The sequence below is a fragment of the Brevundimonas sp. genome (genome assembly GCF_004210735.1).
Lineage (GTDB): Bacteria > Pseudomonadota > Alphaproteobacteria > Caulobacterales > Caulobacteraceae > Brevundimonas.
The window spans coordinates 1-55,560 of the sequence record NZ_SDZL01000021.1; the positions used below are offsets into that span (position 1 = coordinate 1).

Here is a 55,560-nt window from a genome sequence, read left to right on the forward strand (position 1 = left end):
AGAAGGGGCGACGGCCGGCTCCGGCCCCGCCCGTCGGCCCCTTCTATCGTCGCCGCAAGGTTTGCCCGTTCTCGGGCGCCAACGCGCCGAAGATCGACTACAAGGACGTGAAGCTGCTGCAGCGCTACGTCTCCGAACGCGGCAAGATCGTGCCTTCGCGCATCACCGCCGTTTCCGCCAAGAAGCAACGCGAACTGGCCAAGGCCATCAAGCGCGCCCGCTACCTGGCCCTCCTGCCGTACGTGGTGAAGTAAGATGAAGGTCGTTTTGCTGGAACGCGTCGAGAACCTCGGCGCCATCGGCGACGTCGTCACCGTCAAGGACGGCTTCGCCCGCAACTTCCTCCTGCCGCGCGACAAGGCGCGTCGGGCCACGGAAGCCAACCTGAAGGCCTTCGAACTCGACCGCGCCGCCATCGAGCAGCGTAACGAGAAGAACAAGGCCGAAGCCCAGAAGATCGCCGACAAGATCGACGGTCAGACCTACATCATGATCCGTCAGGCTGGCGAAACCGGCCAACTGTACGGTTCGGTCGCCGCCCGCGACGTCGCCGAAGCCGTTCAGGCTGAAGGCGGCAAGATCGAGCGTTCGCAGGTCGTTCTGAACACCGCGATCAAGACCCTGGGCGTCCACGAAGTGCCGGTTCGCCTGCACGCCGAGGTCTCCGCCAAGGTCAAGATCAACATCGCCCGCTCGGCCGAAGAAGCCGAACGTCAGGCGAAGGGTGAAGACGTCATCCGTTCGCAGTTCGACGATGAGCGCCAGGCCGCCGAACAGGCCGCCCAGGAACTGATCGAAGGCGGCGCCGGTCAACAGGAAGGCTTCGGCGACGAAGCCTGATCCTTCTACCGGATCTGAATAAATGGGCGGCGCAGGGCATGATCCTTGCGCCGCCCATCTTTTTTGCGGCGCCGTCTTGACGTTTTCTTGCTGCGACGCAACATTGGTCAGGCTCATCGAGACCGGTTGAGGGAACAGGCCCTTGGACGCCGGGGCAACCTGCGGAACATCCGTAAGGTGCCAACTCCTTCGGGACCCCTCCCCGGGTCGCGGCAGATGAGAGGTGATCCGGCGCGACAGGCGTCGCCCCTCGAAATGTCACCGAAGCGGTTCCCGATCGAGAGGGAGACGACGATGCGTGACCATCAGCTTACCGAGTCCCTCCATACGTTCGACGTGACCGCCTGCGGCCTCATGCCTTGCGGCGGCGCACGATGTCTTTGCGCGGGCTGACCCGCGACTGACCCCGGCGGCTGACCGCCGACCTCCCGACACAATCAGGACCAGACCCACGCGGCCGAAAAGCCGTGCGCGGCCCCCTGTGTCCGAAATCATTCAAGAAACGATGGATCTCTCGATGACCTACAATTCCCGGACACCCCGGATCTTCAGGCACGCCCTGTTCCTGGCCGCCTCGGGGCCCGCTTTGCTGATCGCAGGCGCGGCTGTCGCGCAGACGGCGCCGCAGGACGAAACCACCAACATCGACGAAGTGGTCGTCACCGGCACCCGCGTGGCCGGCCGCTCGCGCCTGGACTCGATCGCGCCGGTCGACGTGGTCACGGCCGAGGCTTTGCAACAGCGCGGCTCGACCGAGTTGGCGACCCAGCTGGCGGCCAGCGTGCCGGCGCTGAACTTCCCACGCCCATCCGCCACCGACGGCACCGACTCCATCCGGCCCGCCACCCTGCGCGGCCAGGGCCCGGACCAGACGCTGGTGCTGGTCAACGGCGTGCGCCGGCACCCGACGGCGCTGGTGAACACCAACGGCTCGGTCGGGCGTGGCTCGGCGGCCGTGGACCTGAACGCCATCCCCAGCACGGCGATCGAGCGGATTGAGGTGCTGCGGGACGGCGCCGCCGCCCAGTACGGCTCGGACGCCATCGCCGGGGTGCTGAACCTGCGCCTGCGCGAAGCGGCCAGCGGCGGCGGGGCCAGCGTCACCTACGGCGCCAACGTCACCGACTTCACCGGCTTCTACGGCCGGGCGGACGAGATCACCGATGGCGAGACCCTGACGGTCGCGGGCTGGCAGGGCTTTGCGCTGGGCGACGACGGTTTCCTGACCGCATCGGTCGAGTATCGCGACCGCGAGCGCACCAACCGCAGCGACATCGACCCGCGCTTCACCCCCGCGCGGGTGCGGGGCGGTCAGGGCGACGCGCAGACCGAGGATCTGGCGGTCTATCTGAACGCCGGCAAGCCGCTGGGGAACGGCTGGGAGGCCTATGGCTGGGCCGGGTATCAGACGCGCGACGCCGCGGCCGCCGCCTTCTATCGGACGCCGACCGACAACGCCCAGAACCCGGACTATGGCGCCGGGCGGGTCTATCCGGACGGCTATCTGCCCCAGATCCTGACCGACACGACCGACTGGACCGCCGCGGCGGGCGTGCGGGGCCAGGCGGGCGGCTTCGACGTGGACGTCAACCTGGGCTACGGCCGGAACGAGATCAAGTTCGGGGCCGAGAACACGCTGAACCCGTCGCTGGGCCCGACGTCGCCGACCAGCTTCTACGCAGGGTCGCTGACCTATGACCAGCTGGTGCTGGGCATCGACGCCAGCCGCCAGTACGAGGTCGGTCTGGCCGGGCCGCTGAACGTCGCCTTCGGCCTGGAGGCGCGTCAGGAAAGCTATCAGATCGGAGCTGGGGAACCGGGCTCGTATGAGCGCGGCAGCTTCCTGAACATCGGCGGAACGGATCTGAACTGGGGCTCGCGAGGATTTACCGGCTTCACCCCCTCGAATGAGGTGGACGAGGACCGCAACAACGTCGGCGTCTATGTCGATCTGGAAGGTGAGATCTTCGAGAATTTCACCGCCTCGGCCGCCGTCCGCTACGAGAGCTATTCCGACTTCGGGGACAATGTCTCGGGCAAGGTCGCGGCGCGCTATGACTTCACGCCCGGCTTCGCCGTGCGGGGCGCGATCTCGAACGGCTTCCGGGCGCCCAGCCTGCAACAGCAGTATTTCACCCAGACGGCCATCCTCTACATCTCGAACGTGCCGTATGAGACCGGCACCTTCCCGTCCGTCAGCCCGGTGGGCCTGGCGCTGGGCGGGACGCCGCTGGAGGCCGAGAGCTCGACCAACTATTCGCTGGGCTTCGTCTGGCGAAAGGGCGCGTTCGAGCTGACGGCTGACGCCTATCGCATCGACATCAAGGACCGGATCATCCTGTCGGAGACCCTGACCGGCAGCGCGACGGCGGCGCCGGGCACAAACGCCCGCACCATCCTCGATCTGTTGCAACCGTATGGCGCCTCGGCCGCGCGCTTCTTCATCAACGGGGTCGATACCGAAACGACGGGCCTGGACGTGGTGGCGCGCTATCGCGTGGTGTCCGAGGTCGGACGGCTGGACTTCACCCTGGCGGGCAACGTCAACGACTTCGACGTGACCAGGACGCCCGAGACGCGATCGGGCGTCCTGCCGACGCCGGTGTCGCTGTTCGCGCGTCAGGCGACCCTGCGGTTCGAGGAAGGGACGCCGCCGTGGAAAGCCGTGTTCCAGACCGACTTCACGCGCGGCGCCGTGGGCGGCACCTTCCGGGTGACCGGCTATGGCGATGTGCTGGCGCCCGGCGCGACTGAAGCGACCGACCTGACCATTGATGCGGCGGGCGTGGTGGACGTGGAGGCGCGCTACACACTGAGCGACCGGGTCACCCTGGCGGTCGGGGCGGACAATCTGCTGGACCACTATCCGACGCAGATCCAGCGGGTGAACAACACCTCGGGCGCCTTCCCCTTCTCGAACTTCTCTCCCTATGGCTTCAACGGTCGGTATGTGTACGGCCGCATTGCGCTGAAGTGGTGAGATCGCCGCCTCGGGTCCGCGTGAAGGCCTGAGGCGGACGCCCTTGTTCGGCCATGAAGCGGGGCCTGAATGGCTCCGCTTCATCAGGGTGCGACATATGAAAAAGACAACGTTGCTCCTGGCGCTGGCCGCCAGCCTGTGGGCCACGGCCGTCAGCGCCATGACGGTTCAGGAGTTCCTGACCACGGCGAACGGGATCCCGCGCAATCCGACCGCCCTGCTGCGGTCCGACACCCGGCGGCTGATGGACGAGGTGAAGCTGGCGTTCCGCACGGTGGGAGAGGAACAGGATGCGGCCAGGGCGGCGGGTCGTCGGCCGGCCACCTGCGTGCCGGACAGCAAGGTCCGGATCAGCCCGGACGACATCCTGAACCGCTTCAACGCCATCCCGGCCGCGCGCCGCAACATCAGCGTCACCCAGGCGATCCGTGAATGGATGGCCGAGCGCTATCCCTGCCCGGCCTGATGGTCGCTCGTTGCAGTGCAACGCGAAAAAAACAGTGCATGCAGTGCATCAGTGCAATCCGGCGAACGGCTGTGGGGGCTGGCGAACGGTGACGGAGCGATAGTGCGGCGCCCGCCGAGCCCGGCGCGTCGTTTGGGGTCAGAATCCCGACTGTCCTTGATCGAAAAGGACAATTCAGCGCCTGCCATCGTATCCAGTGCGGCCGGCCCGGCGTCGCGTGCGGGCCGACCCGCGACCATCCACAGCCTGTCCCCGTTCATCTGACGGCGGCTGACGATTTCCGTCCGCGATTGACGCGGCGGCGCGTTAACACCTTCGGACCATGAACGCCCTTGCCCCCCTGCCCTACGGATCGTCGCCGGACCCGGTGTCGATCGCCTCGATGCCGCACAATCTCGAGGCCGAGCAGGCCCTGTTGGGCGCCCTGATGTTCGACAACGCCGTGTTCGAGCGGCTGAGCGACCGTCTGCGGGGGTCGCATTTTTACGAGCCGTTCCACCAGCGCCTGTTCGAAGCGATCGAGGACCATATCCGCCAGGGCCTGCTGGCCGAGCCGACCATTCTGATGGAGCGTTTCAAGCCCGATCCGGCGTTCCAGGAGTTCGGGGGCCTGCGCTATCTGGCCGATCTGGTGGACCGCGCGCCGCCGGCAGCCAACGCCCCCGATTACGCCCGGGTCGTCTATGATCTGGCGCTGCGGCGCGACCTGATCCGCATCGGCGGCGAGATCATCAAGGAGGCGCCGAACCCCGAGACGCCCGCCGACGAACAGATCGAACAGGCCGAACAGACGCTGTATTCGCTGGCCGAGACGGGCAAGCCGTCGTCCGGTTTCGTCAGCTTCTCGGCCGCGCTGGCCGGCGCCGTCGAAATGGCGGGCGAGGCGTATCAGCGCGAGGGCAAGCTGGCCGGTCTGGCCACGCGGCTGGACGATCTGGACCAGAAGCTGGGTGGCCTGCACCCGTCGGACCTGCTGATCCTGGCCGGGCGTCCGTCGATGGGTAAGACGGCGCTGGCGACCAATATCGCCTTCAACGTGGCGCGCAACTATCGCTGGGAGCCGACGCCCGAGGGTCGCAAGACGGTCGATGGCGGGGTGGTCGCCTTCTACTCGCTGGAAATGAGCGCTGAACAGCTGGCCATGCGTATCCTGGCCGACGCGTCGGGCGTGTCGTCGGACAAGCTGCGCAAGGGCGAGATCGACGCCAGCGATTTCGGCCGCATCCGCGACGCCGCCATCGAGATCGGTGAGAGCCCGCTGTACATTGACGCCACCGGCGGCCTGTCCATCTCCAAGCTGGCGGCGCGGGCGCGGCGGCTGAAGCGGATGGAGCACGGGCTGGACCTGATCGTGGTCGATTACCTGCAACTGGTGACGACCGGCGAGAACAGCCAGAAGAACCGGGTGCAGGAGGTGTCCGAGATCACCGGCGGCCTGAAGGCGCTGGCCAAGGAGCTGAACGTGCCGATCATCGCCCTGTCGCAGCTGTCGCGTCAGGTCGAGCAGCGCGAGGACAAGCGACCGCAACTGTCCGACCTGCGGGAATCCGGCTCGATCGAGCAGGACGCCGACTGCGTGATGTTCGTCTATCGCGAGAGCTATTATCTGGGCCGGGCCGAACCGCGCGAGGGCTCGGAAGAGCACCTGAAGTGGCAGGAAGACATGGACCGGCTGCAGCATCAGGCCGAGGTCGTGATCGGCAAACAGCGTCACGGCCCCATCGGCATCGTCAAGCTGGCGTTCGACGCCAACACCACCCGCTTCGGCAACCTGGCCCATGACGGCCGCTATGGCGGCGCCTTTGCGGACATTCCGGAGTAGGCGTCGGCGAACGGCGGGCATGACAAAAGCTTAAGCGGCGGATCGCGGTAGCGGCGGGTAGCCTTGGCTGTCTGTCGAAAGGAACCGCCATGCTTCGCCTTGTCGCGCTGTCTGTCCTGGCCCTCTGCGCCTTTGCGCAGCCCGTAGGCGCACAAGTGTTTCCGGGCGATGCGGCCCTGGTGCGGGATCGGACGGTCGATCAACGCCCGGCCTTGATGGTGCTGGGCGCGCCGCATCTGGCCAATCACCATCGCGACGTTCAGCGCACCGACATCGCCGATGTCCTGACCCCCGCGGGTCAGGCGGAGGTCGAGACGGTGGTGGCGCGGCTGGCGGCCTGGCGGCCCACGCGTATCGCAGTCGAAATCCAGGCGGGCGATCAGGCGGAGTTGGACAAGCGCTATGCCGATTTCCGCGCGGGGCGATATGCGCTGTCCGCCAGCGAAGTCGATCAGTTCGGTCTGCGCCTGGCCGCCCTTCTGGGACACGAGCGGGTTCATGCCGTGGACTGGAACGACATGCCGCCGGGCGCCATGGACGACTATGACTGGAGCGTGGGCGCGGCGCAGCGGGGCGAAGAAGCCCGCATGGCGGCCCTTCGCTCGCCCGAGTGGGGGCAGCGACTGACCGCGCTGGCGGCGTCGCGGCCCATGGCGGAGTGGCTGGCGGTGATGAACGGGACCGACTTCCTGATGCAGTCGCACCGCCGATATTACGACTATGCCCTGCTGGGCGACCAGGGCGCCAACTGGGTCGGCGCCTGGCACGGTCGGAACCTGAAGATCTTCGCCAATCTGGTTCGCGTGGCGGACGCGCCGGGCGAGCGGGTTCTGGTCATCTATGGGGTGGGCCACGCCTTCCTGCTGAACCGTTTCGCGTCGGAAAGCGGCGCCTTTACCGTGCAGAGCGCATCGGACTGGCTGGCGGCGCCGCGCTGAGCCTATGGCGTCGCCGGAAAGTTGAGGCATAAGGATCGGCATGTCCTCCCCCGCCTCTCTGACCGTCGACCTGAGCGCGCTGGCGCGCAATTTCCACGCCTTGCAGGCCCTGACGGGCGTGCCGGTCAATCCGGTGGTCAAGGCGGACGGATATGGTCTGGGTGCGGCGCCGGTGGCGACGCGGCTGATGGCCGAGGGGGCGCGGACCTTCTTTGTCGCGCGTGCGGCCGAGGGCGTGACCCTGAGAGCGGCGCTGGGCGCCGAGCCGGTGATCTATGTGCTGGACGGTTGTCACGGCGGGTCGGCGGGCGCGATCAAGGCGGCGAACCTGCGCCCCGTGCTGAACCAGTCCGCGCAGCTGGAGGTGTGGACGGCGGCGGGCGGCGGGCCGTGCGGCCTGCAACTGGACACCGGCATGAACAGGCTGGGTTTCCGGCTGGAGGACGCGCCGGAGCCGTTCGAGGGGCTGGCGCTGGTGATGACCCATCTGGCCTGCGCCGACGAGCCGGCCCATCCGATGAACCGGGCGCAGCGCGAGGCCTTTGCGGCGGCGGTGGGCCGCTATCCAGGCGTGACGCGGTCGTTCGCCAATTCGGGCGGGTGCTTCCTGGGACCGGACTTCGCCTTTGACGCCGTGCGGCCGGGGATCAGCCTGTACGGCGGCGGCCCCGAAGGGCGGCCCGATCACCGGATCGCGCCTGTGGCGACCCTGACGGCGCAGATCATTCAGGTGCGGGACGTGCCGACGGGTGAGACGGTCGGCTATTCGCAGGGCTATCGCGCCGAGCGGCCGATGCGCGTGGCGACCTGCGGGGCCGGCTATGCGGACGGGGTGATGCGCAGCAACAGCCCGCGCGGTCAGGTCTGGGTCGCCGGGGAGTTGCGTCCGATCCTGGGCCGGGTGTCGATGGACGTGCTGGCGGTGGATGTGACCGGGCTGGACGTCGCGCGGGGCGACGCGGTCGAGATCTTCGGCGCCAATCGCTTGATAGACGACGCGGCGACGGCGGCGGGAACCATCAGCTACGAGATGCTGACCTCGATCACGCCGCGCGTGCCGCGCGTCTATCGCGACTAGTTACACACCGTAAGCGGCCAGACCGGCGGCGCCGACAGCGCCCGCGGCGAAGGTGGCCGTGACCGCAGCGACGATCGTGCCGATCACGATCCAGACCACGATGGCGGCGATGATCACCACCACGGTGTAGCCCACGGCCTTGTCCTGGGGCGACTTCATCAGGATCGGCAGACCCTTGTAGAGCAGGAACAGGCTGTACAGGCCGACGATGCTGAGGATCGCCAGCATCGGGATGATGCCGAACACGCCCGCCACCCACGAGGCGGTCGAGGAATAGACCGCGACCTTCATCGCCTGCAGACGGTTCTTCTCGCCGCCGAAGCTGGGGGCCAGAGCCTCGATGATCAGGCCCAGAACATAGGTTCCAACCAGGGCCAGGACATAGGCCAGGACCGCGCCGACCACAGCGCCGACGATAGGCGTGCGGACCACGACGCCGAAGACGCTGACCGGGAACAGCTGTCCGCCGATCAGCGAGGCGATCGGGCCGATGGCGGCCAGGATCGCGGCATAGCCGGTGAACAGGCTCTTGATATCCGAGCGTTCGCCGTCGATGCGATTCCACTCGGCGGTCGGCTGCATCAGGATGCCCTTCACGCGGGCGACGAGGTTGGCGTTGCCGGCGGCCGGCGTTTCGAAGGTCATCGGGGGACTCATTCTTATGGATTGATCGGACGCCGATCGGCGAACGCGGAGAATGACCCTCAAAGGCCACGCTAGCAAGCAAGCCGCGACCCGGTTGCGACGAATGCTCTGCCAATTGCGACAATTGCGGTCGCACCCCGCGTTCGGCGCACTGGCGGGCGCCCCGATTCCTGATAAGCCTCGGCCATGGCTCGTGACGGCGCACTTTATGTCTGTAACGCCTGTGGCGCGGTCCACAGCAAATGGTCCGGGCAATGCTCGGGCTGCCAGTCTTGGAATTCGCTGGTCGAGGAGAGCAAGGCCGCGCCCCCCGGGGCGATGAAGCCCGTTTCGACCGCGCGCAGCCGGGGCCTTCTGTTCGAAACCTTGCAGTCAGACACGCCCGAGCCCCCGCGCATCGTCACCGGCGTGACCGAGTTCGACCGGGTATGCGGCGGCGGGGTGGTGCCCGGTTCGGCGATCCTGCTGGGAGGCGACCCCGGCGTCGGCAAGTCGACGCTGCTGCTGGAAGTCACGGCCAAGGCGGCCCTGCGCGGGGCGCGCGTCGCCTATCTGTCGGGCGAAGAGGCGGTGGAGCAGATCCGCGCCCGGGCCAAGCGGATGGGCGTCGCCGACGCCCCGGTCAGCCTGGCCTCGGCCACCGCGCTGCGCGAAATCCTGACGACGTTGAAGCGCGACAGGTTCGACATCGTCATCATCGATTCCATCCAGACGCTGTGGAGCGACGCGCACGAGGCGGGGCCGGGTTCGGTCACCCAAGTGCGGGCGTGCGCCGCCGAACTGGTTCGCCTGGCCAAGAACGGCGGACCGGCCGTGGTGCTGGTCGGTCACGTCACCAAGGACGGCCAGATCGCCGGGCCGCGCGTGGTCGAACACATGGTGGACGCGGTGCTCAGCTTTGAAGGCGAGCGCGGCTATCCGTTCCGCATCCTGCGCGCGGGCAAGAACCGTTTCGGCGCCACGGACGAGATCGGCGTCTTTGAAATGGGCGACAGCGGCCTGCGCGAGGTGGCCAATCCGTCCGCCCTGTTCCTGGGCGAGGGCAAGGAGCGCGCGCCGGGCGCGGCCGTCTTTGCGGGCATTGAGGGATCACGTCCCGTTCTTGTGGAAATTCAGGCTCTTGTCGCACCATCCGCATACGGTACGCCAAGACGAGCAGTCGTCGGTTGGGACTCCGGACGACTGGCCATGCTGCTGGCGGTGCTGGAGGCGCGGTGCGGACTGGGGTTCGGCGACCGGGACGTCTATCTGAACGTCGCGGGCGGGCTGCGCATCAATGAGCCGGCGGCGGATCTGGCGGCGGCGGCGGCCCTGATCAGCTCGGCCACCGACATGCCCCTGCCCCAGGGCTGCGTCGTGTTCGGCGAGATCGGCCTGTCGGGCGAGGTCCGGGCCGTCGGCCGGGCCGAGGCGCGGCTGCGCGAGGCCCAGAAGCTGGGCTTTGACCACGCCCTGACCCCACCGCTCAACGTCAAGGAATCGGGCGTGCGCATGACCCCCGTCAATCGCGTGACCGAGGCAGTCGATAGAATCTCGCAAAACCGCTACGGTGGCGGCTGACGTCCCTTTCGCCTTGAAGGATCACCCCCGCGTGACCGGCTACGACGCCTTCGCCATTCTGGTCATTCTGGCCTCCGCCGCCGCCGGCTTCGTGCGCGGCGGGGTGCGCGAACTGATCACCCTGTTCAGCTTCATCCTGGCGGCGTTCGTCGCGCTGATCGCGCTGCCGCTGACGGCGCCGTTGGGCCGGTCGCTGATCGATCCGGATTGGGCCGGCACCATCTTCGCGGCGATCCTGAGCTTCCTGCTGATCTATTTCGGCATCCGCATCTTCGGCTCGACCCTGTCGAAGCGGGCTCAGGCGCATCCGCATCTGGGCGGGGTGGACCGGTTCTTCGGGGCTTTCGTCGGCGCCGGGCGCGCGCTGGTGCTGATCGGGGCGGTGCACCTGGTCATCGCGGCGGCCATGCCGGGCGAAAAGACCCCGCGCTGGCTGACCGAAGCGGCCCTGTACAAGGTCAGCGCGGTCTCGGCCCGAACCATCCAGATCGTCCTGCCCGGCATCGGCAAGGGCGCCGACGCCTTGTCACCCGTGGTCGATTCCTCCGTACGGAAAGGGTTTTCGGACGAGGAAGCCTTGCCCCGGACGCAATCCGGGACTACCTCGCCGGGCGCTGCCCCCGAGTAGATTTCAGCCGGTCATCGGAGCCCGCGATGCGCCACCATATCGCCGAACCCGTCATCCACCGCGAACACTGGCGCGAGCCGGAGGACGATCAGCTGCGGCTGGAGTGCGGCGTCTGTGGCGTCTGGGGCGCACCTGAGAACGAGGCCTCGTCCATCGTGGCGCTGGGCCTGCATGCGCTGCAGCACCGGGGTCAGGAAGCCTGCGGCATCGCCAGCGTCAGCGACGACCGTTTCCACACCGAGCGCCACCAGGGCCTGGTGGGCGAAGCGTTCGGCAACGCCGAGCTGACCACGCGCCTGCCCGGCGGCGCCGCTGTCGGCCACACCCGCTATTCCACAGCCGGCGGCAGCTTCCTGCGCAACATCCAGCCGATGTTCGCCGACCTGGATCAGGGCGGTATCGCCATCGCCCACAACGGCAACCTGACCAATTTCAAATACCTGCACGCGCAACTTGTCTCGGAAGGCGCGATTTTCCAGTCTACCTCGGACTCCGAGGCCATCCTTCACCTGATCGCCCGCAGCCGTAAGGCCAAGATCATCGATCGGTTCATTGACGCCCTGGGCCGGATCGAGGGCGGCTACGCCCTGGTCGCCCAGACCCGCTTCAAGATGATCGGCGCCCGCGATCCGCTGGGCATCCGCCCGCTGGTGCTGGGCAAGGTCGGCGAGGCGTGGGTGCTGGCGTCGGAAACCTGTGCGCTGGACACCATCGGCGCCACCTTCATTCGCGATGTCGAACACGGCGAGGTCGTGGTGATCGACGAGGAAGGCCTGACCTCGCTCAAGCCCTTCCCGCAGAAGGCCGCCCGCCCCTGTCTGTTCGAATACGTCTATTTCGCCCGCCCCGACAGTGTGGTGAACGGCCGCTCGGTCTACAACGTCCGCAAGGAAATGGGTCGCCATCTGGCGCGCGAACACGCGGTCGAGGCCGATGTCGTCGTGCCGGTGCCCGATTCCGGCGTGCCGGCGGCGCTGGGTTACGCCCAGGAAAGCGGCATCCCCTACGAAATGGGCATCATCCGCAGCCACTATCTGGGCCGCACCTTCATCCAGCCCAGCCAGGGCGCCCGGCAAAAAGGCGTGCGCATGAAGCACAGCCCCAACCGCGCCGCGCTGGAGGGCAAGCGTGTGGTGCTGATCGACGATTCCATCGTGCGCGGCACCACCTCGCTGAAGCTGGTCCGCGCCGTGCGCGCGGCGGGCGCGAAAGAGGTTCACCTGCGCTCGGCCAGCCCGCAGATCCTGTTCCCCGACTTCTACGGCATCGATATGCCGGAGCGGACGCAGCTGATGGCCGCCACCCACACGATGGACGAGATGCGCGCCATCCTGGAAGTCGATTCGCTAGGCTTCCTGTCGATCGACGGCCTGTATGACGCCATGGGCGTGGGCCCGCGCGACACGGCCAATCCGCAGTTCACGGACCACTATTTCACCGGGGACTATCCGACCCGGCTGCTGGACCGCGAAATCGAGGAAGGCGGCCGTGACGCCAAGGGTCGGCAACTTTCCTTGCTGGTGAGCGCTTAGGGCTTGATGATCCAGCTCGGCTATTTCACCCTCGACACCCCCGACATAGAGAAGGCGCGCGCCTTCTATTCGGCCCTGTTCGGTTGGCGCTTTGACGACGCGTCCTCGCATCCGACCTATGCCCATGTCGCCGACAGCGCGCCGGCGTTCGGCATCTGCAAGGGCGAGCGCGTCGATTTTCCGCACCTGTATTTCCGCGTGCCGGACATCCACGACGCGTGCCGGCGCGTGACCGAGCTGGGCGGCAAGGCCGCCATCCCCGCCGAAAGCGCATCGGGTCTGAGCGCCGTCGTCAGCGACGATCAGGGCGTCAGCTTCAGCCTGTGGCAACCCGCGCAGGGTCTCTGACCGCGTCAGCCTTTCGCCGATGATGAGGGCGCGCTATCAGGCGCCATGTCCGACACCTCCCTCCCCCTCAAGGATCGTATCGCCCTGGTCGTAGGGGCGTCGCGCGGCATTGGTTACGAAAGCGCGCTGGCGCTGGCCAAGGCCGGCGCCCACGTCGTCGCCACCGCTCGCACGCAGGGCGGGCTGGAGGAACTGGACGACGCCATATTCGCCGCCACCGGCCAGCACGCGACCCTGGTCCCGTTCGATCTGGTGGACGGTGGCGCTATCGACCGACTGGGCGGCGCCATCTTCGAGCGCTTCGGCAAGCTGGACATCTGGGTGCAGGCGGCCGCCACCATGGGGCCGTCGGGCCTGACGCCGGTCGCCCATGCCGAACCGCGCGAGTTCGCCAAGGTCGAGAAGGTCAATTTCACCGGCGTCTATCGCCTGATCCGCTCGCTGGAGCCGCTGCTGCGGGCCTCGGACGCGGGCCGGGCCATCCATCTGACCAGCAGCGTCGCCACGGCGCCCCGCGCCTTCTGGGGCATGTATGCGGCGACCAAGGCGGGCGCCGAGGCGCTGGTCAAATGCTGGGCGGACGAGATCGAGTCGACGCCGATCCGTGCGACTGTGGTCAACCCCGGCCGAATGCGCACCCAGATGCGGGCCCAGGCCTTCCCGGGCGAAGACCCGATGGATGTGCCCCACCCGTCCGAAATCGGCCCGCTGATCGTCGAATTGGCGCGCCCTGACCTGACTCCGCCGCTGACGATCAACTTCAAGGACTGGAAGCACGGGCCGTCGGCCAGCGCCCTGATCTGATCGCACACTGATCGCAGCCGCGGAATGACGACTTGCGCCGCCGCTTCCACCGCGCGACGCAGGGACGAACGCTCATACAGGCAGGCGCGCATGGCCCCGGACACCGTCATCATCCCCATCAGCGACGATCTGGTCGCCCATGCCGACTGGCTGGCGGCCAGCGAACAACTGCATCGGCAGCTACGGCCCGATCTGCCTTCGGCCTATGCCGACTACATGCGCCAGATGTTCGCCGAGGGCGCGGAGATGGCCGTGGCGGCGGAGGGCGACAAGGTGCGCGCGGTCGCCGTCTATCACGCGCGATTGACGACGTTCCACGGGCGGCGCTTCTACATCGACGATCTGGTCGCGGACGAGGCCGAGCGGTCGCGTGGGTTCGGCGGACAACTGCTGGACTGGTGCGAGGTACGAGCGCGTGAGCGCGGCTGTGCTGCGCTGGACCTGGAATCCGGCGTGCAACGCCAGCGCGCGCACCGCTTCTATTTCCGACGCAACCTGGTGATCCACACCTTGGGCTTCACCAAGGACCTGACCATCTAGGGCGCTGCGATCGGTTCCGGCAGGATCGGCGGGGTGGAATCGGCGAAGGTCAGGTAGTCGGTCCAGATGTCGTGGGTGCGTTGTCGTGTGAGCTCGATGCGGCAACCCAGACCCATCACGGTGCGGATCGTGCCGCCCTTCCACCGGTCATACACGCCCCGGCAGCGGATATCGGCATAGGCGGCCCAGGCGCTCTGGCTCGCGTCCAGCCAGGCGGGGCCGAAACCGGGTTCGCCAGTGGTCCCTGCCATATCTTCGTCCAGACGCGCGTGCGCCGCCGCCAGATAGCGGTCCATCCGCGCCTCTTCCCGCGCCAGGTCCCGAGCGGCGCAGGCGTTGATTTCCTGCGTGTTCGCGGCGCGATCACAATCGACGTCGGCCGCGACCGGGGTCTGGAGGACCAGGGCGATGAACAGCGTGGCGATCATGATGCGTCCTCGCAGGAAGACTTAGCGCTTGGGACCGCTCTTCTGGCCCGTGCGGATGCGGCCGGAACGCGAAACCTGACGGGCCCCGCCCCGCGCGCCCTTCTGGATCGCGACGCTGGACCCGGCCTTTTTCGACGCGCTGGCCTTCAGGCCGCCCAAGGGTTTGATCTTGGGTTTGAAGCCGGACTTCGTCTTCTGCTCCAGCGCCTTACCCGGCAGATTCGACAGCTTTTCGGCCGCCTTCTCCGCCTTTTGCACGCGGCGCGGCGCGGTCTTGGCAGCCCCTTGGAAGCGTTCGGGGCCCGACTTGGCGCCGCCCTCGACATAGGGGTTGGCCGAGCCCGCCTTGACCGTCAGCCGGATCGGCGTGCCAGGCAGGTCGAAGCTCTCGCGCAGCGAGTTGATCAGATAGCGCTTGTAATGCTCGGGCATGTCCCCCGCGCGGCTGGCCATCAGCACGAAGGTAGGCGGGCGGGCCTTGGTCTGGGCCATGTATTTCGGCTTCACCCGCTTGCCGTCGACGGCGGGCGGCGGGTGCCGCTGGGTCGCCATGGACAGCCAGGTGTTCAGATCCTTGGTCTTCACCTTCACGGACCAGGTGTCATAGGCCTTGATGATCGCCGGCATCAGGCGATCGACGCCGCGTCCGTTGTGCGAGGACAGGGCGACGAAGGGCGAGCCCTTCAACTGCGGCAGCTTGTTCTCGGCCAGGGATTTCAGCTCGGCCATGCGAGCCTGGGGCTCGTCCTCAAGGTCCCATTTGGACGCGACATAGACCAGGGCTCGGCCTTCCCGCTCGACCAGGTCGGCCAGCTGCAGGTCCTGGGTGTCGAAGGCGTCGTCCTTGTCCATCACCAGGACGACGATCTCGGCGAAGGTGATGGCACGGATGGTGTCGGCAACCGACAGCTTTTCCAGCTTCTCGTTGACGCGGGCCTTGCGACGCATGCCGGCGGTGTCGACGAAGCGGATGGCGCGACCTTCGTATTCCCAGTCGACGGAGATGGAGTCGCGGGTGATGCCGGCTTCGGGGCCGGTCAGCAGGCGATCCTCGCCCAGCAGACGGTTCACCAGCGTCGACTTGCCCGCATTGGGGCGGCCGATGATGGCGATGCGGATGGGTTTGTCCGGCTCGTCGATTTCCTCGACGAAGATGTCAGCAGAGGCGGCGACCAGGGCCGCGTACAAATCCGCCATGCCCTCGCCGTGCTCGGCCGAGATGGCGACCGGCTCGCCGAAGCCCAGGGCATGGGCCTCGCCCACGCCGCCGCCGCTTTCGCGGCTTTCGGACTTGTTGGCCAGCAGGATGATCGGCTTGTGCACCTTGCGCAGGCGCTCGGCGAAGATGCGGTCCAGCGAGGTCACGCCCTCGCGGGCGTCCATCATGAACATGACCACTTCGGCGTCATCCAGCGCGGCCTCGGTCTGTTCGCGCATGCGGGATTCAAGGCTGTCGTCGGTGACGTCCTCGTAGCCCGCGGTGTCGATCAGCGTCAGGTCCATGTCGCCGATATTGCCGTCGGCATAGCGACGGTCACGGGTCACGCCCGGGCGATCATCGACCAGCGCAAGACGCTTGCCGACAAGGCGGTTGAACAGAGTCGACTTGCCCACATTGGGGCGGCCGACGATGGCGACCTTCAAAGCCATGGCGTCAGCCTTTTACTCGGGTCAGCGAATGCTGACGAGCTCCCCGTTATCGGTCAGGACGTACAGCGCGCCGTTGTAGGCGGCCGGGGCGATATAGGCGGGCGCGCCCAGCTTGATCGTCGACTGGGCGGCGCCCGTCTTGGGATCGAAGGCGACGGCTTCGCCGTACGAGTTGACCAGGATCAGGCGGTTGGACGCCAGGATCGGGCCGGACCAGATCGGCGTGACCTCGCGGTCGAAGAAGCCCAGGAAGCCGCCTTCCTTGCGCGCACGCCCTTCGTTCAGATCGCGGGTCCAGTAGACCTGGCCGTTGTCACGGCTGACCGTGGTCAGCTCGCCGTTCTTGGACACGACATACACCACGTCACCGGCCGGCAGCGGTGCATTGACGCCGGCGATGGGCAGTTGCCACTTGGGCTGACCCGAGCGCACTTCCAGTGCGGACATGACGCCCGAGTGGCTGATGGCGTAGACGAAACCGCGGCTGACGACCGGACGCCCGGCGATGTCGCGGATTTCCGACAGGGCGCTGGTGCGGCTGGTGCGGGACAGGACCTGCTGCCAGACGGCCTGGCCATTGGTCGCGCGCAGGGCGACGACCTCACCCGACGAGAATGGCGCGATCACCGTGTCGCCGGTCACCGCAGGGCTGGAGGCCCGCAGCACGCGCGCGGTTTCCGGCAGGCCGCGATAGGACCAGGCCTGCTGGCCGTTGGCGGTGTTGAAGGCGATCATCTGGTTGTCGACGTCGATGGCGTAGACGCGCCCGGCCTGAACCGTCGGCGCGCCGTGCAACGGCACGTCCACGGCCTGGGACCAGACCACGGCGCCGGTGGCGGCGTCCAGCGCGGTCATGACGCGATAGCCCGAGGTGACGAAGACCTTGCCCTCGCCCACGGCCACGCCGCCGCCGAAACCGGCGCGCTCGCGCCCCTCGGGACGGACATTGACCTGCCACAGGATCTGGCCGGTGCCGGCGTCGACCGCCGAAACGGTGGATTCACCGTCCAGCACGAAGACCCGATTGTCGGCGGCCACCACCGGAGACGTGACCTGACGGGTGCGGGCCGAGCCCTCGCCGATCTTGCGCGTCCAGGCGACATTGAACGCAGGGGCCGCGATGACGTGTTCGATCGCGTTTTCGGCGTTACCGCCGGGTTGCGGCCAGGCCGTGACCGACTGAGGCCCCGGCAGGAAGAAGTCGCGGCCCGACAGGGCGGCCGAAGGGGCCAACTGCTGTTCGAACTCCAGCACCGAGATGCGTTGGCCGGCGCTGGCGGTCGCCTGGGCGTCGTCGCTGCGGCCCAGGCCGAACGGCAGGGCCCGGCGCACGGTGCCGCATGAGGCGACGGTCATCGCCAGCCCGCAGGCCAAGGCGACTTTGAGCACTTTGTTCATCGAGGAATTCCTGGCGACGATCGTCACGGGCGGGCTCCGGCGGCGGGCGCGGCGGCCGGGGCTGCGGTGCGGGCCGGCGCGGCAGGCAGGGCCGCCTGGGCCTTGAGGATGGCCGGCAGGGCTGCGGCGGTGCCCGAGTCGATCGCCTCGATCGCGGCCTGGGCGCGCTGACGCACCTGATCCGGCACGTCCTGACCCAGTTGCAGTTGCACCAGCACCGAACGCGCCTCGGCGGTCTTGCCGTGCTGCAGACGGGCCATGGCCTGGGCTTCCTGGGCGAAGGCGCGCAGCGGGCGCTTTTCGCCGACCAGCGGCTCAAGGCGCTTTTCGATATCCGGCAGGGTCGCGGTGTCCATCAGCAGATAGACGGCCTTGAGCGCGGCGGGGTCGGACAGGATCGGATCGCGCGACGCCTTGGCGGCTTCGTCGAACAGGGCGACCGCCTCGGTGACCTTGTTCTGATCGACCGCCAGACCGGCGCGCTGCATCAGCGCCAGGGCCTTATAGGCGCCGCCGCCCTTTTCGGCGGCCTCGGCGAAGGCGGCCTCGGCGCCGGCGGCGTTGTTTGATTCGAGCGCTTCCAGCCCGCGATCATAGGCGACCGACGCCTGATCGGCGCGGCTGGTCTGCCACGACTGCCAGCCCCACCAGGCCAGGGCGGCGACCAGCGCAACCGCCAGAACGCCCGCCACGACGGGAAGCCAGGTACGGGCCAGGCGCCGGTATCGGTCGGAGCGAAGCTCCTCCTCGACCTGTTCGAAGACATCAACCACGGAAACGTCGCCCCAAAAGCTCTGACAGCAAACCGGCGCGAACCCTAGAGGGTCGGCACGACGCCCGCAACGCGGCCGTTACGGCGAAACCGGCTTTTTGGAGAAGTAGGTCTCGACTTCGGCAGGAAAACGGCGGGCGCGCACATCTTCGGCATAGGTTGAGACGGCCCGATCGATCTCGCCGCGCAGATCGGCGTATTTGCGGACGAATTTCGGCGTCCAGTCGAACAGGCCCAGCATGTCCGACACGACCAGTATCTGGCCGTCACAGGCTGCCGAGGCGCCGATGCCGATGGTAGGCTTGTCCACCGCTTGGGTGATTTCGCGCGCCAGACCCTCGGCCACGCCTTCGATAACGATGCAGAAGGCGCCGGCGTCGGCGGTGGCCCGGGCCTCGGCCAGGACGCGCTCGCGCTCGGCGTCGGTGCGGCCCTTGGCCTTGAACCCGCCCTCGACCAGGCTGGCCTGGGGCCGTAGGCCGATGTGGCCCATGACCGGGATGCCGCGCTGGACCAGATATTCGACGGTGGGCGCCAGCACGGCGCTGGTTTCCAGCTTCAACGCCTGGGCGCCGGTTTCCTGCATCACGCGAACGCAGTTGTCATAGGCGGCCTCGCGCCCGCCTTCATAAGAGCCGAAGGGCATGTCGACGACGACCATAGCGCGTTTGGCGCCGCGCATGACCGCCTGTCCGTGCAGGATCATCATGTCCAGCGTCACGCCGACGGTGTTGGGCAGGCCGTGGACCGCCATGCCCACGCTGTCGCCGACCAGCAGCAGGTCGCAGTGGGCGTCCATGATCGCGGCGGTCGGGGCGTCATAGGCCGTAAGGCAGACGATCGGCTCCTGACCTTTCCGCGCCACGATATCGGGCACGGAGATTCGACGGACCGTCTCCTGCTTCTGGCTGGACACTCAGACCTCCTGGGACAACCTCACCGCTCCGGCCGCCAGCAGGGCCAACAGGGCCCCTGCGGTGATCCAGAACAATTGCATCCCGCCCATGGAGCCCAGGTCCACCTGGGTCAAGCCGATCCGGTCCGCCACGCCCTGGGCCGAGACCTGGGCCGCCGCGACCGAGGCGGTGAATCCCTGGCCCAACTGGGCGGACGAAGCGCCGGCGTCCGACGACAGGTTCAGGTTCAGATCGACAGCACCGCTGACCGCAACCACACCTCCGACCAGCCCCGCCGCAGTGAGCGCCAGCGTCCGGATGCGCGAGGCCGAGGTCAGGCGCGTCTCGACGTCGGCGGCGAACAGGCCCGCGTCCTGCAAGACCGGCGTGCGCGCATACAGGCGCTCGATAAAGGGATCGAAATCATCAGCCGACATTGGCCGACCTCCCGGAAAGAGCCGGCCCCGGCTGGAGCCGTGCGCGGAGTTTATCCAGACCACGTTTGACATGGCTTTTCACCGTTCCAAGCGGCAGATTCATGGCGGAGGCGATCTCCGGATGAGACATGCCCGCTCCGTGACACAGGGAGACGCAAAGCCGTTCGGCCGGCGTCAGGGTTTTCAACGCCTCGTCCAGATCAACCAGACCGGCGTGATCCTGGATCGGCGCCGCCTCTTCGCTTTCAAGTTCAGCGACATAGCGGGCGTCCTTTGCCCGACGTTTGATATACAGGCGCGCCGCGATCCGCTTGACCCAGGCCGCGAAGGTGCCTTCGCCCCTGAACTCGCTGCACCGCTGGAAGGCCTGAAGAAAGGCGTCCTGGGCGATATCGTCGGCCAGCGACGGCTCGGCCCCCATCCGGCGCAGCAGGGCGCGCACGGCCGAACCGTGACGGCGCACCAGTTCCCCGAACTCGCGCCGTCCACCCGCCGCCGCCTGGGCGGCGAGTTCGACGTCGTGGAGGTCCATAAGGCCTCTGCTCATGGCGGTGTCCCCTGCCCCGGCCCGACCTCAGTCCCTGTTCTTGTTGATGGCGCCCAGCACCAGGAAGGCCAGACCGATAGTCAGCGGGATGGCGGCGATGCCGACCAGACCGTCGAAGTCGTTGTCCCAGCCGCCGTTGAAGTCGTTGATCAGGCCGAACGCCGCCAGACCGATACCGATCGCCAGCCAGATCACGCCCCGGCGGATGTCGCGGCTGCGCGAGGGCAGTTTCTGGATCACGTCCTGGCTCAACGCATCGACCAGTTCGGGCGGCAGGGGCTGTCCCTTGTCCAGGGCGGCGCGGACGGTGACCTGCATCTCCTGACGCTCGCGGCTTTTCAGCCAGGTCGGGCCGACGATGATGGCGGTGATGGTGCCGAAGACCGCGAAGATCGCGAAGATCGGGATGAAGTCTTCCATGATGATACCCTGTGATGCTGTGGGGCGGAGCCTGATGCGCCCGCCTTCTGATAACAAGAGGCGACGCAGCGTCCGTATGGATGCGAATGCGCATGTGAAATGTTCGTAAGGATCGCCCCGCGCAGGCAGTCCAGTTTCGCCCAATGCGCTGAAACCGGTTACAAGACAGCAACAGAGATGGAGGATTCGCCATGTCCACCCGCCGCACCGTGCTGGCCGGTCTGGCCGCCCTGCCGCTGACCGCCCTGACCCTGAACGCCTGTGTCACGCCGCAGAAAGCTCCCCCCGCGCCGGATCTGAAACTGGTGACGTTCAACATCTGGCACAATCAGGGCGACTGGGCCGCCCGCCTGCCGCTGCTGGTCTCGGCGCTGCGGGATGCGGACGCCGACGTGATCGCCCTGCAGGAAGTGCTGGAGGACGCGGCGGTCGGCCTGCCCAATCAGGCGCAGACACTGGCGGACGCGCTGGGCGGCTACAGCGTGCATTTCGTCTCGACCGACGCCGAGGGGGCGCCGCGCCGCTATGGCAACGCGATCCTGAGCCGTCTGCCCGTGGCGCAGGCGGACTGGCGCAAGCTGGCGCCGCTGGACGACTATCGCACGGCCCAGCGCCTGCGCCTGCGCCACGGCGGGCGGCTGATCGACATCGTGAACACCCATCTGCACTGGACGGTCGAGGGTGGGGCCATCCGCGCCGAACAGGTGGCGGACCTGCTGGCCTGGCTGCCCCGGGACGGAACGCCGCTGGCGATCCTGGGCGACCTGAACGCGCCGCTGCCCAATCCGGAGTTGTCAGGCCTGCGCGCACCGCGCTTCGTCGAGGCGTTCGCCGCCCTGCACCCCAACCAGATCGACCGCACGACCCTGAACCCCGCCAAGGGGCACAAGGGGGCGCATATCGACCAGATCATTATGGAGGCGGCGCATTTCACGCCGGTTCAGGCGGCCATCATCGGCGACCGGCCCACGAACGGCGAATATCCGTCCGATCACTTCGGGGTAGAAGCGGCCGTCAGGCTGCGCTGACGCGCCGCGCGGTCCACAGGGCGGTCGCCGCCACCAGCGCGCAAAGCGCCAGCGCCGTCGCCGAGGGGGCCAGCGCGGGCCCCAGCGTCGTCAGGACGGGTTGCAGCCCCCACAGGGCCGCCGTCCCGGCGATGACCACCGGCGCGGTCGTGACGACCTGCGACACGGCGCGGCGACGGGCGATCCGTTCGGCCACGGCGGCGCGGAACGCCAGATCCCGCACGGGCGGCGTCTGGACCGAAAACAGGGCGTGCAGTTTTTCCTCAGGCGTCATCGGACCCTCCGAGCGCCACAAGCAACCGCACCCGTCCACGCGCAACATGGGACTTCACCGTGCCCAACGGCAAGCCCAGCGCCATCGACGCCTCGCCGTGCGACCAGCCGTCGGCCAGGCACAGGGCGACACAGGCCCGCACGTCGGGCGTCAGTTCCGCCATGGCGGCGGCCAGCGCCAGCCGGTCCTCGTTCGACACCCCGGCGGGCGTTTCGACGCTGTCCAGCCATTGCCTGTCGCGCGCCGCGCCCCGACGGGCCCCGCGCATCCGGTCCTGCGCCTTGCGCCAGGCGATGCCCAGCAGCCATGACCGGACCGCGCCCGGTTCCTTCAACCGGTCCAGGGTGCGCCAGGCCGTGACAAACGCGTCCTGCGCCAGATCGTCCGCCTCGGCCCAGCCGCCGCCCAGGGTGCGGCGCAGGAAACCCCGCACCACCGCCTGATGCCGCTCGACCAGCGTCGAGAAGGCGGCGTCCGAACCGGCCAGCGCGCGGCTGACCAGTTCGGCGTCTGTCGGCAATCCCCCCACCAACCTGTTCCTGTCCGACCATCAGCCCCCGGTCCGGGCCCGACCGCGCTTGCGCAGGGCCGACACCAGGCTGGCCAGCGACAATGCGGCCAGCACGACCGTGACGATCAGGAAGGCGTCGCCGGCGCCATACATGTCCCGCGAGGCGGCATAGGCGAAACCGCCGGCCATGATCCCGAAGAAGACGACGCAGAACCAGTTGCCGTCGTTACTGTTCGAGTTGGAGGACCAGGCCTCGGTCTCGGAATCGATGGGCTTGTCCAGCACCTTCAACAGGGCCTCCGGCGGTTCCTGCCCGCGCTCGGCATAGGTCTGGATCAGCTTCAGCGTATCCTTCTGGCGGCGATAGTTCAGGAAGCTGGAAAAGCCCCCGAAGAAGAACCAGGCCATCGGGAACAGCAGCCACCAGTAGGATCGGAACAGGTCTTCCATCGTCTTCAACCCCGTCTTGCGCCGCGATCATCGCGCGCTTTCGTCAGGTAGTCGCCGCCGGGCGCGCCGCTGGATGCGGGCGTCGTGGAATTTTTCAGCCGATGGCCGCCGCATACTGGTCCGGCTTGAACCCCACCAGCGTCCGCCCGCCCAGGTCCAGCACCGGCCGTTTGATCATCGACGGCTGGGCCAGCATCAGGGCGATGGCCTTGTCGCGGTTGATGTCCTGGCGGTCGGCGTCGGGCAGTTTGCGGAAAGTCGTGCCGGCGCGGTTCAGCACCACCTCCCAGCCGTGTTCGTCCACCCAGCGCTCGACATCCGCGCGGTGGGCGCCGGCGATCTTGTAGTCATGGAAGGCGTAGTCGACGCCGTGCTGGTCCAGCCAGGTGCGGGCCTTCTTCATCGTGTCACAGGCCTTGATGCCGTACAGGGTCAGGCCCATGCGCGATCTCCCTTCGATTAGCGAAGGTCAGCCTTAGATCGACTCGATCCCGGTCGGAAGTCGCGGCTCAGCCCCCGGCGAAGCCGGGTCGACCACGACCGATGCGCAATGACCTTGAAAAGGATGAGGGCGAACGGGTGCGCGCATCCGATGCTTACATCAGAATGCGAGCGGGCCGGTTTGCCAAACGATGCTTACGGCCGCGACCACGGCGCCGGTCAGGCCGACACGCCGCTCCCATCCTTCTGGTTCCGAGAGATTTGTCCTCTGACGTCCCAGCCACAAAACGACGCCGATCGTGGCCATCAGGCAGAGCACGCTGAACACGGCGCCCGCCAGCCGCCATGGCCACGCATCAGGTGCGCCCCACACGTCCGCCGCGCTGGCGATCGCATACAGCCCCATGAAATGCAGGGCCCAGATCACCAGCCCGCCGGTCATCGTCACCCAACGCATGGTCACAACGCTCCGGGGAACAATCGCGTCAGCAGAACGATCCCCGCGCCCTGCGCCGCGGTAAAGGCGACGAACAGCCCGACCAGATCCACGGTCGACGGGCGCTCGGGCGCGATCAGGCCGAACAGGCGTCTCAGCACGACATAGGCGCCCATCAGGCCGCTGATCGCCGCGAACGTCGCGCCCCACGCCCACAGCGCATAGACGGTGGCCCCCTGGCTGTTCGCGTCCGGCCGCAAGCCGGTCGCCCACCAGGCCTGCCCGTCCACCAGGCTGGCCGCCAGGACTGCGCCTGCCGCCAGCGCCAGAAGAGCCGTCGCGCCTGTCGCCGCGCGCGCGCCGCCGCGTCGCAAGATCCGCGGCGCGACCACCGCGCCCGCTCCGGCGACCGCCAGCAACCCCAGCACCACCGCCAGTGACCCGATGTCGGGCGGCGCCTGCCACAGGTCCGGGCGTCGGCTCCACAGGAAGACATAGGAGAAGCCGGCCAGCAGGCACACCATGCCGCCGACGATCAGCAAGATCACCATGGCCCACCAGCCATGACTGGTAGGGCCAGCGACATAGTTGGGCGCCCGAATCCCACCCCCGATGTCCGTCGTCTTTCGCTTGGTCGGGCGATCCAGGAACCAGCACCAGCGCAGGATGCAATAGATCGCCAGCAGGCCGCTTATGACCGCCACGGCATAGGCCTGGACCGTCAGGATAAGGAAGAAGCCGGCCGTGAATACGGCGCCGAAGACATGCCAGCCGGACGGGCGCGGAATACGCAGCAGATACTGCGGCTCGGCGTTCAGCGGGCTGGTGACGATAGTCTGGCGCTCACCCGTCGGGGCGCCGGGCAGAAAGTAACGCCCCGCCTCGACATCGCGTGACAGGCCAGGCTGTTCCCACAGCGGATACAGGCTTTTGACCACCGGGATCGACCGCACCGAGTACGAGCCGCTGGGCAGCCACTCCAGGCCGGGACCATCGTGGATATTGCCCGCGTCGCGTGGCCCGAACGGGCGGAAATTGCAGATCATGTCGATGACCCACAACAGCACCGCCAGCCCGAACATGAAGGCGCCGATCGTGGAGATGAAGTTGGGCAGGTCCCAGCCGCGTCCCGGCAGATAGGTATAGACCCGCCGCGGCATTCCCATCAGTCCCGTCAGATGCATGGGCAGGAAGGCGATGTTGTGCCCGGCGAACATCAGCCAGAACACCCATTTGCCCATTCGCTCGCTCAGTGGCCGGGCGCTGGACATCGGCAGCCAGTAATAGATGGCGGCGAATAGCGGAAACACCATCCCGCCGATCAGGACGTAGTGCAGATGGGCCACGATGAAATAGCTATCGTGCGCCTGCCAGTCGAACGGGACCATGGCCACCATGACGCCGGTCAGCCCGCCCATGACGAAGATGATCAGCCCCCCGACCGCGAACAGGCCGGGCGTCGAGAACCGCATCTTGCCCGCCGCGATGGTCGCGATCCAGGCGAAGACCTGAACCCCGGCGGGCACGCTGACCGCCATCGAGGCGGCGCTGAAGTAGTTGATGCTGATCTGCGGCATGCCGGTCGTGAACATGTGGTGCGCCCACACGCCGAAACTGATGAAGCCGGTCGCCAGCATGGCCATGACCACCAGCGAATGACCGACCAGTTTCGTGCGCGCCATGGCCGGGATGATGGTCGACATGGCCCCCGCCGCCGGCAGGAAGATGATGTAGACCTCGGGGTGGCCAAAGAACCAGAACAGGTGCTGCCACAGGACCGGGTCCCCGCCCTTCAGCGGATCGAAGAAGGGCCAGCCCAACGCCCGTTCCAGCTCCAGCAGCAGCGTCGCCAGGATGATGGACGGGAAGGCGATGATGATCATGCAGGCGAAGATCAGCATGGCCCATGCGAAGACCGGCAGCTTGTCCAGCGTCATGCCGGGGGCCCGGGTTTTCAGCACGCCGACGATGATCTCGATCGCGCCGGCGATGGCCGAAATCTCGATGAAGCCGATGCCCAGAAGCCAGAAGTCCGCGTTGATCCCCGGCGAATAGGTCATGCTGGTCAGCGGCGGATACATGAACCAGCCGCCGTTCGGCGCCAGGCCGAAAAACAGTGAGCAGAAGAAGGCCAGACCGCCCACCAGATAGGCCCAGAAGGCATAGGCCCCCAGCCGGGGAAACGGCAGGTCGCGCGCGCCCAGCATCTGCGGCAGCAGCAGCACGCCCAACGCCTCGACCGCCGGCACGGCGAACAGGAACATCATCACCGTGCCGTGCATGGTGAAGATCTGGTTGTAGGTCTCTTGCGGCAGGAAGCCGGTCATCGGCAGCGCCAGTTGCGTGCGCATCAACAGCGCCAGCACTCCGGCCAGCACGAAGAACAGCATGGCTGCGCCGACGTAATAGACGCCGATGATGTTGTTGTTGGTCGCCGTGATCCATTCCCACGGCGAACGCGGGCCGCACCAGGCGTCCTGAAGTTGCTCCAGCTCACCCTCGGGGCGCGGTTCCTGCGTCGGGAAGCGGTCGTATTTTGCGGTGTCGAAGCCCGTCTCCGAACTCATTTCAGGCTGTCCAGATAGGCGGCGACGTCGCGCAGTTCCTGGCCCGTCAGGACGGGATAAGACGGCATGCGGTTGCCGGGCTTGATGCCCTGGCTGTCAGCGATCCAGCCCGCCATCGTGCCCTGGTTGTTCGGCAGGATGCCGGCCCCCAGGGTCTGTCGTGATCCGACATGCGTCAGGTCCGGCCCCGCCAGCCCGTTGGCCTGCGTTCCCCGGACGGTGTGGCAGGCGCCGCAGCCCGAGGCGGTGAAGACCCCCGCCCCGGCCGGAACAGTCGTCGCGACGGCGGGTCCCGCCTGTTTCGCGCGCCAGGCGGCGAAGGCTTCCGGCCGGTGCGCCACGACGACCAGCCCCATCAGGGCGTGCGGCCCACCGCAATATTCGGCGCACTGACCCGCATAGACGCCCGGCCGGTCGGCCTGGATGCGCATGAAGTTGCGGCGGCCGGGGATCATGTCCGTCTTGCCGCCCAGACGCGGAATCCAGACACTGTGGATGACGTCGGCGCTTTCCAGCTCCAGCACCACAGGGCGTCCGATTGGGATGTGCACCTCATTGGCGTCCTGGAGCGCCTCGGCGCCGCGCGGATCCAGATAGGCGACGCGCCACCACCACATCTCGCCGGTCACGCGCACCCGCATCTCGCCGGCCCTTGGCGCGTCCGAGACCCGTGCAGTGACCGACAGGCCATAGATCAGCAGGCCCGTCAGCACGACGACCGGAAACGCCAATCCGCCGATCCAGACCAGCCGCTCGCCCGCCACCCGCCGCTTCCACTTACGGGGACCGAACAGCGCGACGCCCAGGGTGATCAGCACCACGGTCAGCACCACGGCGCCCATGACGAACAGCACCCAGGCGACCACCGTCACCGGCCCGGCGAAAGGCCCTGCGGGGTCCAGCACCGGAGGCGGCCAGCCGTTCAGCACATTCAGCGTCTCAGTCGTCATCAAGCGTATACAGATAGGCCGCGACGTCGCGGGCTTCGGTTTCGGTCAGGGGCATCGGCGGCATGGCCGTATCGGGCAGCAACGACGGCGCGTCCCGGACAAAGGCGATCATCGTGTCCGGCTGGTTCGGCAATCGCCCCGCGATAAGCGGCCGCGCACCGACCCCCGCCAACGATCCGCCTGTCCGCCCCTGCGGCCAGCGGATCCCGGGCACGGCGTGACAGGCGGCGCAACCGACGCGCTCGATAACCTTCAGTCCCTCGGCCGGATCGCCCCGGGCGATCTGACGGGGCAGATCCGCCTTGTCGACGCATCCCGTCGCGACGAGAGCCAGCGCCATCGTCATGCCTCGAACAATACTGGCCCTGCCGCCTTGCCACATGCGCCCCTCGAAAGCTTCACGGGGTGCAATCCGCCCCGGCTCCTGCGGTTCCCGAGCAAATGCCGGAACCTGAGCCGTCAGCCCGTGTTCGTTCCGGGTGCGCGCCCTGCCCCTCCTTGCCGTATTCCTGCCGCTGGCTGCGTGCGACGCCGCACCGGGCCGAACGGATCGTGCGTTCACAGCGTCAGGCCAGATCATCGCCATGGGCGGTGGCGCGGGCGGTGCGGCCAACGCCTGCTTTACCTGTCACGGTTTGCAGGGCCAGGGCGACGGCGTCGGAACGCCGCGCCTGGCGGGGCTGGACCAGGGCTATCTGCAAAAACAGATGGAGGATTACGCCGCCGGCCTACGCCCCGACGACATCATGACGCAGGTGTCGAAAAATCTGGATCACGACGGACGCCGCGCGGTCGCGGCTTACTACGCCGCCATGCCAGCCCCCGACGGCGATGCGGCCCTAACTGGCCCGCCTCCCGCCCTGTGGCTGGTCGGCGACCAGGCGCGCGGCATAGTCGCCTGCGGCAGTTGTCATGGCGCCCAGGGCCAGGGCGGGGGCGGCGGCAATCCCGCCGTCTCGGGCCAGCCGGCTCCCTATACGCTGGAACAGATCGATCGCTGGAAATCGGGCAAGCGTCGCAACGATCCGCGCGGCGTCATGGCGGCGGCCGTGCAGCATCTGACGGACGCAGAAGCCCGCGCCATAGCCGGCTGGCTGTCCGCGCAACCCGCTGCTCCAGCGCCCGATAGCGCCGCTGCCAGCGTGTCCGCCTCGGTCGCAGCTGCGGCACGACCGGCAGCATCGCGTGAAACACGTCGTCCCGATCGATCAGATGGTGCTTGAGCGCCGCCCCCGCGTGGACAGGGATCATCAGGATCAGGGCCGCGACCATGCCCCAATGCATCCATTCCGCCGCCGCCTCGATCATCCATAGCTGGGTGTTCGACAGGCCTTGCATCGGCAGCAGCGGCCACGGAATGAACCCGGCCGCCAACAGCGTCGTGTCCCGCGCCGTCGCCGAAATCATGGCCCACCCCGTCAGCGGCAGGCCGAACAGGCAGGTGTAGAAGACATAGTGGGTGATGTGGGCTGCGGTGCTTTCCCACCCCGGCTTGTCGGCGTCATTGATCAGATTGGGAGCCATCAGCCGCCACGACAACCGCCCGATCACCAGCAGCAGCATCAGCACCCCGACCGCGAAATGCACGTCATAGGCGGCGACCTTGGCGCCCCCGACGGGCAACCGGCCCATCCACCAGCCCCAACCCAGCTGGAACAGGACCAGCCCCGCCATGGCCCAGTGAAACCAGATGGCGACCGGCGAATATCGCCCCTCGTCATGGTGCCCCGCCGCCCATTCCAGCGCTTGTGCGATCAGTTTATCGATCATCCGACCGACGCCTGATCCGGCCCTCGCAGCAGGCTGTTCAGTCGCCACAGGGCGACCGCCAGATAGGCTGCCGCGGCGGGCGCCCACATGATCAAGCCCGCCGCCTGCTGATCCTCAAGCGGGGTCATGCCCCAGGCCAGGGTCGTGCCGAAATGGGGGGCGTACAGTGGCTGGCCGGCGAACACGATGATTGCGCCCAGCAGTCCCATCAGCAGCATCGCCGCCAGCAGCCCGGCCACCGCGCCCGGCGCCGACGTCGCCCGGATGGCGGCCCAGAACCAGACGGCGCTGCCCAGCAGGGTCGCCTGCATGATCCAATAGACGCCGTCATGGCTCAGTGCGGCGGCATAGAGCCCGGGCGCATGCCAGACCCAGAACACTACCGCCTGCACGGCCACCGCCGCCAGAAGGTGGACCCGTCTGGGACACGGCAAGGCCAGAGCCAGCAAGGGCGCCGCCGCCAGCACCAGCAGAAGGTGATGCAGGGTTCGCCCCGTGAACAGCGCCGAACCCAGGGCGCACAGCGGCGATATGAAGATCACGGCCAGCACGGCCAAGGCGGCGAACAGCGTAGGCCCCACTTGCCCCCGCCGCATGAACACCCACCCGGCCACCGCGCCGACCACCAGCGCCCCAAGCACCAGCGGATCCAGATTCCAGCGCCCGAGCCACTCCGCAGGGTCGGGCGCCGGACCGCAATAGGGCGTCCAGGGTCTGTCGATCATCCGACGCTAACGACGGACTGCCGTGACGGTTCAATCGGCGCCGTTTGCGTCGCGATCAGCCCGCCGAGTAACTGGTTTTCGTCTGGGTATAGAAGTCGGCAGCGGCGAAGCCTTGCTCGCGCGGACCAAAGCTGGACTTCTTCGTGCCGCCGAACGGCACATGATAGTCGACCCCGGCGGTCGGCAGGTTGACCATCGTCATGCCCGCCTTCGCCCGGCGCTGGAAATCGCGCGCGTGCTTCAGCGACGAGGTGACGATACCGGCGGACAGGCCGAACTCGACCCCGTTGGCGATGGCCAGGCCCTGCTCATAATCCTTGACCCGGATGGTGGAGGCGACCGGGCCAAACACCTCTTCGGTGTTGATCCGCGCGTCCGGCAGGGTGTCGGCGATCAGGGTCGGCTGGACGTACCAGCCGGGCTTGTCCAGGCTCAGCCGCTCGCCCCCCGCCACGATCCGGCCGCCGCCGTCGCGGGCGATGTCGATATAGCGATATGAGGTCTCGCGCTGGGCCTCGGTGACCGCCGGGCCCATCTGGGTGTTCGGGTCCAGGGCGTCGCCGACGCGCAGGGCGGCGACCTTTTCGGCCAGGGCGACGACAAAGCGGTCGTGGATCCCGTCCTGAACGATCAGGCGGCTTGAGGCCGTGCAGCGCTGCCCCGTGGCGAAGAAGCTGCCGTCCAGGGCGATGGCCACCGCGCGGTCCAGGTCGGCGTCGTCCAGCACGATCAGCGGGTTCTTGCCGCCCATTTCCAGTTGCACCCGCGCCTGACGCCGGGCCGCGCCCTCGGCGACCGAGGCGCCGACACCCTGTGAGCCGGTGAAGCTGAGGCCGTCGATATCCGGATGGCCGACGATGGCCCGGCCCACGTCGCCGTCGCCGATGACCATATTGACCACGCCGGCCGGCAGGCCCGCCTCATGCAGGATCGCCACCAGCGCCTCCGCCGTGGCCGGCGTCGGGCCGGCGGCCTTCAGCACCACAGTGTTTCCAAAGGCGATGGCCGGGGCGATTTTCCACGCCGGGATGGCGATGGGGAAGTTCCACGGCGTGATCAGGCCAAACACGCCGACCGGCTGACGATAGGTCTGGATCTCGACGCCGGGCCGGGTAGACGCCAGATTCTGACCGTGCAGGCGCAGAGCCTCGCCCGCGAAATATTTCAGGATACGCCCGGCTCGCACTGTCTCGCCGATCCCCTCAGCCAGCGTCTTGCCTTCTTCGCGCGACAGCAGCCGGCCGATCTGCTCGCGCCGCTCCACGATCAGCGATCCGGCACGGTCCAGCACGTCGAACCGCACCTCGGGCGAGGCAGAGGCCCAGCCCTCGAAGGCGTCGCGCGCAGCGTTGACCGCCTGGTCCACTTCGGCCGCGCCACCCTTGGGCGTGCGCGCCACCACCTCGCGCGTGTCTGATGGATTCAGGCTTTCGCCCAGGCGATCACCCCCCACCTTCTCGCCACCAATCCAGTGCGAGAGTTCCAGCGTGTCCGACATGGGTAAGCCTTTCGCGGCAACGATCTACAGACGGACGCCGACCTTGATAGAGCAGGCAGGATCATCCACTCGATCAGCCCATACCGTCAGACGATTGCATTCGCGACGAAAAACGAGAGCCACTGGGTGGCGCGGTGATCGCATTAGCTTCGTCGCCAAAAACAGAAACAGTTTCATTTTCGTCTTGCGGGAATAGCGACGGTATGAAAATCTCATGTCGGGCAAATATTCAGAGCGTTCCGGAGGGGGAGAGATAATGAAGATGCGCACGTGGCTGCCGATCGCGATGGTGCTGGTTCTGGGCGCTTGCGGGTCCAAACCGGATCAGAAGGGCACCGACCTCTCCAAAGCGAACACGACCTATCAGACCGAGCTGATGGAGAAGCTGATCGACGCCAAGCCCGGCACGGTGATCGAAATCCCGGCCGGCCTCTTCACCATCGACACCAGCCTGAGCCTGGCCGTCGACGGCGTGACCATTCGCGGTCAGGGCATGGACAAGACGATCCTGAACTTCCGCAATCAGGCGGCGGGGGCCCAGGGCCTGCTGGTCACCGCCAGCAACTTCACCATTGAGAATCTGGCGATCGAGGACACCAAGGGTGACGCCCTGAAGATCAACGAGGGCGAGAACATCGTCGTGCGCAAGGTCCGCACGGAATGGACGCAAGGACCCAAGACGGAGAACGGCGCCTATGGAATCTACCCCGTCCAGACGCGCAACGTCCTGATCGAGGACAGCGTGGCGATCGGCGCATCCGACGCGGGCATCTATGTCGGCCAGTCCAGAAACGTCGTGGTTCGCCGCAACCGGGCTGAATACAATGTCGCCGGGATCGAGATCGAGAACTGCATCGACGCCGACGTCTATGAAAACCTGGCCACTAACAACACCGGCGGCATTCTGGTCTTCAACATGCCCCAGCTGCAGCAGGCGGGATACCGGACGCGCGTGTTCAACAATCGCGCCGTCTCTAACAACACGCGCAATTTCGGCCATGCCGGCACCCCGGTCGCCAGCGTTCCGGCGGGCACGGGCGTGATCGTCAACTCCAACGATCAGGTCGAGATTTTCGACAACGAGATCGCTGACAACAAGACCGGAAACATCATCATCTCCAGTCTGTTCTCGGCCGGCTATTCGGACAGCGCCATGAGCGCCGATTTCGACCCCTATCCGGAAGCCATCCTGATCAAGGACAACCGTTTCAGCGGCGGCGGCAACTCGCCGGACGGCGTCGATCTGCAGGCGCTGCGCGTGGCCAAATTCGGACCCACCGGCCGCTTCCCGGACATCATCTGGGACGGCTACGTCAATCCCAAGCGTCTGGTGAACGGACAACTGCCCGCCGCCCTGCGAATCTGTATCGACAATGGCGAGGCGGGCGTTCTGAACGTTGACGGCCCGAACAAATACGCCAAGCCCAACACCGACATCGCGCCGCACCGGTGCACCCTGCCCCGTCTCTCGCCCGTCACCCTGCCGGGAGCCTGACGCGGCCTCATGACCCGGTTTCGCCTGCTTACACTTTGCCTCCTGCTTGTCGCCGGGGTGGCGGCCTGCACCCGGTCGCCGCCACCGGAGCCCCTGGTCGATCCGACCTATTTCGCGACCGACAACCCCAGGTCTCTCAAGGACTGGGGCATGGTCCAGGTGTCCGGCGGCGCCCTGGTTCTAGGCGAACGCGTCACGCCCTATGACCTGACGACGCCGCTGTTCACCGACTATGCGCAGAAGCTGCGGACCATCTGGATGCCGGCGGGCGTCCCGGCGGACTACAGGCCGGACGACGTGCTGTCCTTCCCCGTCGGAACGGTCATCACCAAGACCTTCTTCTACCAGACCGGCCCGGGTGGTCGGGTGCTGCAGCAGGCCGATCAGGCGCTGATCCACGACGGCGAAGGGCTGAACCTGAAGAAGGTTCGCATGGTCGAGACGCGGCTGCTGATCCATCGGCCCGACGGCTGGGCCGCCCTGACCTATCTGTGGAACGAGGCCCAGACCGAGGCCGTGCTGCACCGCATCGGCGCGGTGGTCCCCCTGACCCTGGCGCGCCAGGACGGCAAGGACGAGCGCTTCTCCTACATCGTGCCGAACGTGACCCAGTGCTCGGCCTGTCACGCGACGGATGTCGCCACGCGCGTCATTCATCCCATCGGTCCCAAGGCGCGCCTGCTGAATCGCGACTTCGCCTATTCGGACGGAACCGAGAACCAGCTGACCCACCTGACCAGGCTGGGTTATCTGCGCGGCCTGGCCGATCCGAAGGACGCGCCGGCGGACGTCGCATGGACGGACAAGGGCGCATCGCTGGATGCGCGGGCGCGGGCCTATCTCGACGTCAACTGCGGCCACTGTCACAACCCGGACGGCCCGGCCGACACCTCGGGTCTGTATCTGGACGCCGCCACACCGATTTCGAGGGCGTCGGGCGTGTGCAAACTGCCGGTCGCCGCGGGTCCCGGCACAGGCAACCTTCGCTTCGACATCGTGCCAGGGGACGCCAGGGCGTCGATCATTCCCTATCGCATGGCGTCGACGAACCCTGCCGTGATGATGCCCGAGATAGGCCGTTCGACCGCCCACGCCGAGGGCACAGCCCTGGTTCGCTTCTGGATCGACTCGATGGAGGGATCATGTCGGTAGCCACTGTTCAGCCCCCTGCCCCTGATGTCGCTGCGGTCATCGCGCCCCTGCGCGCCGCCTTCGACAGCGGCGTGACACGTGATCTGGCCTGGCGCCAGGATCAGCTGGCCGCGTTGGAGCGGATGATGGTCGAGAACGAGGCCGCCATCGCCGAGGCCCTGAAGGCGGACCTGGGCAAGCCGTTCGGTGAGGCCAGCACTGCCGAGATCGACTTCGTTCGCAAGGAGGCGGCGCACGCGCGCAAGCATCTGCGCGGCTGGAGCCGGCCGCAACGGACCCCGACGCCCATCGCGATCCAGCCGGGCAAAAGCTTCATCGAGGCCGCGCCCTACGGCGTGACCCTGATCATCGGGGCGTGGAACTATCCCTTCCAGCTGGTGCTGGCGCCGCTGGTGGGGGCTATTGCGGCGGGCAACTGCGCCGTCATCAAGCCCTCTGAACTGGCGGTCCGGTCATCGGCTCTGCTGCAGCAACTGGTCGAACGCTACCTGGACCCCCGCGCCTTCGCCGTGGTCCCCGGCGACGCTGACGTCTCCACCGCCCTGCTGGCCCAGCCATTCGACCTGATCTTCTACACCGGCGGCGAACGGGTGGGCCGAGTGGTGATGGCGGCGGCGGCGAAACATCTGACGCCGGTCGTGCTGGAACTGGGTGGCCAGAACCCCTGTATCGTCGATGAAACCGCCGATCTGGCGGTGGCGGCCCGGCGTATCGTCTGGGGTCGTTTCCTGAACGCCGGTCAGGTCTGCGTGGCGCCCGATCACGTCTATGTCGCCGCCTCGGTCGAGGCCCGGCTGCTGGAAGAGCTGAAGCGCGCGGTGACGGCGATGTTCGGCCGCGACCCGAAACAGAGTCCGGACTTCGGCCGCATCATCAACCGGCGTCATGCCGAGCGCCTGCAGGCCCTGCTGGCCGACGGGCGCGCCGTCACGGGCGGTCAGGCCGATATCGACGCCTGCTATGTCGCGCCCACGATCCTGACTGACGTCGCCGCGGACGCGCCGGTGATGGCCGAGGAAATCTTTGGCCCCATCCTGCCGGTCCTGCCTTACCAGACGCTGGACGCGCCGCTGGCGGCTATCAACGCCCGGTCGCCGGCTCTGGCGCTGTATGCCTTCACCAGGGATACGGCGACGGCCGAACGGATCATCGCCTCAACGCGATCAGGCTCGGCCACGATCAACGACACCGTGGTCTTCATGGCCAACCCAAACCTGCCGTTCGGCGGGGTCGGGGCCAGCGGCATGGGCGCCTATCACGGGCGGTACAGTTTCGAGACCTTCAGTCACAAGCGCGCCGTGCTGAAGCGGGGCTTCGCCCTGGACGCCAGCATCCGCTATCCGCCCTTCAACAAGGCCAAGCTGGCGCTTCTGCGACGCATGGCCTGAGACCGCGTCGCGCGGGTCGGTCTAGTCCGCCAGATAGGCCGACAGATACCGCTCCAGCGCCACGGTGGCCTCGGCGAACAGGCGGTCAGTCCACTCCGACTGGGCCTCGCCGCTGGTCAGGGTTTCGAACGAGGTGAAAATCTCGGTGGCCATCCGCGCGACGGCCAGGGCGGAGCCGCCGTGGAAGCCGTCCAGCCCCCGCTCCCACCGCGCCGCCAGATAGGCCGCGATCTGCGCATTGGCCTGTTCCTTGACGATGCGCAGTTCGCGCGTGGTCAGCATCAGATGAAACAGCGGCCGATAGGCCGGGTCCTCGTTCAGCGTCTTTCGCAGGACCAGCATCACCGCCAGATGGCGCTCACGCCAGGTGGTGAACTGCGGATTCTCCAGGATGTCGGCGATGCGGGTGTGAAGCTGCGCCACCAGCGTTTCGAACAGTTCCTTGTAGATGGCGAAGACGTTCGGGAAATAGCGGTAGATCGAGCTGACCGGCACATTGGCCTCGGCGGCGATCGTGCTGGTGGTGATCGTATCGACGGACGTGGTGGCCAGAAGAGATTCGGTCGCCGCCAGAACACGGTCGATCCGGTCGCGCGCACGCTGCTGCATCGGCGCCGTGCGCCGTTCCAGTGTCGGGGTCTCTTGCGGCGCGCGCGGGCCCACTACGTCGTCCTTTTTGTCCAATTCCGCAGGGCGTCTATCACGACCTGATGGCCCTGTAAGCCACATAGGCGCACAGCCCCTTGTCAAACGGAATAATATTCTGTTTCGTGAAGTCTGGGGAATAGGGAGGGGCTGTTATGATAACGATAAAATTCTGCATGAAGGCCACGCTTGCGGCCGGTGTTGCGCTGGGCGCCTTGACGGCGCCGGAACTGGCCAGGGCGCAGGACGCGACGTCTCTGGATGACGTCATCGTCACCGCGCAACGGCGGGAACAAAGCCTGCAGGACGTGCCGATCACGATCAGCGTTGTCTCGGCCGAGACGTTACAGGCGCTGGCCGCCGACGATATCGGCGACATCTCCGCCTTCGTGCCCGGCCTGTCGGTTTCGAACAGCAGCCCGACACAGGCCCGCTACAATATTCGCGGGGTCTCGACCTCGGACTTCGGCGTCGGCACCGACCCGGCGGTCGGCGTCTATGTCGATGGCGTGTATGCGGCCCGGTCGGGCGCGGGCCTTCTGGCGTTCAGCGACGTCGCGCGGATCGAGGTGCTGAAGGGCCCCCAAGGCACCCTGTTCGGCCGTAACAGCGCCGCCGGCGCCGTATCCATCACGACCAACAAGCCCAGCGACGAATTCGAAGCCCGGCTGGGCATCCGGTTGGGCGAATATGACAAGCGCCGCCTTGAGGGTCTGATCAACCTGCCGATCAACGACGACATGGCCCTGCGGGTCAATGCGCTGGTGAACCGACGCGACGGCTGGCTGACCGACGCCGCCACCGGCGAGGATTATGACCGCGAAGACAACTGGGCGGCGCGGGCGGCCCTGCGCTGGGACATCGCGCCCCGGACCCGAATGATCCTGAGCTGGACTCATGACGAAATCGACCAGGATGCGCGCCCGGCGATCGGCGTGGTGGCCATCCCGGCCGCGCCCGGCCTGCCCACATATCCGGCCGATCCGGCGGACTACACCAACCCGTTCGATCTACGCGTCCTGAACGACGCCATCGACAACCACGAGACGCGCCGCCTGGACGAAGGGGTGCTGACCATCACCCATGCCTTCGGCGACATCGATTTCACCTCCCTGACCTCGGCCCGGTCTTTCGCTACCGAGAACCGCGAGGACGAGGACGGCACCAACCGCCCGGACCTGTATTTCGACACCAACAACCGGGAAAAGAACCGGTCCTGGTATCAGGAATTCCGTTTCGCGGGCGAAAGCGGTGCGTTCAACTGGATCGCCGGCGCCAGCTACTATTCGGAACACGCCGAACAGCGCAGCGACACCTACGCCACCACCGACAGCATCAACACCATCCTGACCAATGCGGCGGGCGCCCCGCTGTTCAGCCTGGCCGACATGATCCTGGCCGGGGCCTCTATCCCCGCCAGCACACTGGGTCACAGCTGGCAGGAGGACATGATCAACGAGGGTGATTTCGACGCGACCGCCGTCTTCGCCGATGTGATCTGGGCCGCCAATGATCGTCTGAACCTGACTTTCGGCCTGCGCTATACGCGAGACAACAAGACGTTCCAGTGGCTGAACGGTCCGCGCGTTGCGCCTGAGCTGGACGCCATACTCAACGACCCCACGATCAATTTCGTGCTGAGCACCTTTATGGGTCCGGCCCTCGACTATCTGTATGCCGACTATGTCTTCGACCTGTCCGGCCTGGCCGGCGTGCCGTGCGACAACGGCGTCACGGTCCAGGAAGGCGTGACCTGCGAGCGGTCGGATTCGTGGGAAGACCTGAGCCCGCGTTTCGTCGCCGACTACCAACTGACCGACAGCGCGATGATCTTCTTCTCCTACGCCAAGGGCTACAAGGCCGGCGGCTTCAACAGCGTCGAGGTCGCCTCGCGGTTCGACAACGAGGATGTCCAGAATTTCGAGATCGGACTGAAGAGCGATCTGGGCGCCAACGCCCGCGTCAACGTTTCGGCGTTCCGGTATGACTATGACGGCAAGCAATCGATCCGCCTGGTTACGCCAGGCGGTGGCGGCGTGCCGCAGTATCTGATCGAGACCAGCGACGACGAGGCCTGGGGCGTCGACATGCAGCTGGAGCTGGAACCGCTCGAGGGCCTACGCCTGTTCGCCAACGCCCAGTACATCGACGCGACCTACAAGCGGAAGGTGACCACCAGCGGCGATCTGGCCGGTCAGCCCACGGGCGAGCCGCTGTGGTCGGCGTCGGCCGGCGTCTCGTATCGCCACGACCTGGCCGAGATGGGCTCGCTGGATATGCAACTGATCCACGCCTATCGCGGCGAGGGCCGATGCAACACCACCTCCACGGGCCAGGGGTCGTGCGTGAAGACCCCCTGGTTCGATCCGTCAGAGGCCCAGAACCGAACAGACGCGCGCCTTTACTGGCGCACCCCGAGCGAGCGCTATCAGGTCGGCGTCTACGTCAACAACCTGTTCGACAACCAGTATGTGACGGGCGTCAACAACATCACCGCCTCGACCCTGGGCACGCCGTTCGTGAACATCACCGAACCCAGAATGTGGGGCGTGGACCTGACCTACACCTACTGAGGGCGGCTGCAGGACAAGGCGCTGTGGGCACGGAGAGGCTCTCCGTCGCCCACAGCGTGTGATGACGGGCGCATTCAGGCGCGGGTCAGCGCCATCTGGATCACATCGGTCCGGCCGGAGCGGAAACCAGCCTCGCAATAGGCGAGGTAGAAACGCCACAGGCGGCGGAAGCGATCATCGAAGGTCGCGTTGTCCCGAGCGATCCTGTCCCACGCATTTTCAAATCGTCGGGCCCATTCCGCGAGGGTGTCAGCATAGTCGCCGCCGAAACGCTCGACGCCTGCCGGGCTCAAGCCCGCGCCTGTCGCAACCGGCGCCATTCGCGCCTCAGACGGCAAACTGCCGCCGGGGAAGACGTACTTCTGGATGAAGTCGGTGCGGGCGTCGTATTCGTCGAACAAATCGTCCTGAATGGTGATGATCTGAAAACCGGCGCGACCGCCGGGCTGCAGCGCGTCGTGGACTTTCTGGAAGTAGGTGGGCCAGTATTCGCGGCCCACCGCCTCGAACATCTCGATCGAGGCGACGCGGTCGAACCGGCCTTCCACGTCGCGATAGTCAATCAGGCGGATGTCGGCGCGGTCGGACAGCCCGGCCTCGAACAGGCGACGGCGGGCGTAGTCATGCTGTTCGCGCGAGATTGTAACGCCCGTGACGATGGCCCCGACCTCACGCGCCGCGAACTCGGCGAAACCGCCCCAGCCGCAGCCGATCTCCAGCACGCTATGCCCTGACTGCAGGCCCATGATACGGGCCAGGGCGGCGTATTTGGCATGCTGGGCCTCTTGCAGCGATTGACCCGACCGTTCGAAGCGCGCCGACGAATAGGTCATCGAGGGGTCCAGCCAGGCTCCGTAGAAAGCGTTGCCCAGGTCGTAGTGGGCGTGGATGTTGCGGCGTGACCCGCGACGGCTGTTGCGATTCAACCGGTGCCCGATCCAGTTGACCACATTCATCAATGGGTTGCCGTCGAACAGGCGCCGGATGTGATCGTAGTTGTTGACCAGCGTCTCCAGCAGAACCGCCAGATCGGGCGTGTCCCACTCGCCCGCCATATACCCTTCTGCAAAGCCGATATCCCCGCTCTTCAGCACGCGGGCGGCGACGCGCGGATCGCGGATGATCAGGACGGCGGCGTGGCCGGGGGTCGCGCCGGTCAGCTGATGGCGCACGCCGTTCGGCAAGACGAGGGTCAGCCGACCCCAGCTCCAGTTGGCCGACAGAAGGCGCAGAAACAGTCCCAGGACGGGTGACGTCATCGACCCGTCGTTTCGCTCGCCGCAGGCGGTGATGGTCATGAGCTCAGGCGACCTTGTGTTCGAGACGGCGCATGGTCAACGCGCGAGACGGCTGTCGCGGGCCCGCCGCTGGATGGTGACAGGTTCCGGGGCCGGTGGCGGCTGGCGGGTCAGACGGACGCCCTTGATCCAGAGTTTCAGCGCCTCCCAGTGGATGGCAGCCATGACCTTCAGCGTCATCAGAGGCAGGGTCAGCGCTGCGGCTCCCAACGCCCGGTCGTCAAGAGGCTGACGCCGACCGGACATGGCGGCGGTGATCAGAAGCCCTTGGGCGTCCAGGCCGTCGATCGTCAGATTCAGACGCTGGCCGGGCACGTGGCCGCGAAAGGCGTAATCCATCTCCATCCCCATGAAGGGCGAGACATACAGGGCCTTGGCAGCGCCCTGCCGGATCAGGCCCGCCGCCTGATCCTCCGCCGGCGCCGGAATGACATAGGCATGGCGCACGCCGAAGGTGCTGGTCACCTCATAGACCATGGCCGCCAGTCGACCGTCGGTGTGATGGCAGTAGTAGAGGCTGATCGGGTTGAAGACATAGCCGAGCACGCGCGGCATGGTCAGCAGGCGCACCGCCCCGTCACCAATGTCGATACCCGCGCGACCGAGGAAGGCCTCGATCTGGGGCCGCAGCGCCGCCCCGGAGCGATCGCCATGGTCCCGGTCATGAAAGGACAGCAGGTTGAACCGGTTGCGCGAAAACAGGCGCAGTCGCCGATCCAGCCCGTCAATCTCCGCCAGGTCCAGCAGCAGCCAGAAGACGCGATAGTTCAGCCGGTGCGCCCGGGGCCGCAACCGCCGGTGCGTGACGCCGCCGCGATACAGGGCTGATGCCTGGATCACGCGGCCCTCTCCATGGCCTTCGCCGGCGACAGATGGATACGCCCGCTTTCGTTCTCGACCGACCAGGGGCGCCGCACGCCGCCCAGTTGCTCGGCCACGGCCAGGCCAGATTGCAGGCCGTCCTCGTGGAATCCCGCACCGAAGTGGGCGCCGCAGAACCAGACGCCACCCTGCCCTTGCAGGCTCCAGAGCTGCTTCTGGGCCTGGATGGCGGCGGGGTTGAAGACGGGATGCTCGTAAATCTCGCTCCGCAGCAGGGTGTCGGGGCGCGGCGGGCGCGGGGGGTTCAGGGTGACGAACAGGTCCTGACCCGGCAGACCCTGAAGCTTGTTCATCCAGTAGGTGACGCACAGACCGTCGTCTGCGCCGATGTAATTCCAGCTGGCCCAGGCGCGGCGGCGTTGCGGCATCAGCCCGGCATCCGTGTGCAAGATGGTCAGGTTGCGGCTGTAACGGAAGGCCCCCAGCACCTCCCTTTCCCGATCCGTCGGCTCGCCCAGCATGGCCAGAGCCTGATCGGCATGGGCGCCGATGACGACATGGTCGAACCGCCGGGCGTCGCCCTGGCTGTCATGGACGACGACCCCGTTCTCGACCCGGCGCACGGCTGTCACGCCGTGGTCCAACCGCACGTCGTCGATGGCCCGCGCCATCCGCTCGACATAGACCCGGCTGCCGCCCTCGACCGTGCGCCATAGCGGGCGCCCGACCAGTTTGAGCAGGCCGTGGTTGCCGCAGAACCTGATGAAGGCCTCGGCCGGGTAATCCATCAGGGTATGGGCGGGCGAGGACCAGATCGCCGCCGCCATCGGCAGCAGGTGATCGTCGCGAAACGCCTCGCTGAAACCTTCGCGCTTCAGATAATCGCCCAGTGTCAGGTCGGGGTCGGTCAGACCGCCCAGAGCGATCGGCGCCTCGCGATAGAAGCGCATGATCTCACCCAGCATGGACCAGAAACGCGGTCGCACCAGGTTGCGGCGCTGGGCGAACAGACCGGGCGCGGCGTATTCGAACCGGCCGTCATCCAGCGACACGGCGAAGGACATGTCGGTCGCGCGCGCCTGGACGCCCAGATGCGCGAACAGGGCGATCAGGTTGGGATAGGTCGCGTCGTTGAAGCAGATGAAGCCGGTGTCCACGGCCACATCCCCGGTCGCCACCCCGGCCGTCACAGTATTGGAATGGCCGCCCAGACGATCCGCCTTCTCATACAGCGTCACCCGGTGGCGCTGCGACAAAAGCCAGGCGGAAGACAGGGCCGCAACGCCCGATCCGACCACCGCGATCTGCAGCGGGCCGTCGGAAGAACGGACGGGCGAATGCGACATGACGGCTCCGAAACACGCCCGCAGAAAGACGCTGCGAGCTTCATCGGATTACGCAGTCACGTGGCGATCGGATTGCGAATGATCCAGACTTTTTCCTGAAGCGTATTAGGCTGCATGGATGCCGAGGTCGCCGCTGTCACATCGTTCGCCAGGACCTCGCGCCGCATGAGCGCCGACGGCGATGCGCCCGACGTCTTTGCGCATGACCGCCTGATCGAGGCGGTGGCCCTGCGCCGTGACCGCGAGGCCTTCTCCGAACTGTTCGCCTATTTCGCGCCGCGCCTGAAGGCCTGGCTGATCAAGTCAGGCGCCACTGCGGCGGCGGCCGAGGACTTCGCCCAGGACGCCATGCTGACGGTCTGGCGCAAGGCTGATCTGTTCGATGCCCGCAAGGCGCGCGCCGCGACGTGGATCTTCACCATCGCCCGTAACCGACGCCTCGACATGCTGCGTCGCGACGCCCGCCCGCTGCCCACGCCCGAAATCGATCTGGCCGACGCCGGGCCGCCGCGACCGGACGATATTCTGGCCACGTCGCAGGACGCGGAACGCGTGCGCGACGCGCTGTCCCGTCTCAAGCCCGATCAGGTCGAGGTCCTGCGCCTCGCCTTCTTCATGGACAGCCCACATTCCGAAATCGCCCGGCGGCTGGACCTGCCGCTGGGCACCGTGAAATCCCGTATTCGTAACGCCATGATCAAGCTCCGCCTTATTCTTGAAGCCTCGCCCCAGGCGCCCCGATGAACCCAAACCGCAACCCGTCCGAAGATCGGCTGCTGGCCTATGCCGCCGGAACCCTCAGCCCGCCCGAGGCCGTGGTCGTCGCCGCCCACCTGGCGCTGCGCCCGGCCAACGACGCCTGGGTGCGCGAACTTCAGGCCGTGGGCGGAGAGCTCTTGAACGAGACCACGCCGACATCCCTGTCCGACGACGCCCTGGCGCACGCTCTGGCGCGGATCGAGGTCGACGCCGGCGAGGCGGTTGTTCCGCCGCCGCTCAACGACATGCCGGAATTGCCTGAACCGCTGCGGCGCTATGCGCTGGGGCCCTGGCGCTGGATCGGCCCCGGTATCCGGGCGCGCGACGTTCACGCCCCGCGCGATGGCGCCTGCCGGGTCATCCTGCTGAGGATCGATCCTGGCCGCGAGACGCCGCGTCACACCCACGGCGGGGTTGAGCTGACCTGCGTCCTGTCAGGCGCCTACGCCACCGAAACCGAACGCTTCGACGTCGGCGATCTGGAGGAAGCGGACCATGACGTGCTGCACCAGCCGCGTGTCATGTCTGATGAACCTTGTCTCTGCGTCGTCGCCCTTGACGGCCAGATCCACCTCGACGGCTGGTTGGGGCGTCTGATGCAGCCCTTCGTGCGGTTGTGATCCGTCTGCTGCCCTTGTGGGGTACGGCGGCGCTCTTTCTCGTCGTGGTCATGAGTGCGGCCTGGCTGGTCCAGCGTCGGACGGGTCAGGGCGGCTGGGCCGACGCCTTCTGGTCCTTGGGTCTGGGTCTGGCGGGGGTCGGCGTCGCCCTGATCCCGCTAGATGGGGCCACCCCCACCGCCAGGCAGTGGCTGACCGCCGCGCTGATCGGCCTGTGGGGTCTGCGGCTGGGCCTGCACATCGCGCACCGCGCCGCCGGCGAGGCCGAAGACGCCCGCTATGCCCGACTGCGCACGGAATGGGGCGCGCGCTTTCAGGTCAGGATGTTCGGCTTCCTGATGCTACAGGCCGGCGCCGCCGCCTTCCTGGCGCTCAGCGTCCTGCTGGCGGCGCGCAATCCGACCGCCGGCCTGACGCTGCAAGACGGCCTCGCGACGCTGCTGTTCGTCGCCGCCCTGCTGGGCGAAGGCCTGGCCGACCGCCAACTGGCCGCCTTCAAGGCTGAACCCGCCAATCGGGGGCGCGTCTGCGACACCGGCCTGTGGGCGTGGTCCCGGCATCCCAACTACTTCTTTGAATGGCTGGGCTGGTGCGCCTGGCCGGTGTTCGCCGTCAACCTGGGCGGCGGCTGGCCGTGGGGCTGGCTGGCGCTGACCGGGCCGGCCTACATCTATTGGCTGCTGACGAAAGTGTCGGGCGTTCCCTTGCTCGAGGCCCATATGCGCCGGTCGCGGCCCGACGCCTTCGCCGCCTACGCCGCGCGCACCAGCCGCTTCTTCCCTCGCCCACCCAGGCGTTAGATTGCGCGCAGCACGCGCATGGCGATGGCGCAGGCGATCGCGGATGAACCGGCGCTGACGCAGACGCCCCAGGCCATGTCGATCAGCGACAGCTTCAAACTCCAGGTCTTCAGCGTGGCCAGGTTGGTCAGGTCATAGGTCCCGTAGGCGAACAGACCGAACAGCCCACCCCAAAGCAGCGCCTTCTTCCACCCGCCCTCCGCAAGGCCCGGTAGAACGGCGAAGATCGTCAGGCCTGCAGCGTAGAGGGCGTAAAAGGCGACGGCGGGCGCCAACCGGAATTTCTCCGCCAGCATGGACCCGATCAGCGGGCGATAAAGCCGGTCCCCCATGCTTCCCAGCCAGACCGTATCGATCACGGCGAAGACCGCCAGGGTCAGGGTGTAGGCGATGGCTATGTTCATGGCGCAGTTCCGTCAGCATTCCGGCCAATACGCGCGGAAGGCCTCCATGGATCACAGCCCCTCACTCCCACTCGATGGTGCCGGGGGGCTTGGAGGTCACGTCATAGACGACGCGGTTGACGCCGCGGACTTCGTTGATGATCCGCGTGGCCGTTTTCGCCAGAACATCCCAGGGGAACTGGTAGAAGTCGGCGGTCATGCCGTCGGTCGAGGTGACGGCGCGCAGGGCCAGCACCTTTTCATACGTCCGGGCGTCGCCCATCACGCCGACCGTTTTGACCGGCAGCAGCACGGCGAACGCCTGCCAGATGTCGTCGTACAGACCGGCCTTGCGAATCTCTTCCAGATAGATGGCGTCGGCGTCTTGAAGTGTGGCGACGGCCTCGGGCGTGATTTCGCCGGGGATGCGGATGGCCAGGCCGGGTCCGGGGAACGGGTGGCGTCCCACGAAGGCGTCGGTCAGGCCCAGTTCGCGGCCCAGGGCGCGGACCTCGTCCTTGAACAGTTCGCGCAGCGGCTCGACCAGCTTCAGCTTCATATAGTCTGGCAGGCCGCCGACATTGTGGTGGCTCTTGATCACCGCCGACGGACCGCCCGAGGCCGAGACGCTTTCGATCACGTCGGGATACAGCGTGCCCTGGGCCAGGAACTCGGCCCCCTCGATCTTGGCGGATTCACGGTCGAACACCTCGATGAACAGGCGACCGATGGTCTTGCGCTTGGTCTCGGGGTCCGAAACCCCCGCCAGTGCGCCCAGGAAATCCTGTGACGCATCAACGTGCACCAGCGGAATGTTATAGTGCTCGCGGAACAGCGTCGTGACTTGGGTCGCCTCGTCCTTGCGCAGCAGGCCGGTGTCCACGAAGACGCAGGTCAGCTGGTCGCCAATGGCCTCGTGGATCAGCACCGCGGCGACCGAGCTGTCGACACCGCCCGACAGGCCGCAGATCACCTTGGCGTCGCCGACCTGTTCGCGGATCTGGGCGATCTTCTCGTCGCGATAGGCGGCCATGGTCCAGTCGCCCTTCAGCCCGGCCACGCCGAACAGGAAGTTGCGATAGATTTCGGCCGATCTCGGCGCGGCCGAACTCGCGGTGATGGCCGCCCTCGACCTTGCCGCCCAGCACGTCGCACAGCAGCTGCTGGCCGTAGCAGATGGCCAGCATCGGCAGGCCCAGATCGAACAGCTTCTTGCCGATGCGCGGGCTGTCCGCCTCCAGCACGCTGGCTGGTCCGCCCGACAGGATGATGGCCCTGGGCTTCAGCACGTCGGCCGCAGCCTCGGCCTTGTCGAACGGATGAATCTCGCAATAGACGTTCGCCTCGCGCAGGCGCCGGGCGATCAGCTGGGTCACCTGGCTGCCGAAATCGACGATCAGGACGGCTTCGTGGGCCAAGGCGGGAATGTGCGGCGCGGTCATCAGGTCTCGGAGTCCGAAGCGGGCGTGGAGGGTGTCGGTTCTTGGCTGTCAAAGACAGCGGGATCAAGCCGCAGGGCGGGCACACAGGCCAGGGCGCTCAGCCCCTCACGGCCCATCACCTCGGTCAGCTTGTCCCAGGCCAGGGCCAGGTTGCGATCGACCTGACCCAGGGTCGCGGTCCAGTCGTCCAGGGCGGTCAGATCGGTCCGGCCGTCGCTGACGCCGCGCAGGGCGACCAGCGGCACGCCGAAGGTCTGGGCCACGCGCAGCAGGGCATAGGTCTCCATGTCCACCATGTCGGCGGCGATGGCGTCATAGGCGGCGCCGGAGATGATGTCCCCCCCGGTCGATAGCCGCGCGGTCGGAATCCCCGGCACGGGGCACGGCAGCGCCAGCACCGACGGCAGGTCCAGATACGGCGTCACCCCCTTGGCGAAGCCCAGCGGGCTGGCGTCCATGTCGCGATAGCCGACCTGCGACACCTGATAAACGGCCGCGTGCTCCAGATCGCGCGACCCGCACGAGCCCAGCGACACGATCAGGTCCGGCATGGAATCCCCCGCCTCCAGCCGCGACAGGGTGGCGGTCAGGGCGATGGCCGCCTCGACCGGGCCGATGCCGGTGATCAGGGGCGAGATACGCTCTCGCAGGGCCGGGCCGTACTCCTGCTCGGCCGCCATGACGGGCAGGACGGCGATTTCGCCGACGCCATCCCGGGGGCCGGCGCCCGTCATGCCGCCCGCTCGTACAGGGCGACGAAGAAGCCGTCGGTCCCGGCGGTGAGCGGCGACAGCCGCAGCCGATGCCCCTGCGCCAGTTCGCCCAGTCGTGCGCGGGCGGCGTCGGTCAGACCGGGCGCCGTCAGAGCGTCGGCGATCGGAACAGGCCGGAAGTCATCGTGCGCGGCCTCGAACGCATCGGCCGTGGCCTCGTTCTCGCGGCTCAGCATCGAACAGGTGACGAAGACCAGCCGCCCGCCCGGCCGCACCAGCTGCGCCGCCTGGCCCAGGATACGCACCTGCAACGCATGCAGGCGCTCGACCTCGTCCGGGGTCAGACGCCAGGCGTCCTCCGGATGACGGCGCCAGGTGCCCGAGCCCGAGCACGGCGCATCGACGAAGACCAGGTCGGCCTGATTGTTCAGATCCTCGATCCCGCCGCCGTTCTGACCCAGCAGGCGCAGGTCCGCCTCGATCCCGGCGCGCTCCAGCCGGGGCCGGATGTTGTTCAGTCGCTTCTGCACGACATCGCCGGCGACCAGAGTCCCCTGCCCGGCCATGGCCTGGGCCAGGCCCAGCGTCTTGCCGCCGCCACCCGCGCAATAGTCGACCACCGTCGTGCCGGGCTGCGCGGCCGCCAGCCAGCAGGCCAGCTGACTGCCCTCGTCCTGAATCTCGAACCGGCCGGCCTTGAAGCCGTCCAGCGCCTGGATGTTCGGCGGCGGCTCGGACGTCAGGCGCAGCCCCCATTCGGACCACGGCGTGCGCTCGGGCGTTAGGCCCGCCGCGCGCAACTCGGCCTCGACCTCTTCCACCGTGGCCACGGCGCCGTTGACCCGCAGGTCGATGGGCGCGCGCGGGACCATCAGCTCGTGCGCCTCCTCGGCCCAGCGGTCGCCGAAGGTCGCCTTGAAATCCTCGACCACGAACTCGGGCAGGCCCGCCGCGACCCAGCCGGGCAGCTCGCCCGCCGGGGCGGTGATGCGCGACCGCTCCTGTTTCGACAGCGGGCGGGGACCATAACCCTCGCCCGAGTGCAGGGCTTCGATCTCTTCCAGAGACAGCCCGTCGATCAGCGACAGCGAGCCGATGACCAGAGCCCGGCCATCCTCGCGGCCGCCCATGGCCCAGACCAGCCGGCCGCGGGCGCGCAGCACGCGGTACACCCGGTCGGCGACGGCGCGACGATCCTTGGACCCCGCATAACGGTTCTGCTGGCCCCAGGCTTTCAGCACGGCCTCGGCCGGCTGACGGCTCTGGGTAATGCTGTCCAGGACGGAGGCGGCGGCGGCGAGGCGGGCGGAAGGGGTCAATACAGGCTTTCAGATAAAGAGGGCGGTCAGGATCATGAGCAGGCCCGCGAACGAAACCATCCAGACCATTGACCGGACATAGGGGATGCCCAGGGCGTATATGGGCACGAAGAGCACGCGACCCCAGAAATAAAGGGCGGCGCCCCAGGCGGTCAGGGCGCCGTTCCGGTCCGCCAGATGGGCGATCAGCACGGCGCCGATGAACAGCGGCAGGGTCTCATACAGATTGGCCTGCGCCCGTTCGAAGCGGCCGGTCAGCGGCCGCGTCGAGGCGGGCGTGTCATCCCGCGCCCCCGCGTTCCATTTGGCGCCGAACTCGGCCGTTCGGGCGCCGGCAGGCAGGAAGATCTGCACCAGAGCCAGGATCAGTGTCAGCGCCAGCCAGGTAAGCTCGATCGTCATGGATCAGCCCTGCCTGTAGTTCGGCGCCTCGCGCGTGATCATCACGTCGTGGACATGGCTTTCGCGCAGGCCCGCATTGGTGATGCGCACGAAGCGGGCGCGATCCTGGAAGTCCTTGATGGTCGCGGCGCCGACATAGCCCATGGAGGCGCGCAGGCCGCCCACCAGCTGATGCAGGACCGGGCTGATCGGACCCTTGTAGGCGGTCTGACCCTCGATCCCCTCGGGCACCAGCTTCTCGGTCGAGACTTCCTTCTGGAAATAGCGATCCGCCGAACCGGCGCCCATGGCCCCGACCGAGCCCATGCCGCGATACGACTTGTAAGACCGGCCCTGGTACAGGAAGACCTCGCCGGGGCTCTCATCCGTGCCGGCGAACATCGAGCCCATCATGGCGACCGAGGCGCCCGCCGCGATGGCCTTGGCCAGATCGCCCGAATATTTGATGCCGCCATCAGCAATGACCGGCGAACCGCTGTCACGGGCCGCGCGGGCGGCGTCCATCACGGCGGTCAGCTGCGGCACGCCCACGCCCGCGACGATGCGTGTGGTGCAGATGCTGCCGGGGCCGATGCCAACCTTCACCGCGTCGGCGCCCGCGTCGATCAGGGCGCGGGTGGCGTCATAGGTGGCGACATTGCCGGCGATGATCTGCAGACGGTTATTCTCGCGCTTGATGCGCTCGACCACCTGGGCGACCGAGGCCGAGTGGCCATGGGCGGTGTCGATCACCACGACGTCACAGCCCGCCTCGGCCAGCGCCATGGCCCGCTCATAGCCCGCGTCGCCAACCGTCGAGGCCGCGCCGACCAGCAGGCGGCCCTGCTCGTCCTTGGCGGCGCTGGGGAAGGCCTGGGCCTTCTGGATGTCCTTCATGGTGATCAGGCCGACGGCCCGATAATCCTCGTCGACCACGATGACGCGTTCGATCTTGCGGGTGCGCAGCAGGTTCTGCGCCTCTTCGCGGCCGGCGCCTTCGCGCACGGTGATCAGGTCGCCCGTGGTCATCAGGGTCGCGGCCTTGATCGACGGGTCGTTCTCGAACCGCATGTCGCGGTTGGTCAGCATGCCCACCAGCCGGCCCGTCTTGGGGTCCACCACGGGGAAGCCGCTGATCTTCTTGCGCTCGACGATCTGGCGAACCTCGCCCAGAGTCGTGTCCGGCGTCACCGTCACCGGGTTGATAACCATGCCGCTTTCATAACGCTTCACGGCGCGGACCTGATCGGCCTGCTCCTCGATCGTCATGTTGCGGTGAAGCACACCCAGACCGCCGGCCTGCGCCATGGCGATCGCCAGCCGGCTTTCGGTCACCGTGTCCATGGCCGACGACAGCAGCGGGATGTTCAGCTTGATGTCGCGCGTCAGCCGGGTCGAGACGTCCGCCATCGCGGGCATGATCTCGGAAGGGCCGGGTTCGAGCAAAACATCGTCGAAGGTGAGGCCTTCGCGTATCTCCATGAGGAGTCTCCGTTTTGCGGGCCGCGTATAACGCCCGATTGGGCGGAACCGCAACCCCGCGTCGGACCTATCGTAACGATAAGAGAAATTGGCTTGAAAGGCGGGCTTCACAGCCACATGTTCTGATAATGGTTCGCATATTGATCAGCACGGCCCGGCGGATGGCGCTCAAGATCGCCAGCTACGGCGTCATGCACCTGATCGTCGCGATCCTGGTGGCCTATGCCCTGACGCGCGACTGGCGTATCGCCCTGGCCGTCGGCGTGGTCGAGCCCTTCTTCCAGACCATCGCCTATTCCATCCACGACCGCGTCTGGCACCGGGTCGAGCGGCGGCGGATGCTGTCCGGAGTCGAAGAGACGGCCGAGGCCTTCACCGCCCGTCTGGAGTTGATGGACGCGCACGAACAGAACCGCGCCCATGGCCACCACGGCCACAGCCACGCCCTGCCCCGCAATCTGAAACAGATCGCGGTCAAGACGGTCACCTATGGCGTCATGCATTTCGCGGTGGCGGTGCTGGTCGCCTACGCCCTGACGCGCGACATCCGCCTGGCCCTGGCCATCGGCACGGTCGAGCCTTTGGTCCAGACCCTGTTCTTCACCCTGCACGACCGCATCTGGACCCGGATCGAGGCCCGCAAGGCGCGTCGGGCCACGGAAGCGGCGACCGCCTAGATCGACGTGCGCCGGAAGGCGTCATAGACGTGCGTCGAATCCGGAAACGCCACCCGCGAGGGCTGCCCCGCAAAATCCGTCCTGGCATATAGTTCATCGGTAAGACCCGCCGCGACCGGATCGTCGATCCTGTCCGTATTCCATCCCAGCAGCATCAGGCCGCCCGGACGCAGTATCTTCGCCAGCGCCGTTAGCGCGCGTTGCTGATCCTCCGGCGCATCTACGCCAAAACCCAGAACCCCGTTGAAGATGATGGTGTCGAAGATCATGTCGCTGAACAGGCGGTCGATCTCGCAGACATCACCCGTGCGATGCCGCCCCGACTGGCCCCAGCGCGCGGCTTGGGGATCGACGTCGGTGGTCCAGACCTCCCCGCCGCCGGACGCCAGAACAGCGTAGTTCTCGGCGGTATAAGGACGGGTGCCGACCCACAGAATGCGCCCGCCCGCCTCGGCCACGGCCGGCAGATAGGCATTCGCCAGCATCCGTCGATCCGGCAAATGGGCGATGTCCCGCGTCTCCTCGCGCGCACGGGCGCGATCGGCGCGCGCCGGTCCAAGGATCACTCGACTGAGTAGATAAGCCCCTCGCATCCGTCCCGAATAGCAAGGGTTCAAGAACAAACCCTCACCACTGCCCGGATGAGGCGATCTGCCGCTAGCGCTTGTTCAGCGCGACCAGAAAGACCTCGGCGCTGCCCTTGCGGCTGGATTCCGGCTTGACGTATTTCACCGTCTCGAACTCCTCGCGCAGGCGCGCCAGCACCCCGCCGGCGTCGCCGCCCTGGAAATTCTTGGACACGAAATTCCCGCCCGGTTTCAGCGTGCGGATGGCGAAGTCGGCCGCGATCTCGATCAGGGCGATGATCTTCAGGTGATCGGTCTGGCGATGGCCGACGGTGTTGTGCGCCATGTCCGACAGCACAAGGTCCGGCCGTCCGCCGATGGCGTCGATCATCTGCTGGTCCACGCCGGGATGGGTGAAATCCGCCTGAATCAGGGTCGCGCCGGGGATCGGTTCGATCATCAGCAGGTCGACGCCGGCCACCGCCGTGGCGCCGCGATCCAGCGCCACCTGGATCCAGCCACCCGGCGCCGCGCCCAGATCGATGACCCGTGAGCCGCGCTTTATCAGGCTGAACCGGTCGTCGATCTCAATCAGCTTGAAAGCCGCGCGGCTGCGCCAGCCCTCGGCGCGGGCGCGCTCGGACCATTTGTCGGCCAGCTGGCGCTTGATCCATTGCTGGCTGGACATCGACTTGGTGTCGGCGGTCTTGATCTTCTGGCCCATGCCGCGCCCGGCGGCCGTGCCGCCCGTGGGCGGCCGCACCATTCGGCGGCGTTCGGCAGGCTTTTCGTCTTCGCTCATGCTTCCCACATAGCGGCGACAGCGTTCAGCGGCTATGACCCGCGCATAATTCTGGCCCGCACATTCACAAGGAGCGCCCCATGGCCGACCAAACCCTGACCTTCACCCTGGACACCGGCGACGGCGCCGAGCGCGACGTGGTGATCAAGCTGCGCGACGATCTGGCCCCCGGCCACGTCGCCCGCATCACCGAGCTGGCCTCGGAAGGTTTCTATGACGGCGTCGTCTTCCACCGCGTCATCCCCGGCTTCATGGCCCAGGGCGGCGATCCGACCGGCACCGGCACCTCGGGTTCGAAAAAGCCGAACCTGAAGGCCGAGTTCTCGAAAGAGCCGCACGTTCGCGGCGTTTGCTCGATGGCCCGCACCTCGGACCCCAACAGCGCCAACTCGCAATTCTTCATCTGCTTCGACGACGCCCGCTTCCTGGACGGCCAGTACACCGTCTGGGGCGAAGTGATCGAAGGCATGGACCACGTCGACGCCCTGCCCAAGGGCGAACCGCCCCGCGCGCCGGGCAAGATCGTCAAGGCGACCGTCGCCTGATCTGATGGTGGCGGGGGCTCAGTCCCCCGCCCACCACTTCATCTGCACACCGTCGAAGGTCCGGTTTCCGACCTTCAGCGTTCCCGACACGACCCGGCCCTCGTCGCCCAGATTGCGACGCGCCGTGGCCAGGGCGTCCTGATCCAGTCGCCCGTCGAACGACACCTCGCCCAGATCAGCCGACCGCCCGCTGAATCGCACCCGCCCGTCGGTGACCTCATAGGTCGAAGGCAGCACGCGCGAGCGCGGCAGGCTTTCGCCCAGCTCGCTCTGCACCGGCGTTCCGGCGGTGTTCTCGAACTCGATCATCACCGGCGCGAACGGCCCCGACCGGCCACCGCTCTCCCACGCGGTGAAATCCGCCGGCTGGCCCAGGAACAAGTGATGCAGCCGCCACTCGCCCACCGTGATGGGCCACAGCGGAATGAAATACCCCGACACATCTCCGCTCAGCGTATGGGCGAAGGCGGGCTGCGTAACCTTCGTCTCGGACGAGGCTGAACCGGGCACGGGCGAGTCGCACGCCGCCAGCGCTAGGATGGTGCCCGCCAATACGAGGGAAAGACGCTTCATCGGCTCAGCGATCCAGCGCCGCGTCCAGCGCCCGGAAGCCGGCGATGGCCAGTTCGGTCGCCGACTGGAACACCGACGGCGTGACCTTGTCGAAGTCGTCGCTGGGGCGGTGATAGTCATCGTGATAATTCACCCCGAAATACAGGAACGGCAGGCCCGCCTTGTAGAAGGCGCCGTGGTCGGACGCCTCGACCCAGTTGTCGGCGCCCTTGTCTTCCGGCGTGTCCTTGCCGAACGCCAGGGCGATCGCGCCGTTGGCCGGGATCGGCGACAGGATGGGGCGCAGGTTCGGGTGCTGATAGGTGCCCGTGACCCACAGTTTGCCGTCGCTCTCGGCGCGGGCGGTCATGTCATAGTTGACGTTCAGCACGATGGACGACAGCGGCACCGGCGGCGCCTCGACGAAATGCTTGGCCCCCAGCAGGCCGCGCTCCTCGCCGTCGAAGGCGACGATCAGAACGCTGTGCTCGGGCGGCGCGGCCTTCAGACGGGCGGCCAGCTCCAGCATGGTGGCGACGCCCGAGGCGTTGTCGTCGGCGCCGTTGAAGATCTGGCCGCCGTTCAGTCCGACGTGGTCATAGTGGGCGGTGACGACGATGTATTTGTCGGTCACCCGCGTGCCGGGGATGACGCCCAGGATGTTGGTCCCGTTGAAGGTTTTCGGCCCCTCGCGGGTGCGGCCCTGCGCCTCGAACGGTTGCAGGCGGCCCATGGCGGGGGCCGCGATGCCCAGCGCTTCCAGCCGCGAGACGATATAGGCGCGAGCCCGCTCGCCGCCGGGCGCGCCGGTGTCGCGCCCCTCCATGTCGTCCGCCGACAGGATGCGCAGGTCGGCCATCAGCTGGTCGTAGTTCGCCGCCGCGACCGGCGGCGCGCCGGGCGGCGGCGGCGCGGGCGTGGTGCAGCCGGCCAGCGTCAGGGCGACGGCGACCGAGGTCAGGGCGGCGAGTTTGGTGAAGGGACGCATGACGGCTCCGGCGAATTTGCCGCGACGCTAGACCCCTATGGCGACCGCGTCAGATTACATTCCTGTCATGCTTCACCGGCGACCCGGGGAACGGTCGAGTGCTAGACTCGCTACCTGACAAGCCGGTCCGCGATTCTCATGCTCGAAAAACCAGTTCACTCTCTCAATCGCGAAGAAGCCAAGGCGGAGTTGGCCTGGCTCTCAGAAGAGTTGGCTCGACACGAGCACCTCTACTACGCTGAGGATGCACCAGAGATTTCGGATGCCGACTATGACGTGCTGAAGCGTAGGTCGCTGGATATCCTCTCAGAATTTCCCACGCTCACATTCTCGAACGCACCATCCCGCCGAGTCGGGGGAGCAATCTCCACCCAGTTCGCAGAAGTCCGCCACGGCGTGCCCATGCTGTCGCTGGACAACGCCTTCGACGAGGGCGAGGTGCGCGACTTCGTCGCCCGCATCGCCCGCTTCCTGAAACTGCCGGGCGACGAACCGATCGCCTTCGTCGCCGAGCCCAAGATCGACGGCCTGTCCGCCAGCCTGCGCTACGAAAAGGGTGTGCTGGTCCGAGGGGCCACCCGCGGCGACGGCAAGACCGGCGAGGACGTGACCGCCAACCTGCGCACCATCGCCGACATTCCGCAGACCCTGACCGGCTCGGGCTGGCCCGACGTGATCGAGATCCGGGGCGAGGTCTATGCGCCCAACGCCGCCTTCGACGCCTTCAACGCGATGGCCGAGGCCGAGGGGAAACGCACCTACGCCAACCCCCGCAATTTCGCTGCCGGTTCCCTGCGCCAGAAAGACCCCACGATCACGGCGCAGAGGCCCCTCACCTTCTTCGCCTACGCCTGGGGCGAGACCTCGGCCCCGTTCGCCGAGACGCAACACGGCGCGCTGGAGGCGTTCCGGTCGTGGGGATTCAAGGTCAACACGCGGTCGGCCCGCGTTGAAGGCGCCGAGGGTCTGATCGACGTCTATCGCGGGCTTGAAACCGACCGCAGCGGCCTCGGCTATGACATCGACGGCGTGGTTTACAAGGTCGACCGGCTGGACTGGCAGCAGCGGCTGGGCTTCATCGCCCGCAGCCCCCGCTGGGCCATCGCCCACAAATTCCCGGCCCAGCAGGCCACGACCATGCTGGAAGGCATCGACATCCAGGTCGGCCGCACCGGCTCCCTGACCCCCGTCGCCCGCCTGCATCCAGTCACCGTCGGCGGCGTCGTGGTGCGCAACGCCACCCTGCACAACGAGGACGAGATCGTCCGCAAGGACGTGCGGATCGGCGACACCGTCGTCCTGCAACGCGCCGGCGACGTGATCCCCCAGATCGTTGGCGTGGTCGAAACCCTGCGCCCTGCGGGGGCCGTTCCGTTCGCCTTCCCCACCACCTGCCCCGTCTGCGGCTCGGAAGCCGTGCGCGAGGGGGACGA

57 protein-coding genes, 2 pseudogenes and 1 riboswitch (1 of these 60 only partly in view) are annotated in these 55,560 nt (G+C 67.2%); of the genes and pseudogenes, 25 read left to right on the top strand and 34 right to left on the bottom strand.

Annotation, left to right across the window (positions count from 1 at the left end):
• The 7 genes from rpsR to alr form a co-directional block, all read left to right on the top strand.
• A partial coding sequence (gene rpsR, locus EON91_RS06240) for a 30S ribosomal protein S18 (RefSeq protein WP_292092558.1) occupies positions 1-254 on the top strand: 254 nt, incomplete at its 5' end.
• 1 nt (position 255) lies between these two features.
• Complete coding sequence (rplI, locus tag EON91_RS06245) at positions 256-840, top strand: 50S ribosomal protein L9 (protein ID WP_292092560.1); 585 nt, start codon at positions 256-258, stop codon at positions 838-840.
• Positions 841-950: 110 nt separating this feature from the next.
• Positions 951-1,063: riboswitch (SAM riboswitch) on the top strand.
• Between the two features lie 294 nt (positions 1,064-1,357).
• Positions 1,358-3,820, top strand: coding sequence for a TonB-dependent receptor (locus EON91_RS06250; RefSeq protein WP_292092562.1), 2,463 nt, complete (start codon positions 1,358-1,360; stop codon positions 3,818-3,820).
• A 97-nt stretch (positions 3,821-3,917) separates the two neighbouring features.
• The gene (locus tag EON91_RS06255) at positions 3,918-4,286 is read left to right on the top strand and encodes a hypothetical protein (protein WP_292092564.1); all 369 of its coding nucleotides are present in this window, start codon (positions 3,918-3,920) and stop codon (positions 4,284-4,286) included.
• A gap of 322 nt (positions 4,287-4,608) precedes the next feature.
• Positions 4,609-6,108 (top strand): replicative DNA helicase, encoded by a 1,500-nt coding sequence (locus EON91_RS06260; protein ID WP_292092566.1) that lies wholly within the window; start codon positions 4,609-4,611, stop codon positions 6,106-6,108.
• A gap of 89 nt (positions 6,109-6,197) precedes the next feature.
• Positions 6,198-7,046: a DUF5694 domain-containing protein gene (locus tag EON91_RS06265; RefSeq protein WP_292092568.1), complete on the top strand. Its 849-nt coding sequence runs from the start codon at positions 6,198-6,200 to the stop codon at positions 7,044-7,046.
• 40 nt (positions 7,047-7,086) lie between these two features.
• Positions 7,087-8,124: an alanine racemase gene (alr, locus tag EON91_RS06270; RefSeq protein ID WP_292092569.1), complete on the top strand. Its 1,038-nt coding sequence runs from the start codon at positions 7,087-7,089 to the stop codon at positions 8,122-8,124.
• On the opposite strand, the gene EON91_RS06275 is transcribed toward alr, so the two are convergent.
• Positions 8,125-8,769, bottom strand: coding sequence for a Yip1 family protein (locus EON91_RS06275; RefSeq protein ID WP_292092572.1), 645 nt, complete (start codon positions 8,767-8,769; stop codon positions 8,125-8,127). It abuts the gene before it with no gap.
• A gap of 186 nt (positions 8,770-8,955) precedes the next feature.
• Between EON91_RS06275 and radA the strand changes: the two genes are divergently transcribed.
• The 6 genes from radA (at position 8,956) to EON91_RS06305 (ending at position 14,181) form a co-directional block, all read left to right on the top strand.
• Positions 8,956-10,329: a DNA repair protein RadA gene (gene radA / locus EON91_RS06280; RefSeq protein WP_292092574.1), complete on the top strand. Its 1,374-nt coding sequence runs from the start codon at positions 8,956-8,958 to the stop codon at positions 10,327-10,329.
• A gap of 31 nt (positions 10,330-10,360) precedes the next feature.
• Positions 10,361-10,957 carry a CvpA family protein gene (locus EON91_RS06285; RefSeq protein WP_292092578.1) on the top strand — a complete coding sequence of 199 codons (597 nt, stop codon included), beginning with the start codon at positions 10,361-10,363 and terminating at the stop codon, positions 10,955-10,957.
• A gap of 26 nt (positions 10,958-10,983) precedes the next feature.
• The gene (purF, locus tag EON91_RS06290; RefSeq protein WP_292092581.1) at positions 10,984-12,489 is read left to right on the top strand and encodes an amidophosphoribosyltransferase; all 1,506 of its coding nucleotides are present in this window, start codon (positions 10,984-10,986) and stop codon (positions 12,487-12,489) included.
• 6 nt (positions 12,490-12,495) lie between these two features.
• Positions 12,496-12,837, top strand: a complete 342-nt coding sequence (locus tag EON91_RS06295) for a VOC family protein (protein ID WP_292092583.1) — start codon at positions 12,496-12,498, stop codon at positions 12,835-12,837.
• A 45-nt stretch (positions 12,838-12,882) separates the two neighbouring features.
• The gene (locus EON91_RS06300) at positions 12,883-13,641 is read left to right on the top strand and encodes an SDR family NAD(P)-dependent oxidoreductase (RefSeq protein WP_292092586.1); all 759 of its coding nucleotides are present in this window, start codon (positions 12,883-12,885) and stop codon (positions 13,639-13,641) included.
• A 90-nt stretch (positions 13,642-13,731) separates the two neighbouring features.
• On the top strand, positions 13,732-14,181 hold the full coding sequence (locus tag EON91_RS06305) for a GNAT family N-acetyltransferase (RefSeq protein WP_292092587.1): 450 nt from the start codon (positions 13,732-13,734) through the stop codon (positions 14,179-14,181).
• Here EON91_RS06305 and EON91_RS06310 read toward each other — a convergent pair.
• From EON91_RS06310 to EON91_RS06345, 8 genes are all read right to left on the bottom strand, one after another.
• Positions 14,178-14,609 carry a lysozyme inhibitor LprI family protein gene (locus EON91_RS06310; protein ID WP_292092589.1) on the bottom strand — a complete coding sequence of 144 codons (432 nt, stop codon included), beginning with the start codon at positions 14,607-14,609 and terminating at the stop codon, positions 14,178-14,180. The two genes, EON91_RS06305 and EON91_RS06310, sit on opposite strands and share 4 nt — an antisense overlap.
• Positions 14,610-14,630: 21 nt before the next feature.
• Entirely contained in the window at positions 14,631-16,259 is a 1,629-nt protein-coding gene (der, locus tag EON91_RS06315) for a ribosome biogenesis GTPase Der (RefSeq protein WP_292092592.1), read from the bottom strand.
• A 21-nt stretch (positions 16,260-16,280) separates the two neighbouring features.
• Positions 16,281-17,657 (bottom strand): PQQ-binding-like beta-propeller repeat protein, encoded by a 1,377-nt coding sequence (locus EON91_RS06320; RefSeq protein WP_292092593.1) that lies wholly within the window; start codon positions 17,655-17,657, stop codon positions 16,281-16,283.
• Positions 17,658-17,680: 23 nt separating this feature from the next.
• A complete protein-coding gene (locus tag EON91_RS06325) occupies positions 17,681-18,430 on the bottom strand; it encodes a tetratricopeptide repeat protein (RefSeq protein ID WP_292092595.1) in 750 nt (249 codons plus the stop codon).
• 78 nt (positions 18,431-18,508) lie between these two features.
• Positions 18,509-19,345, bottom strand: coding sequence for a 3-methyl-2-oxobutanoate hydroxymethyltransferase (panB, locus tag EON91_RS06330; protein WP_292092597.1), 837 nt, complete (start codon positions 19,343-19,345; stop codon positions 18,509-18,511).
• Positions 19,346-19,762: a hypothetical protein gene (locus EON91_RS06335; protein WP_292092598.1), complete on the bottom strand. Its 417-nt coding sequence runs from the start codon at positions 19,760-19,762 to the stop codon at positions 19,346-19,348. It lies immediately after the preceding gene.
• Complete coding sequence (locus EON91_RS06340) at positions 19,752-20,309, bottom strand: sigma-70 family RNA polymerase sigma factor (protein WP_292092600.1); 558 nt, start codon at positions 20,307-20,309, stop codon at positions 19,752-19,754. The genes EON91_RS06335 and EON91_RS06340 overlap by 11 nt, the downstream gene beginning before the upstream one ends.
• A 27-nt stretch (positions 20,310-20,336) precedes the next feature.
• Positions 20,337-20,729: a DUF6249 domain-containing protein gene (locus tag EON91_RS06345; protein WP_292092601.1), complete on the bottom strand. Its 393-nt coding sequence runs from the start codon at positions 20,727-20,729 to the stop codon at positions 20,337-20,339.
• 191 nt (positions 20,730-20,920) lie between these two features.
• On the opposite strand from EON91_RS06345, the gene EON91_RS06350 reads away from it, so the two are divergent.
• Entirely contained in the window at positions 20,921-21,757 is an 837-nt protein-coding gene (locus EON91_RS06350) for an endonuclease/exonuclease/phosphatase family protein (protein WP_292092604.1), read from the top strand.
• Here EON91_RS06350 and EON91_RS06355 read toward each other — a convergent pair.
• The 8 genes from EON91_RS06355 to EON91_RS06390 all read right to left on the bottom strand — a co-directional run bounded on the left by EON91_RS06355 (position 21,744) and on the right by EON91_RS06390 (position 27,726).
• Positions 21,744-22,031 (bottom strand): hypothetical protein, encoded by a 288-nt coding sequence (locus tag EON91_RS06355; protein WP_292092607.1) that lies wholly within the window; start codon positions 22,029-22,031, stop codon positions 21,744-21,746. The two genes, EON91_RS06350 and EON91_RS06355, sit on opposite strands and share 14 nt — an antisense overlap.
• Positions 22,021-22,560, bottom strand: coding sequence for an RNA polymerase sigma factor (locus EON91_RS06360; protein ID WP_366250168.1), 540 nt, complete (start codon positions 22,558-22,560; stop codon positions 22,021-22,023). The genes EON91_RS06355 and EON91_RS06360 overlap by 11 nt, the downstream gene beginning before the upstream one ends.
• A 21-nt stretch (positions 22,561-22,581) precedes the next feature.
• The gene (locus tag EON91_RS06365; RefSeq protein ID WP_292092609.1) at positions 22,582-22,992 is read right to left on the bottom strand and encodes a hypothetical protein; all 411 of its coding nucleotides are present in this window, start codon (positions 22,990-22,992) and stop codon (positions 22,582-22,584) included.
• A 94-nt stretch (positions 22,993-23,086) separates the two neighbouring features.
• Positions 23,087-23,434, bottom strand: coding sequence for an ArsC family reductase (locus EON91_RS06370; protein ID WP_292092610.1), 348 nt, complete (start codon positions 23,432-23,434; stop codon positions 23,087-23,089).
• Positions 23,435-23,593: 159 nt separating this feature from the next.
• Positions 23,594-23,890 (bottom strand): hypothetical protein, encoded by a 297-nt coding sequence (locus EON91_RS06375; protein ID WP_292092612.1) that lies wholly within the window; start codon positions 23,888-23,890, stop codon positions 23,594-23,596.
• Between the two features lie 2 nt (positions 23,891-23,892).
• Positions 23,893-26,436: a cbb3-type cytochrome c oxidase subunit I gene (locus EON91_RS06380; protein ID WP_292092615.1), complete on the bottom strand. Its 2,544-nt coding sequence runs from the start codon at positions 26,434-26,436 to the stop codon at positions 23,893-23,895.
• Positions 26,433-27,386, bottom strand: a complete 954-nt coding sequence (gene coxB, locus EON91_RS06385; protein ID WP_292092616.1) for a cytochrome c oxidase subunit II — start codon at positions 27,384-27,386, stop codon at positions 26,433-26,435. The genes EON91_RS06380 and coxB overlap by 4 nt, the downstream gene beginning before the upstream one ends.
• A complete protein-coding gene (locus EON91_RS06390; RefSeq protein ID WP_292092618.1) occupies positions 27,376-27,726 on the bottom strand; it encodes a c-type cytochrome in 351 nt (116 codons plus the stop codon). Before EON91_RS06390 ends, coxB begins: the two co-directional genes overlap by 11 nt.
• A 244-nt stretch (positions 27,727-27,970) precedes the next feature.
• Here EON91_RS06390 and EON91_RS14685 point away from each other — a divergent pair.
• Positions 27,971-28,426 (top strand): annotated as a pseudogene (locus EON91_RS14685) (c-type cytochrome); the annotation flags it as partial.
• Here the strand turns inward: EON91_RS14685 and EON91_RS06395 are convergent.
• Genes EON91_RS06395 through EON91_RS06405 form a run of 3 tightly spaced genes read right to left on the bottom strand, consistent with a single transcriptional unit; the run spans position 28,422 to position 31,379 of the window.
• On the bottom strand, positions 28,422-29,156 hold the full coding sequence (locus EON91_RS06395) for a cytochrome b (RefSeq protein ID WP_292092621.1): 735 nt from the start codon (positions 29,154-29,156) through the stop codon (positions 28,422-28,424). The pseudogene EON91_RS14685 and the gene EON91_RS06395 sit on opposite strands and share 5 nt — an antisense overlap.
• A complete protein-coding gene (locus tag EON91_RS06400) occupies positions 29,153-29,881 on the bottom strand; it encodes a cytochrome c oxidase assembly protein (protein WP_292092622.1) in 729 nt (242 codons plus the stop codon). Before EON91_RS06400 ends, EON91_RS06395 begins: the two co-directional genes overlap by 4 nt.
• A 55-nt stretch (positions 29,882-29,936) precedes the next feature.
• Complete coding sequence (locus EON91_RS06405) at positions 29,937-31,379, bottom strand: aldehyde dehydrogenase family protein (protein ID WP_292092624.1); 1,443 nt, start codon at positions 31,377-31,379, stop codon at positions 29,937-29,939.
• A gap of 256 nt (positions 31,380-31,635) precedes the next feature.
• On the opposite strand from EON91_RS06405, the gene EON91_RS06410 reads away from it, so the two are divergent.
• From EON91_RS06410 to EON91_RS06420, 3 genes are read left to right on the top strand one after another with little or no spacing between them, the layout of a single operon-like run.
• Positions 31,636-32,874, top strand: a complete 1,239-nt coding sequence (locus EON91_RS06410) for a parallel beta-helix domain-containing protein (RefSeq protein WP_292092626.1) — start codon at positions 31,636-31,638, stop codon at positions 32,872-32,874.
• Between the two features lie 9 nt (positions 32,875-32,883).
• The gene (locus EON91_RS06415; RefSeq protein WP_292092628.1) at positions 32,884-34,026 is read left to right on the top strand and encodes an SO2930 family diheme c-type cytochrome; all 1,143 of its coding nucleotides are present in this window, start codon (positions 32,884-32,886) and stop codon (positions 34,024-34,026) included.
• Positions 34,017-35,414: an aldehyde dehydrogenase family protein gene (locus tag EON91_RS06420; RefSeq protein WP_292092629.1), complete on the top strand. Its 1,398-nt coding sequence runs from the start codon at positions 34,017-34,019 to the stop codon at positions 35,412-35,414. Before EON91_RS06415 ends, EON91_RS06420 begins: the two co-directional genes overlap by 10 nt.
• A 21-nt stretch (positions 35,415-35,435) precedes the next feature.
• Here EON91_RS06420 and EON91_RS06425 read toward each other — a convergent pair whose 3' ends face one another.
• Positions 35,436-36,077 carry a TetR/AcrR family transcriptional regulator gene (locus EON91_RS06425; RefSeq protein WP_292092631.1) on the bottom strand — a complete coding sequence of 214 codons (642 nt, stop codon included), beginning with the start codon at positions 36,075-36,077 and terminating at the stop codon, positions 35,436-35,438.
• Positions 36,078-36,235: 158 nt separating this feature from the next.
• On the opposite strand from EON91_RS06425, the gene EON91_RS06430 reads away from it, so the two are divergent.
• A complete protein-coding gene (locus EON91_RS06430) occupies positions 36,236-38,632 on the top strand; it encodes a TonB-dependent receptor (RefSeq protein WP_292092632.1) in 2,397 nt (798 codons plus the stop codon).
• Between the two features lie 74 nt (positions 38,633-38,706).
• Here the strand turns inward: EON91_RS06430 and EON91_RS06435 are convergent, their stop codons facing one another.
• From EON91_RS06435 to EON91_RS06445, 3 genes are all read right to left on the bottom strand, one after another.
• Positions 38,707-39,891 (bottom strand): cyclopropane-fatty-acyl-phospholipid synthase family protein, encoded by a 1,185-nt coding sequence (locus EON91_RS06435; protein ID WP_292092693.1) that lies wholly within the window; start codon positions 39,889-39,891, stop codon positions 38,707-38,709.
• A 75-nt stretch (positions 39,892-39,966) separates the two neighbouring features.
• A complete protein-coding gene (locus EON91_RS06440; protein ID WP_292092633.1) occupies positions 39,967-40,770 on the bottom strand; it encodes a DUF1365 family protein in 804 nt (267 codons plus the stop codon).
• A complete protein-coding gene (locus EON91_RS06445; RefSeq protein WP_292092635.1) occupies positions 40,767-42,098 on the bottom strand; it encodes an FAD-dependent oxidoreductase in 1,332 nt (443 codons plus the stop codon). The genes EON91_RS06440 and EON91_RS06445 overlap by 4 nt, the downstream gene beginning before the upstream one ends.
• Before the next feature lie 165 nt (positions 42,099-42,263).
• Here EON91_RS06445 and EON91_RS06450 point away from each other — a divergent pair, with 165 nt between their 5' ends.
• Genes EON91_RS06450 through EON91_RS06460 form a run of 3 tightly spaced genes read left to right on the top strand, consistent with a single transcriptional unit; the run spans position 42,264 to position 44,277 of the window.
• A complete protein-coding gene (locus EON91_RS06450) occupies positions 42,264-42,842 on the top strand; it encodes a sigma-70 family RNA polymerase sigma factor (RefSeq protein ID WP_292092636.1) in 579 nt (192 codons plus the stop codon).
• Complete coding sequence (locus EON91_RS06455; RefSeq protein ID WP_292092639.1) at positions 42,839-43,477, top strand: ChrR family anti-sigma-E factor; 639 nt, start codon at positions 42,839-42,841, stop codon at positions 43,475-43,477. Before EON91_RS06450 ends, EON91_RS06455 begins: the two co-directional genes overlap by 4 nt.
• Positions 43,474-44,277 (top strand): DUF1295 domain-containing protein, encoded by an 804-nt coding sequence (locus tag EON91_RS06460; RefSeq protein WP_292092641.1) that lies wholly within the window; start codon positions 43,474-43,476, stop codon positions 44,275-44,277. The genes EON91_RS06455 and EON91_RS06460 overlap by 4 nt, the downstream gene beginning before the upstream one ends.
• Here the strand turns inward: EON91_RS06460 and EON91_RS06465 are convergent.
• The 6 genes and pseudogenes from EON91_RS06465 to guaB all read right to left on the bottom strand — a co-directional run bounded on the left by EON91_RS06465 (position 44,274) and on the right by guaB (position 49,997).
• Positions 44,274-44,681, bottom strand: coding sequence for a DUF2177 family protein (locus tag EON91_RS06465; RefSeq protein ID WP_292092644.1), 408 nt, complete (start codon positions 44,679-44,681; stop codon positions 44,274-44,276). The two genes, EON91_RS06460 and EON91_RS06465, sit on opposite strands and share 4 nt — an antisense overlap.
• 61 nt (positions 44,682-44,742) lie before the next feature.
• Positions 44,743-46,102, bottom strand: a pseudogene (gene guaA, locus EON91_RS06470) (glutamine-hydrolyzing GMP synthase).
• Positions 46,102-46,836: a 5'-methylthioadenosine/S-adenosylhomocysteine nucleosidase gene (locus tag EON91_RS06475; protein ID WP_292092646.1), complete on the bottom strand. Its 735-nt coding sequence runs from the start codon at positions 46,834-46,836 to the stop codon at positions 46,102-46,104. The pseudogene guaA and the gene EON91_RS06475 overlap by 1 nt, the downstream one beginning before the upstream one ends.
• Entirely contained in the window at positions 46,833-48,134 is a 1,302-nt protein-coding gene (locus EON91_RS06480) for an RsmB/NOP family class I SAM-dependent RNA methyltransferase (RefSeq protein ID WP_292092648.1), read from the bottom strand. Before EON91_RS06480 ends, EON91_RS06475 begins: the two co-directional genes overlap by 4 nt.
• Positions 48,135-48,143: 9 nt before the next feature.
• The gene (locus tag EON91_RS06485) at positions 48,144-48,536 is read right to left on the bottom strand and encodes an MAPEG family protein (RefSeq protein WP_292092650.1); all 393 of its coding nucleotides are present in this window, start codon (positions 48,534-48,536) and stop codon (positions 48,144-48,146) included.
• A 3-nt stretch (positions 48,537-48,539) separates the two neighbouring features.
• On the bottom strand, positions 48,540-49,997 hold the full coding sequence (gene guaB, locus EON91_RS06490) for an IMP dehydrogenase (protein WP_292092651.1): 1,458 nt from the start codon (positions 49,995-49,997) through the stop codon (positions 48,540-48,542).
• A gap of 128 nt (positions 49,998-50,125) precedes the next feature.
• Here guaB and EON91_RS06495 point away from each other — a divergent pair, with 128 nt between their 5' ends.
• On the top strand, positions 50,126-50,674 hold the full coding sequence (locus tag EON91_RS06495; protein WP_292092654.1) for a DUF2061 domain-containing protein: 549 nt from the start codon (positions 50,126-50,128) through the stop codon (positions 50,672-50,674).
• Here the strand turns inward: EON91_RS06495 and EON91_RS06500 are convergent.
• Complete coding sequence (locus EON91_RS06500) at positions 50,671-51,159, bottom strand: class I SAM-dependent methyltransferase (RefSeq protein WP_292092657.1); 489 nt, start codon at positions 51,157-51,159, stop codon at positions 50,671-50,673. The genes EON91_RS06495 and EON91_RS06500 overlap by 4 nt on opposite strands.
• A gap of 172 nt (positions 51,160-51,331) precedes the next feature.
• Complete coding sequence (locus tag EON91_RS06505) at positions 51,332-52,042, bottom strand: RlmE family RNA methyltransferase (protein ID WP_292092659.1); 711 nt, start codon at positions 52,040-52,042, stop codon at positions 51,332-51,334.
• 80 nt (positions 52,043-52,122) lie between these two features.
• On the opposite strand from EON91_RS06505, the gene EON91_RS06510 reads away from it, so the two are divergent.
• The gene (locus tag EON91_RS06510; protein WP_292092661.1) at positions 52,123-52,587 is read left to right on the top strand and encodes a peptidylprolyl isomerase; all 465 of its coding nucleotides are present in this window, start codon (positions 52,123-52,125) and stop codon (positions 52,585-52,587) included.
• An 18-nt stretch (positions 52,588-52,605) separates the two neighbouring features.
• On the opposite strand, the gene EON91_RS06515 is transcribed toward EON91_RS06510, so the two are convergent.
• Both EON91_RS06515 and EON91_RS06520 read right to left on the bottom strand, forming a co-directional pair.
• Complete coding sequence (locus EON91_RS06515; protein WP_292092664.1) at positions 52,606-53,160, bottom strand: hypothetical protein; 555 nt, start codon at positions 53,158-53,160, stop codon at positions 52,606-52,608.
• A gap of 4 nt (positions 53,161-53,164) precedes the next feature.
• A complete protein-coding gene (locus EON91_RS06520) occupies positions 53,165-54,127 on the bottom strand; it encodes a M20/M25/M40 family metallo-hydrolase (protein ID WP_292092667.1) in 963 nt (320 codons plus the stop codon).
• Positions 54,128-54,265: 138 nt separating this feature from the next.
• On the opposite strand from EON91_RS06520, the gene ligA reads away from it, so the two are divergent.
• Positions 54,266-55,560, top strand: the 5' portion of a protein-coding gene (ligA, locus tag EON91_RS06525; RefSeq protein WP_292092669.1) for an NAD-dependent DNA ligase LigA. Its footprint extends 1,039 nt past the window's final position; only the first 1,295 of its 2,334 coding nucleotides appear in the window; its start codon is at positions 54,266-54,268; its stop codon lies off the right edge, out of view.

Bases quoted from the DNA above. Each gene is read 5' to 3' on its own strand.
- EON91_RS06365 (WP_292092609.1), bottom strand. From the start codon at position 22,992: ATGGAAGACCTGTTCCGATCCTACTGGTGGCTGCTGTTCCCGATGGCC.
- EON91_RS06475 (WP_292092646.1), bottom strand. From the start codon at position 46,836: ATGACGGGCGCCGGCCCCCGGGATGGCGTCGGCGAAATCGCCGTCCTG.
- alr (WP_292092569.1), top strand. From the start codon at position 7,087: ATGTCCTCCCCCGCCTCTCTGACCGTCGACCTGAGCGCGCTGGCGCGC.
- coxB (WP_292092616.1), bottom strand. From the start codon at position 27,386: ATGACGACTGAGACGCTGAATGTGCTGAACGGCTGGCCGCCTCCGGTG.
- EON91_RS06410 (WP_292092626.1), top strand. From the start codon at position 31,636: ATGAAGATGCGCACGTGGCTGCCGATCGCGATGGTGCTGGTTCTGGGC.
- EON91_RS06340 (WP_292092600.1), bottom strand. From the start codon at position 20,309: ATGAGCAGAGGCCTTATGGACCTCCACGACGTCGAACTCGCCGCCCAG.
- EON91_RS06505 (WP_292092659.1), bottom strand. From the start codon at position 52,042: ATGAGCGAAGACGAAAAGCCTGCCGAACGCCGCCGAATGGTGCGGCCG.
- der (WP_292092592.1), bottom strand. From the start codon at position 16,259: ATGGCTTTGAAGGTCGCCATCGTCGGCCGCCCCAATGTGGGCAAGTCG.
- EON91_RS06495 (WP_292092654.1), top strand. From the start codon at position 50,126: ATGGTTCGCATATTGATCAGCACGGCCCGGCGGATGGCGCTCAAGATC.
- EON91_RS06445 (WP_292092635.1), bottom strand. From the start codon at position 42,098: ATGTCGCATTCGCCCGTCCGTTCTTCCGACGGCCCGCTGCAGATCGCG.
- EON91_RS06435 (WP_292092693.1), bottom strand. From the start codon at position 39,891: ATGACGTCACCCGTCCTGGGACTGTTTCTGCGCCTTCTGTCGGCCAAC.
- EON91_RS06295 (WP_292092583.1), top strand. From the start codon at position 12,496: ATGATCCAGCTCGGCTATTTCACCCTCGACACCCCCGACATAGAGAAG.
- EON91_RS06250 (WP_292092562.1), top strand. From the start codon at position 1,358: ATGACCTACAATTCCCGGACACCCCGGATCTTCAGGCACGCCCTGTTC.
- EON91_RS06255 (WP_292092564.1), top strand. From the start codon at position 3,918: ATGAAAAAGACAACGTTGCTCCTGGCGCTGGCCGCCAGCCTGTGGGCC.
- EON91_RS06430 (WP_292092632.1), top strand. From the start codon at position 36,236: ATGAAGGCCACGCTTGCGGCCGGTGTTGCGCTGGGCGCCTTGACGGCG.
- EON91_RS06420 (WP_292092629.1), top strand. From the start codon at position 34,017: ATGTCGGTAGCCACTGTTCAGCCCCCTGCCCCTGATGTCGCTGCGGTC.
- EON91_RS06345 (WP_292092601.1), bottom strand. From the start codon at position 20,729: ATGGAAGACTTCATCCCGATCTTCGCGATCTTCGCGGTCTTCGGCACC.
- EON91_RS06310 (WP_292092589.1), bottom strand. From the start codon at position 14,609: ATGATCGCCACGCTGTTCATCGCCCTGGTCCTCCAGACCCCGGTCGCG.
- EON91_RS06260 (WP_292092566.1), top strand. From the start codon at position 4,609: ATGAACGCCCTTGCCCCCCTGCCCTACGGATCGTCGCCGGACCCGGTG.
- EON91_RS06380 (WP_292092615.1), bottom strand. From the start codon at position 26,436: ATGAGTTCGGAGACGGGCTTCGACACCGCAAAATACGACCGCTTCCCG.
- EON91_RS06465 (WP_292092644.1), bottom strand. From the start codon at position 44,681: ATGAACATAGCCATCGCCTACACCCTGACCCTGGCGGTCTTCGCCGTG.
- EON91_RS06515 (WP_292092664.1), bottom strand. From the start codon at position 53,160: ATGAAGCGTCTTTCCCTCGTATTGGCGGGCACCATCCTAGCGCTGGCG.
- EON91_RS06520 (WP_292092667.1), bottom strand. From the start codon at position 54,127: ATGCGTCCCTTCACCAAACTCGCCGCCCTGACCTCGGTCGCCGTCGCC.
- EON91_RS06375 (WP_292092612.1), bottom strand. From the start codon at position 23,890: ATGCGTTGGGTGACGATGACCGGCGGGCTGGTGATCTGGGCCCTGCAT.
- EON91_RS06275 (WP_292092572.1), bottom strand. From the start codon at position 8,769: ATGACCTTCGAAACGCCGGCCGCCGGCAACGCCAACCTCGTCGCCCGC.
- EON91_RS06335 (WP_292092598.1), bottom strand. From the start codon at position 19,762: ATGTCGGCTGATGATTTCGATCCCTTTATCGAGCGCCTGTATGCGCGC.
- EON91_RS06320 (WP_292092593.1), bottom strand. From the start codon at position 17,657: ATGAACAAAGTGCTCAAAGTCGCCTTGGCCTGCGGGCTGGCGATGACC.
- guaB (WP_292092651.1), bottom strand. From the start codon at position 49,997: ATGGAGATACGCGAAGGCCTCACCTTCGACGATGTTTTGCTCGAACCC.
- EON91_RS06400 (WP_292092622.1), bottom strand. From the start codon at position 29,881: ATGATCGACAGACCCTGGACGCCCTATTGCGGTCCGGCGCCCGACCCT.
- radA (WP_292092574.1), top strand. From the start codon at position 8,956: ATGGCTCGTGACGGCGCACTTTATGTCTGTAACGCCTGTGGCGCGGTC.
- EON91_RS06305 (WP_292092587.1), top strand. From the start codon at position 13,732: ATGGCCCCGGACACCGTCATCATCCCCATCAGCGACGATCTGGTCGCC.
- EON91_RS06415 (WP_292092628.1), top strand. From the start codon at position 32,884: ATGACCCGGTTTCGCCTGCTTACACTTTGCCTCCTGCTTGTCGCCGGG.
- purF (WP_292092581.1), top strand. From the start codon at position 10,984: ATGCGCCACCATATCGCCGAACCCGTCATCCACCGCGAACACTGGCGC.
- EON91_RS06405 (WP_292092624.1), bottom strand. From the start codon at position 31,379: ATGTCGGACACGCTGGAACTCTCGCACTGGATTGGTGGCGAGAAGGTG.
- EON91_RS06500 (WP_292092657.1), bottom strand. From the start codon at position 51,159: ATGCTGGCGAATGCCTATCTGCCGGCCGTGGCCGAGGCGGGCGGGCGC.
- EON91_RS06390 (WP_292092618.1), bottom strand. From the start codon at position 27,726: ATGGCGCTGGCTCTCGTCGCGACGGGATGCGTCGACAAGGCGGATCTG.
- EON91_RS06510 (WP_292092661.1), top strand. From the start codon at position 52,123: ATGGCCGACCAAACCCTGACCTTCACCCTGGACACCGGCGACGGCGCC.
- EON91_RS06300 (WP_292092586.1), top strand. From the start codon at position 12,883: ATGTCCGACACCTCCCTCCCCCTCAAGGATCGTATCGCCCTGGTCGTA.
- EON91_RS06455 (WP_292092639.1), top strand. From the start codon at position 42,839: ATGAACCCAAACCGCAACCCGTCCGAAGATCGGCTGCTGGCCTATGCC.
- EON91_RS06485 (WP_292092650.1), bottom strand. From the start codon at position 48,536: ATGACGATCGAGCTTACCTGGCTGGCGCTGACACTGATCCTGGCTCTG.
- EON91_RS06370 (WP_292092610.1), bottom strand. From the start codon at position 23,434: ATGGGCCTGACCCTGTACGGCATCAAGGCCTGTGACACGATGAAGAAG.
- EON91_RS06265 (WP_292092568.1), top strand. From the start codon at position 6,198: ATGCTTCGCCTTGTCGCGCTGTCTGTCCTGGCCCTCTGCGCCTTTGCG.
- EON91_RS06350 (WP_292092604.1), top strand. From the start codon at position 20,921: ATGTCCACCCGCCGCACCGTGCTGGCCGGTCTGGCCGCCCTGCCGCTG.
- EON91_RS06450 (WP_292092636.1), top strand. From the start codon at position 42,264: ATGAGCGCCGACGGCGATGCGCCCGACGTCTTTGCGCATGACCGCCTG.
- EON91_RS06395 (WP_292092621.1), bottom strand. From the start codon at position 29,156: ATGATCGATAAACTGATCGCACAAGCGCTGGAATGGGCGGCGGGGCAC.
- rplI (WP_292092560.1), top strand. From the start codon at position 256: ATGAAGGTCGTTTTGCTGGAACGCGTCGAGAACCTCGGCGCCATCGGC.
- EON91_RS06355 (WP_292092607.1), bottom strand. From the start codon at position 22,031: ATGACGCCTGAGGAAAAACTGCACGCCCTGTTTTCGGTCCAGACGCCG.